This window comes from Geovibrio sp. ADMFC3, from assembly GCF_054687035.1.
The window spans coordinates 1-57,394 of the sequence record NZ_BAAFZG010000001.1 but is presented as its reverse complement, the minus strand read 5'-3'; the positions used below and the strand labels follow the sequence as shown (position 1 = coordinate 57,394).

Sequence of the window (57,394 nt, the reverse complement as noted above, 5' to 3'; positions counted from 1 at the left end):
AATTATGGAGTGTTCTTCAGGAAAGTTCTTATTCCACAACAATTCTGCAATATCAAAAACTTACGAATAAAGCTCTATCGTTTAAATTCATTAAAATTGATTCAATTTAGCAAGTATTGATGTCAAACTGCTTACAGTGAAATCAAAAGTAGGTGTGGCGTTAGCTAAGATTTTAACTGTATTTTCTTTGTAAAATCGACTTTTGAAAATTTGTCTTTTAAATAGTCCGGTTTAACGTGTCGATATATCTCCCTAATAACTTCCGTATCCTTATGACCAGTAATATCAGCTATTTCATCAACTGAAAAACCCTCCATAGCTAGTATACTGATAAATGTATGCCTAAACAAATGTGTACTTATGTAAGCATCATCAAAGCGATGAATACCAGCTTTATTAAGAAGAATCTTAATTTTCTTGCTTACCCAATTACCAGATACGTTGAATAGTTTACCAACACGTTGAGGACAGATTTTAACCATTTCATTAAACACTTTCAACAATGCAGGATGTATAGGGATTTCTCTTTCAACCCCGTTTTTGAGATCAAAAACCGTCATGCTTTCTTTTCTGAGATTAATATGTTTCCAATCAATTGCAAGAGGTTCAGATCTACGTAAGCCGGTGTAAATATAGCAATCAATTAACCACCGCCACAAGTCTGTTGGACGCTTATTTCTGTCAAGTTCCTCTGTCGCTACTCTCCGAAGTTCCTCAAGCTCAAATGGTTCAAGAAACTTGGCAGGTTTATTTATCAGCTCTTCAGTTCTCTCTTTTAGTTTTTTATATTTACTGAGCTTATTTTCTTTTAATAATTCTCTTTCAACAGCCCAGTTAAAAGCTGAAATAATCTTTGCTATGTGTCCATTTATTGTATTTACTTTGTACTTTTTCACTTGCCGATTTTTCTCATATCCTTCTGTTTCCATTTTCATAACAAGCTTATCTAAATGAGATTTCGATACTTTATGAATTTGGTGATTGTTCCCAATAACAGAAATCAATAAATTAAGAGCTATCTTACTATTCTCGTATGTTCTTTTGCTTCTTAAAGATTCAAGATAGGAGTCTCGTAAATCACTTATAGCAATTGAATTTTCAAGCTTAATAATCCTGCCACGCAAATATTCTTTTTCAATTTCCTTGAAAATTCTCTCAGCTTTGACAGGATCCTTAGTTTTTAGAGACCGTGCTTTATTATGTGAAAAGTACACATAATAAATACCGTTGTCACGTTTAAAAAGGTGCATGTTCTTTAATAAATCATTTCTATCTTGAACGCAAGATCCTGAGTGCTTCTTCTTTTGCATTAAAATTACTTCCCTCTAATCTTTCTTCAACGAAATTATCAAGACTTTCTATAGAGTAGTATCTTTTCTTCCCTATTTTTGCATAACGGACATGGTTCTGAACTTCACTTATGAATGTTGGCACAGACATACCAAGATAGCGGGCAGCGTCCGATTGACCAAGATATTTAGTGTCAATCCTCGGCTGGTTTAACGCTTCAAAAATTATCTGTTTCAGCTCTTGTTTAAGTGAATCATCCATATTCAATTCCATTATTAATACTTAGTCAGATCTCTCTTCGCTGTCTCCATCACCGACAGCGAAATTCCATCCTGAATTAAAAGCGGATGCCTCTGTATTTTCAGCTTGTTCCTCAATGCGAGCCTGAACATATTCTTCAAGCTCCTCACAGAATGCTTTCAGATCACTTTCTGCAAGAAACTCCACTCGCCTGAATAAATGATATTCTGCACGCTTCAGCCTCACACAGCACCTCCTGCATGTGATAGTGCTTCATGCCTCATGAGCATATCAGCGAAGATCACATTATTCAGCTCAAGCCTCTTTATGCCTCTTTCAGTGGATATATCCACCATCACAGGGCGGGAATTTCCTCTGATAATTTCCGCAAGCTTAACCAAACCGTCAGGTTCGTTGCCAGAATCGGCTGCATGAGCATATGAAAAATACTCCAGCGGCTTGCAGAGAGCGGCCGCAATACAGACTATTGTATGAAAATCCGGGATGCGCCTTGAGTTGGTGTAATTCGAGAGAGCAGACGGCGATAAACCCGACAAAGCACAAAGGTCTTTATTACGCAGCCCGCGTTCCCGCATGGCCTTCTTTATCTGCGCGCCGATGAATGTATCTCCAGTAACCTTATTCTCCACCGTCAGACCTCCTCAAACACGCTCTTTATTTCCTGTTTAAAGGCTTCCAGCTCTGCGAAACCGTTTGCCATGTGCTTTTTGGTAATCTCCCCTGCTCTCAGGATTCTGGCGTTTTCAAGTTCCTTTGCTTGCTGCATAAGCTTCTTTGCTTTTTCTCTGAGTTCTTCAGGAGTCTGTTTCTTTGCCATATCTGACCTCATTAAAGTTCGTTCTCATAATCATCACTGCGACCAAATTCTCTTTCAGTGCTATCCTTTTCAGGTTCGTCCTTCAGCATTTCGTCCTCCTCATCTGTTAATGGCAAAGGAACTGTGCTTACAGGCTTGTCCTTGCTTATATCCAAATCATCCCGAAGAATAAAAGATGCAGCCACTTCCTGATAATTCTTAGGCTTCAGCTTAATCATGCAGGTGTCATAACCGGGGAAACGAAGGTAAGCTTTCAGCGGCTGAAGACCGATAATCTCCGCAGGCATAATCAGATCCTGTGTAAGCTTCTGCTGGTTGATTGAAAGGCCGTCACGGTTGTCCAGAACGCCCATGCTGTTCACATCTCTGGATTCAATTACTTCTCTCTTTCCAATCTTCCTTGCAGCAAATTCCGCCGCATCCGGATCTGACAGAGCAAATACGACCTGAGTGGCGGCAGCGTTAACAATCGCCTGACGAAGTTCTTTGGTATAAATAGAGTCAATCTGCCCGACATCCTGAATGCCTATATAAACGCACCCGCCGTATGAGCGGGACAATGTCAGAAGCTGAAGGATAGAGTGCATCCTTTTAAGCGTTCCGAATTCATCGAGGAAGAAATGAATGCGCCTTTTAGGGTCATTATCATCCATTGAAAGGAAGCGAGCCGCAAGAAGGTCAATAAACAGAGTCAGAACCGGTTTAAGAGCGTCCGCCACTTCTTTTTTTGATGTTACAAAGATGAATCCTTTGCCGTTTTCAAGCCAATTTTCCAGAGTAAAATCAACGCCGCCGGTTCTCACAGTCATATACTCAATTGCGGTCACATAATTAATCAACGTTGACATGAGAGATCCAGCCTGTCTCTGTTTCGGATCCGCAAGAACCTGAAGAGCGGTGGCGTATTCAGATGATGACTTGAATATCTTCGCAAGATTTACAGAATCCATCGTGACAAGAGTCCAGAGAGATTTATAATCACGCTGTCCGGTCTTATAAAGATACTTCAATATGCAGCGGAAAATCTCCCTTGCTCCGTCAGTCCAGAAAGGGTCTTTGTCTCCTTCATTTTTGGCGATAAGAGAATAGCCAATTGCCTCAAAGTCAGTGGGCTTTTTTATCTCATCAAACAGATTCCAGTTGCATGAACGTTCATCGAACGGATTGAAAATAACATCTCCACGTTCAGGGTTATAAAACTTCCTCGTATAATCCCCTTTCGGGTCATATATGACCGCTTTCTCCCCTCTTTCACGTACGCGTTCAAGAATAGAAGAGAGCAGGACTGTTTTACCTGTTCCCGGTCTTCCCATGATGAAAGCATGTGTCGTTTCAGCGTCACGGGGCATCCTCACATTACCGAAAGGAAGATCACCGTTTTTTACCTTGCGCCTTATCTCTTTTGCAGAAACAAGTTTACCGCCGCGGACATGCTTATCGTCTTTAATTTCCTTTGCAGACTTAATGAAAAATCTGATTGCCAGAGGATAAAGAAAGAAAATCCAGAGCCAGAAAATCATAGGCTTCCGGATAACACTGTGGAACACTGCTATATATTGCTGAAAGAACGGGTCATACACCACTTCATCCGCAGTTCTCACATAGTGCTTACCGTCATAATCAAATCCGGCCGGCATCTTATCCAAGCCGATGCTTACCGCTATTGATGACTTGTAATAAGTAAAAACCATCAGACCGGACAGATCACGTTTATTGAAATCTCTCACCGCAGAAACAGTAACAAGCAGGAAGTAGATGAGAGTAAGAAAAGCGAAAATAAGCGAGTACATCCGCAGCCCCATCCTGAAACGGGCGTATTTGATTTCAAATCCTTCAAAAGCTCTTGAATTGCTCATGATTACCCCCTTGCTCCTGTTTCTCTTTTCTCTGTCAATTCCCCTTCAAACGAACGCATAAGATGCGGAAACGCAAGACCGAGAGCAGTCATAATCGCATCGTTTTCTTTCTGGAGCTGCTTGCGGACAGCTACCAACCCCCTGATGATTGTGTCAGTCTCTGCGGAGCCGTTTTTATCTTTTCCGCCGCTTCCGATAAGAGACTTTATTTCAGAGAGTTCCCTGTCTATCTTCTCAAGCTTTCCGGCGTGGTCATCGCCTTTAATTTTGCCTAACTCATTCCTGACAAGCTGGCGCAAAAACTCAGAAATATTCATTCCGTTTTTCCCTGCCAGCTCCGCCAAAATCGCCGCTTCTGATTCATGAAACCTGATAGTTACTCTGGTCTTTTTCATCTTATTCTCCATGCAACTCGTTTTCCCCTTCCGCTTGTCTGACATGTGTCAGACAAAAATTATCTTTATTTGTCAAAATATTAAGCACGATTTTAAACAACTTTGTCTGACAAAATGTCAGACGGTGTCAGACACTCAAGATGTTGTGAAACAACATCTTTTATCTTTGTCGTCAGACAAAGGGGAGCAAGCCTGTTGCGTGGAGTGTCAAGGAAAAACGAGTTTTCCCTCATCCATCCAGTAACAGCGCCCTGCGCATAAAAAAAACCTCTTTGATGTTTCATCTTTTCAGACTTTGCACCTGCTTTAAACTCCGCCGGTGTTTGGGGGGTGTTAGGGGGGATCGTCCCCCCTACATCATCAGTGGTATCGTGAATTGCAGACTTGAAGGGATCCGTAAAAATCCCGTGTCTGCAATGCACGATACCTTTTTCTGCGCGTTTTTTTCTCTGAATGGTGTGAGTGTCGGTTCTTGCGTTTACCGGAGGCAATTTTGCATATGAGGGTATTAAGGGATCTATATTAATCCCGTGCCCGAATATGCAAAATTGCCGTGTCCGTTTTTTGTCCTTTACAGGGGGGCATTCCCCCCGTGCGGTTTTTATGCAGTTATATCCTTTCAAGTTCTTCATTTTTTTCCTGCTCATCGTATTTAAAAAGTTCATCTTTGGCTGTTTCATTTTTTTCCTTTTGTTCGCCGCCGAAAAGCTCCTGAAGCAGTTGCTTCTGGCTTGATATTTTTTCTGATATTTCCTTATTGAATTGCTCAAAGTCTTTGTCTTCGTTTTGTACTTTTTCACTTGCCGACTTTTCTTTATTTCTTTTCAGAGCAATGTTTCTTTCAAGCTCATCAAGCTTGTCCTTTTCGCTTCCTGAATTTTTATTTTTTTCGTTATCATTGAATTGTTCTTTGAGATGTTTAACCTGTTGTTCAATAGTCTGTTTTCCACTGTCTTTTTCTTTAACTTCTTCAAGTCCATGTTTATAAAATTTCAAGTCCTTGAAACTGTCTTTTATCTGTTCTCTTATTTCTTCTCGTTTGATTTCTAAAGGGTCTATTGTTGATGTTTTAAACTGCTCATGTGATGTCTGTAGTATTAAGTCTTCAGCACTGTCTGTAATGATATAAAAGTCATCTTTTGCCCTTGTTGCTGACACATAAAGAACCTCAGATGTATTAATCGAGCTTACTGATTCGGGATCATCAATCGCCGCTGTCAGAAAGCGTGATTTTTCTTTTGTCATTGTCCTGATTATTTTCTGTAATGAATCAGGCTTCTCGCCTTTTTCAATCTGCTTTTTCTGCTTTGCTAATGCTTCTTCTTTAATTCTCCTGTCGTCCTTCGCTCTTGTTCCCGCATCAGTGTATAAAATTGATATATCAGCAGTCTGACCCTGTGACTTATGAACTGTAAGGGCATATCCATAATCGATGAAGCTGTATGACTTTTCAGAATCAAGTTTCCTCTGGCTTCCATCTTCCATTTTTACAGTCAGATTACTGCCGTCAATTTTTTCTATAATGCCTACTGAACCGTTCTGCACATTGAGCATTTTGTCATTTTTTCCGAATACTATTTTATCGCCTTCAGAGAACTCTCTTTCTTCAACTCTAAATGCTGAAATTTTTTCTCCGTGTTTGCCTAAATTAATCTGAAGATCTCTGCTGCCGAATGTCACACGTACTGTATTACTTTTCTTGTCGATCTCTTTGATGACACCTTCTGACCCGGCTTTTATGCCGCCGAACTTACTACTCAGAAAAATGTGCATTCCTTCTTCATAGTTTCCGGCAATCCTTCTGTTTGCACCGCTTAAACTCACAACCTGCTTTGTCGCAAACGTTTTGCCATCTTTTATTTCTCCGGAGTTTTTTAATTTTTCTCTGATTGCATTATTGAGTTCCTGCCGTTTTTTATTAATAGGCGTGATCATAATTACGCTGTTTCCTTCTCTGTAGTGCGAGAGGTATAGCTCAACTGCTTTATTCAACCTATCTCCCGCCCCGGAAGCTTCAATAAGCCTTTTCTTGTCTTCCATAACTTCAAAAGCGTTTATAATGCCATCTGATGAACGCCCTTCCTGATAATTCTTGATGTTTTCTACAAGGTGCTTCATGTAGCCGGTTCGCTGCCGGAGGACTTCACCCATTTCTATTGTTTTAACGACATTCAACGCCTGAAGATCTTTAAACAGTCTGCCAGCTCCCACTGCCTGAAGCTGCTTGCCATCGCCGACAAAATGGACACTGGCATTATATTTCTTCGCATTCGTCATAATCTCGTGAAAATGTTTGGATGAAACCATTGAAGCTTCATCAACTATCCAAACTGAACGCTGCGGCTTACTTTCCTCTGATTCTTTTTGTAAAGCTAAAAGAAAGCTGTCTATTGTTGATGCTTTAACGCCGGTTGCCTGTTCAAGTTCATATGAAGCTCTGCCTGTGAAACCCATAAGATGAACTCGAATATCCGGATTAACACTGCTGACTATTTTATTGAAAGTATTTACTGCAAAGGTTTTGCCTGTTCCCGCATCACCCTGAACAATTGTGAACCTGTCTGCGGAACTGAGCATATTTGCAACCATAGCCTCCTGACCTGCGGTCAGGCTACTGTCTTTGAGTTTTTCACTGATTTTATCCGGCAGCATGATTGAAACCATGGCATTCTTGCCTTCTTTGGCCATGTTGAGGACGGATTTCTCCATTTCAATCTGTTCTTTTGTAGATATGAGATCGTGTATGTAGCCGCTTCTTGTCTTGTCTCCAACCTTTTGAAGCTCTTTGGCTGAAAACATATTCTTCATCTCTGCTTCCAGCTCATTAACTAATAGCTGCCCTCTGGAGAGGCGCATAGCAGTGTTAAGCAGCTCTTCCTTTCTGAACGTAGATTCATTCTCATGGATAGCCTTTGCTGCTTCTCGGAGTACAGTTTTTGCGTCCTGAACAGAAGGCTTTTCCAGTTGAACTTCAGATGCTTTATCTACAGAGTCTTTAATTTGCTTTTTATCCGCTGTTTTGTCCCATTCTTCCCTGAGTTCAGGTTCAGTAATTTTGCTGTCTTTTGAATCACGGCTTTTGAGTGTTGCAACATCTCTGATTTTTGCTTCAGACCATTCAGGGTGTTTCGCTTTAAGGAGCTTTGCTTCTTCTTCAATCTCTTTTGAGCGTTTTGAAAAAGCTTCCAGAATGTCTTTGTCCACACCTGCAATTTCCCAGTTTCCATTCCTGCCTACTTCGATACTGTAGCCAAGTTCCTGAACTTTAAATGCAAGTTCGCTCTGATAAACATTCAGCAGAAGGTTTTGTTGATTAAAAAGCTGGTAATTATCAATTGCTCTAAAGCCTCTATCAGTTTCAGTCATATTGATAACAACTGCGTGCGTGTGTAGCTGAGGGTCGATACTTCTACTTGTCGAATGTGTAAAACAAGCTGCAATAATGTTCCCTGTAAAATCTGGAGTAGTTTTGTTATCTATAGTTTTTCGTGCATATGCGTAATTCTTTTCATAATAATCAAGAGCTGATTTAACAGCTTCTGTATGTGCCTCGATAAGTTTTTCATCACCGACATGCAACGCCATCACAGATAGACTCTTCGGTGCTGAAAATGCAAGATCCACTCCTGCGCGGCGTTCTCCATTAACACCTTTGTCAATCAACGTTTCCGCCGTCAGAGGGTCCATGCCGAATAATAAAGCGGAAAACTGTGCGGCTTTGATCGGCTGATGCTCAAGATTGAACTTGCTTGAAAGCTCACCGTACCAGAAAGAAGACTCGGCCTTACCTTCAGGGGCGAGAATAGGGTCTTTTTCATAGTAGTAGTCTGAAGCCTGGGAAGCTGAAACTCCGCGAGCAAGTGACATTATTACACCAGTATAAATTATTGGTAGTTATCAATTCACTTAAAAAGCAGTGAATAAGTAGTTTTAAAGAAGCTTAAAAACACTTTTAAGAAACTGATTAATCAGCACTTATTGACTTAATAATCAGTTTTTAAAGAGTGATTATGTTCATCCAGTTCGGTTTCTTTAAGCATTGTGTTCTCTATATATTCCAAGGCCAGTCTTATGGCTTTATTATGAGCATCAAGAAGAAGACTAGAGTTAAGATGTGAATGAAAAGATATGCTTTTTGTGCCTGAAAAATTGATGTCTTGGTTCATTATCTTTCAATAGAAACGGGAGCCGGAAAATATTCCGGCTCCACGGATGAAGGGGTATGGATCGGTTCAACATCTGCCGTGAACCGTTCGGCGTCTTTAAAGTCAGCCTTATCTTGGGCGCAACTTCTGACCGTGCGCCCTTCGGTCGTACTTTCAGGAGAGGTTCTTACAACAATAAGATGAACATTTCTCTGAATACGTTCTTTTACTTCCTCGGCTTCTTCTTTAGACAGAAAAGACACAAGCTTCCCATCTGCCGCCAAAAGTTGGCGTTTACCGTCTACATAAACAGCAAGAGCGTATTTTGAGTAATGCAGCTTAATAACTTCCATAAGAAATATTAAGTCATCTTTTTGATGAATGTCAACGGAATTTTTGAAATGAAAAAAACATAATGGTTTCATGAGGAGATAATGGTATTGACAATCAGAAAATATATGATAATGTGAATGTGTAGTTATTATTGATTATTTATGTTGATTATCAGAGACTTGACAGTGGAGTTGCGCAAAGAATACTAAGATGTTTTCTTTGAATGGATCATTTTTGTGTAATCTTTATAAACCTTCTCTTTTTCTGTTGCTTCAATGATTTTTTCAAGCTCGGAATCATCAAGATCTCTCAGAAGCCCATGAAGCTTATTAAGCTTTTCAAGTCTTTCGGGAGTTGGTTCATTATGCTTCAAAGCATCCTCAAGAGTTATCTCATTAAAGAAATATCCTACCGGCACACTCAATGCCGTTGATATGCGCTGCCACATCTGCATATTAGGCTCTCTTTTGCCGCGGACATAGTTATTAAAGATCTTTCTATCCATCTTAATCAGCTCTGCTGCCTCAGTCTGGGTTAACCCCTTAGCATCAAGCAGATTCCGCAGAAGCTCACCGTATGATAGTTTTTTAGGAGGTTTGGGAGTGAAAGACAGCTTAATATCCTGACCTTGCTCAAACTCATCAATCTCTCCTATCAAATAAGCAATAGGAGTTTTGAGAGCATTTGAAAGTTTATTGAGCGTCTCAAGGTTGCCTAAATTCCTATCGCCATTAAGAATCCTATAAAGACTAACAGTAGCAATACCTGCAATTTCTGCAACTCTTGAAGCAGGTAGCCCACTATCACTGATGGCTTTTCGCAGTCGTTCAAGCACTAAAGATTTGTTGTCTTTATTATTTTCCATATTGAATTATAGCTTATTCAAGTCAACAGGTAAATTTCCGCAAGGTTAGATAAATTTGTTTAATTATTTGACAATCTAACCGATAGGCTATATTAATCTAACAGGAGGTACTTTTATGCACCCGCTAGAGACTTGGATTAATGAACACAACATGACTAAAGCAGATTTTTCACGGCTGGCAGATATTCACCCGATGAATGTCAGCAGGTATTGTAACTACCAACGTTTGCCTAATCTTGAAGCATTGAAAAAGATTCACGTAGCAACTAACGGAGAAATAACATTCAGAGATTTTGAGAAGAAAGAATCTGCATGAATAAATATCTCATCAATGAACCGCCGCTTTTTGTGCTGCCGACTCTTGCCCAGAAAATCGGGCTCAATGAAGCTATCCTTGTTCAACAGCTTCATTTCTGGCTGCTGCGCTCAAAAAATGAGAAAGCGGGACATAGATGGGTATATAATACTTATGATGATTGGCTTGAGCAATTTCCGTTTTGGTCAAAATCAACCCTCCGCAGAACAGTTGAGCATCTTGAAAATAAGGGAATAGTTGTTTCAACTCTTGAATTTAACCGCGATATTAATAAAACAAAATGGTATCGCCTTGACTACTCAGTTCTAGCCTCTATTACAGGAGAACAAGAGCATAGCGAATATCTTATTAACGAACCACCTTTGGTTGTCCTACCGACTTTAGCTGTCAATTACGGATTGAATGAAGCAATGTTTCTTCAACAGCTCCATTTTTTTCAAAGCTTTACGGAAAAGGAAGCAGATGGGTATAAATGGATTGCTAAACCATACCAAGTTTGGTTAAGTCAATTTAGTTTTTGGACAGACTTTATACTTTCAAAAGTAATCAAGAACCTCACAGATAAAAATCTTATTATCAATACAGATAAGTATAGCTCAAGAATGATGAAAACAAAATGGTTACGAATTAACTATGAAAATGTAACTCCTATCTCGTACCCTAATCTTGAGCAGTCGTACCTTAATCCTGAGCAGACGTACCCTAATCCTGAGCAGACGTACCTTAATCCTGAGCAGACGTACCCTAATCCTGAGCAGTCGTACCTTAATCCTGAGCAGACGTACCCTAATCTTGAGCAGTCGTACCCTAATCCTGAACAGATAGTACCTGAAAAAAGAGCAGATAGTACCTTAAATATGAGCAGTCTTTATATAGGATCAGATTATAATCCAGATTATAAAACAGATTATGATCGATCAGCTTTTAAAGAAATTCATGATGAAGTTCATCTGGATGAAACAGAAATCGAAGCTCACACGAATAGCGCTGTTGAACTTTTTAGAAAATACTGCGTTAACGGGCGCGATGTTCATAAAATAACAAATACACTCAAGACACTCGTTAAAGAAGCGTTGGACAAGCACGGACAAGAGGCGATTAAACTTATTTTTGAAGAAGTTAAACGCTCTGACTATTTACTCGGCCATGGCGGCGTAAAAACATCACTGTCATGGATTATAAAAAATTCAGATAGTGTTCTCAGCGGCAAATATACCAGTAGAGGCGACAGTTTGTACGAGGCCGCTCAAAAATGTAACGCCGCTAACTTTACATGCAAACCCACTACCGAATCTAAAAAGGAGAGCGAAATGTGCGTACATTGTCAGCGTTGGAATAACAGACCTAAACCAGAGCAGCCGAAAGAAAAAACACTTGCCGAAGTGGCCATGGACTGCTTTAAAAACACCGAAAACTCAAAACATAAAGAATTTCAGTGCCCTGTACTCGGCAAGAGAGACCTGCGGCATGAATACTGCGCTTTCTGCCCCAGACAGGAAGATTATCTTAAAAAAGAAGCCGCTGAATGCTTCGCAAGCTGCGGCGGTACTTGTGCAACAACAATTTTCAAAGCAGAAGCCCGTGAATGCTGCCGTTTTTGCCCCAAAGACGGCAATGACCCTGATAAAAACAAGAAGAAACCTGAAGATAAAAACAGCGAGGAAATTCTCAAGGCTGACTTCCGGGACAACAACGAAGTCTGGCAAGAAGCTCACAAATGGACAATTAAAAACCGCAGAACGATTTCCGGCTTTATTGCAAAGTATATTCCATATCTGGCTCTTGATGAAGAAGAGCTGGAAGCTGAAGCTCTCATTGTTGCTTTTGAAACATTAGCTCCACTCGTTGCCGAACTGCCGGAAGTACCCGAAAAGCAATTTGCCGCGAAATTCTGGAACAACCTGAAATACAGATTTCGTCAGATGAAATCTATTCCGTCTGTCGGTGAAGTGACAAACACAGATAACCGCACTGCTTGCACTATGGTTGACTTCAACGAGATTGAAAGCTACACAGACTTCAAAGACCCAGTTGATACCGAGGAACCGGAAGCTGCACGTAAGCTAAGAACCCTGATGGGCATCCTTACTCTTGAAGAAGAAGAGATTATAGAACACAGGGAACTCGGTCTTAAACATGGAAAGCTTACAGCACTGGAAACCGCCGTTGCCATGGGTATATCATACGATAGGCAGCGGAAGCTTGAGAAATCTGCAAATCAGAAAATAGCCGATTTTATAAAGAAATACCGCATCAAATCAGATACTGCTGTTGAGACCATAGAAAAGCATGTCGCAGCCGAAGCACAGAGTATATTCAAACCGCTGAAATCTCCGGCATATTTTGAACTGGGGTATCTGCTGAAAAAGATAATCTGAAAAGCCCGCCGGAAGGCGGGCAGTTATTTTATTTGTTTTTTTCAAGCCATAAATCAAGAAACCTGAATGCTATGCCCGGCGTTCTCCGGACTCCCATGCACCAGTTCTCTATCGTTCTCTTAGGCATATCGGTTATTTCGGCAAATTTTGCCTGTGTCAACCCTGCGGTCTTGAGTTCTTCTTTTAAGTTACGTTCCTGCATATGTCACCAAAATTAGGCGGGATTTTTCCCGCCTAATTTACAGAGTTTCACATAATTCTACAAATTCTTTTTCAGGAAGACGTTCCATCAAGACATCCAAAATCACTTCCAGAGCAGCATTTTCTTCTTCACTGCATGAATAATCAAGTATCCTTGCACATTCAATCAGAATATTTGTAGGCTTCTCTTGTGCAAATTGGATCATCTTCTGCCTGATTGTGTCATTGTTCTCTTTTATCTTTACGCTGTTCATTGCGTCATCTCCATTAAGCGGGGGTTCGCCCCGCCCCTGTTATGCGTAAGAAGTCTGATTGTATGTTCTTTTACCGTCCCAAAGGTCACAGCCGCCATATTCAAAACGAACATAACCTTTGTTAATCCTTTTCGTGAATGCCTCTCCGACAAAGTTGTCAGCCAGAGGTTTAACTTCTGCTGACATGAAGCCGGTTCCTCTCACTATTTCAGTCTTAATTTTACGAAGCTTAACCGAAGCACTTGTGATTCCCACAACTTGGTAAGCATCGACATTTGTTTGCTCATAACCCCATGTGGTAACAAATATTGTTCCGATAGTTATCTGTTTTCTGAAATCTTCTTTTCTGCACATAGCCTTCCTCCGTTTCTTATCTGTTCCTGATAAAATAAATATACCACTCAATGAGTGGCAAGTCAACGATTTAATATCACTTTATACAAAAAAATAATGTTCTTTATCATGCTTTTAACTGAGTACACTTCTTAAACACTCTTTAATCACTTCTAAAACACTTAATAAAAACTTCAAAAAAACTGCATTTAAACTGTTTATTCAGCGCAAAAACACTGACCGCCTTAGCCATTACATAAATAGAAAGACTTAGGAGGTTTTTATGATAGGAGTTGATGTAGGTTTCGGAGATGTTAAAGCTGTATGGCTGAAAGATGGAAAGTTCGTTTATCTCAAAGTACCCACTGCTGTAAAATATGATTCAATGAATGCAGGCTTCGGCGAAGGAGAGGAAGAGCGTTACCACTTTCAGGGGCGTGATTATCTTGTCGGCGAAAAAGCCCGCATGGACGCTTTCAGCACCAGATCATTTGATTTCATGAACAGGTACACTGGTCTGCTTATCTATTACATACTCAAAAAATGCGGATTCAATGAAAAGAATATCGGTGTCGGGCTGCCGCTGACATGGTATTCCAAGAAGGAAGAGTTCATTAACAATATCAAAGGCACTGTCGTTAACAATGAAAAGCTGGCAGTGGTTCCTAAGCTCTTCCCTCAGGCTGTGGGTATACTGCTTGATTACAGAACAGACATCGAAGGCAAAATCATTTCCGGTACAGCGAAAGACGGTCTTGTACTTGACATCGGCTTCAATACCGTTGACATAGTCTGCTTTGAAGCCGGAAAAGCAATCCGTGCAGACTCTGCAACACTCGAAAAAGCCGGAATTTCAAAAATAATCGTTGAGCTGACAGAACTCCTTCAGCAGCGATACAACATTGACCTTTCAGAACAGGAAGGAAAAGAAGTCTTTCTGTCTGGGAAACTCAAAATCCGGAACCAATATATTGATTTATCTGAAGTTGTCCGGAGTAGCACAGAGAAATATTTTGACGAACTTATCCATCGCCTCAGCCGCTGGGAAAAGCGCATCCAGAGAGCAGACATTATTCTGCTTGGCGGCGGCGGTGCTGTCCTCATCAAAGATCACATTCCTTCAGACTATGCGCAGCTCATGCACGTTCCTGAATTTCCCGAATACAGTAACGCCCGTGGTTATCTGAAAGGACTTATAACCGCAGCAGGGGGGAGCAAATGAGCAAGTCTGAAAAAAAACGTTTACAGGTATCCCTTAATGCCGGACTGCATTCAGCCTTGATGTCTATTCCTCAGACATCAAGGGGACAGTTTGTAAATATTGCTCTTGCGAAATTCATCAACTCTGAAGACGGAAAGAATCTACTGAAGCATTTCGCCTCTGAACAGCCTGACATAGCGAGGGTTAAGGAAGAAATCAAGTCAGACGGCGGACTGGATAGCATTATGGGGGAGTTCTGATGAATAAGAAAAGACTTATCGAATATATAGGTTGTGCGGCGGTGATTTTAGCTTTGTTCGGCTTCCTTTACTTTGACTACAACAGGCCGGAAAATAAAGCTAAACGGGCAGTCAGGAGCGTCTACGAATCAAAATATGACGCAGTTTTGAGTAAGATAGACGGTGCGACTCCTGCTTACATAGTTGACCAGTTGCGCCCGTCATGGAAGCTTCTGCCCGGTGACGGATTACCTGAAATCATGAGGGTTGTACCGTTCATGCTTTATCATAATGTCTTAACGTATGTTGCTCCGGAAGTTGCAACGTCAAAACGAATTTTTGAAACATTTATGAGAATCAGCATTATACGCATTGAACCGAAAGATATTAATCTTCCTGTCATACAAGAACTTATTCAAGGAACTGACTATGAGATAAGCAACACTGATAGCGGAACTTATCTTGGTATCTCGCATTCTACTTCCACACTTAAAGAAGATGTCGGAGGAACACATGAAATCCCGTAGCAAATGCACCCCGGAAGAGATCGGTCTGTGGCGGCGTGGGGAGATATCCGTCATCATCCCCTGCCTGAAATGCGGGCAGGATTTTGAGAGTACCGGGAGCAACAATCGGGTCTGCAAATCCTGCTGGGCATCTAACAAAAACACGGCATCGGCATATTCCGAGTCCGCTGTCAGAGAAAACATAGGGTGGTAGAGAAGCGAAAAATAACCCTGTATGTCTAATCTGTATCCACAAGCTGTTCGGGGTCAAGCTCAAGAGCCGCAGCAAGTTTTTCAATCGTTGAGTTTCGTGGGTTCTCTGCCTTTTCCATCTGAGAAAGTGCCGCTTGGGTGATTCCTGCCCTTGCGGCAACTTCCTTCTGAGGCAGACCTTTATAAATTCTCCACGCTTTCAGCAGATTGCAGTCTTTCTCAATGGATATTCCTACAACATCATGCGGAATTGTGACTCTATGTTCTTTTGTCATCTCAAGATATTGTCTATAAGGAATAACTGCAAAAGTCGGGGTATCACCCTGATATATAATTTGTGCATCAATAAGTGTTTTCATCTCTTTTTCTTACCTCCTCAATGTTGATTATTTCGAGGTTTTCACTAAAAATTACTCTGTATCTTTTCACCTTCAGCCTGTAAAGGTTATCATAACCAACAAGCTTTTTGACATTGCGGCATTCCGGAAAACTTTCAAGTTTCTGAACAGAGAAATAAATTTCTTCTCTTGTTTTAGCGTCCTTAATTTTTTTAAGCTGTCTATAAGCCTTCGGTGTCCATTCTATTGTTCTCATAAGTAAAGATAACACCCATATAAGACTTAGGCAAGTATTTACTTATATTCTCTATATAATCCAAACAGTAGACCTCCTTAGCCATTAATAAGGCAGAAACTTACATAGGAGGTTTTTCATGTCAAAAGACAAAGTTTCTATTTTTATCATGGTTCTGCTGCTTGTGATGGCGGCAAGTATGGCATTCGGAGCATCTGTGCCCACTGCTGGGTCATATGCGTATGAAGCTCATGACATTGTTTCAAACAAAATTATCGGAGGACCTATTGGTTATGTGATCAGTATCGGCTTGGTAGTTTTCGGTGCGATTATGCTCGGAGTTGGACAGCCCAAAGTTGCACTATATGCTATGACAGGCGGTGGCTTATTTCTCGGTTCAAATGCAATAGTTTCAACAATGGGGATTCTTTACTGAGTTTCTATGCGAATATTTATCCCGCAGTATCTGCACAAACCAAATAAGATTCTGTTTATGGAAACAGATGAGCTTGTGGTTCTCTTATTCGGGGTAGTCACATCTATGATGCTCAAAAGTTCCATGATTTTCTTCGGTGGACTGGCTTTCTTCTATTTTTATCGCAAAGGGAAAGCCAAGTTCCCCAGAGGCTTTTATAAGCATCTGCCCCATATATGGGGCTTTAAGCAGTTTCGCCATTTCCCGTCTATTTTCATCAGGGAGTTTAAAGAATGAATTTCAAGAAATATGTATCAACAGCCTCAAACCTGTTCGTTGAGAACAGGTTTCTGAAGCTTGTATTCGTTGTGATGGCAATCATCATCGGCGGACAGATGTATATGCTGAACAATGCATACCGTGAAAACAATGTGTACATCGTTCCGCCCGGATTAGAGGGCAAGGTCAGGGTGGCGGGCAGCCACCTTGACCCTGTTTATCTGCAATCTATGGGGATGTATATTTCGCAGCTCATGTACAGCTTCATTCCGCAGGATGTTATCGGCAAGTACGAGGAGATTTCATCGTTGTTTGTGCCGGAGCTTTACCAGACAAATAAGCAGGAGCTTCTCAAAATCGCCGCTGAGTACAAAGACAATGATGTGTCGATGTCTATGAAGGTTCTGGAGATTAAATCTACTCTGAATCCAAACATCATCGAAGTCACAGGTAAGGTTGAGAAGTACATAGCGGACACGAAGACTGATACAGAGAACACTGTCATCATAATCCGTTACACCGTGCAGAACGGCACGTTCAGGATTACCGCACTGGAGAAAGGCAAATGATAAAGAAACTTATTCTGGCGGTGCTTGTTACCGCAATATCAGTTACGTCATATGCAGACAGCATAGAACCGGAGAAGGTAAGCCGCATAACTGTAAGCAACATCGAAGTAAACCGGGTTGTATGCCCTTATCCAATCAGAGAAGTAAAATACTCAGAGGAAACGGGTGTAAAATACAGTGCTTCAGGTAACAATTTATTTATTAAGTTCCCTATAACTATAAGTGAATTGGACGGGAAAGAAGTATCCCGGACATTATTTTCCGGAAATACTGAGCTATTTCTTGTCTGCGATGAGAAAGTATATTCTCTTATAATGCAGCCTAAAAAGGTATCAGCTCAGACAATCTATCTTTCTGATACAGCTGGAGAGATGAAAAAGGCTCATAATTATGTAAGCCAAAACGACTATGAATCGCTGATGCTGGATCTCATTCAGGCAATGATTGATGTACGGACTCCGCCGGGCTTTGTGATGAACGATGTGAATCTGTCAGAGAACTACAGGAACATCCGTTTTAACACAGTTAAGACACTCACCGGCGGCGGGTACATAGTGAAGGAGGTCATTCTTCGCTCTGATAGGATGGTGAGTATCGCTGATACTGAGTTCATGAAGGTCAGAGGCTTTAAGAACGTGAAAGCCGTTGCAATCATGGATTCTTCCTTTGTCGGCGTAACAAAAGCCTATGTCATTGAGGGAGTGATCAAATGAGTGAAGCACCCAAGGGCATAGAGCAGTTTAAGGCAAAGTACGCCGCACTCTCGCCGAAGACAAAAAAGACAATCAACATATCACTGGCAGTATTTGCAATGATTCTGCTGTTTATAGGCATTTACTACAGTTCCGGCCTGAACAAAAAGGTCGTTCGCCGTGAACCCACGGTGACGGTATCGGCAAAGAATTTCGCCGAACCGGAGGATAGAAACACATCAATCAAGCTGGGTGTTGATAAGAAGCTCAACCCGTTGATGGAGCGCATAGAGCAGCTTGAAAAAGCTCAGAAGGCTCCGGCTTCCGAACCGCAGCAGATGCAGTCAGAGGTCATCACCGGGATTCCGCCTGCTCCTTCCGCTGCGCCCGCAACTCCGGCGGAACCGCAGCGCATTGAGCGCAGACGTGCGGACTTCGGCAGCTATACTCCGGAATATACCGAGGCCAAATCGCAGAAAGTTGAGCGCACAGTGGGCGGCATAGGTCATGTGTCTGTTCCGGTGGCGAAAAAAGATGAAACAAAGAAGGAAGAGCGGGCCAAGAAAGTCAACTATATTCCTTCTAACAGCATATTCAAAGGGATGCTTGTTACAGGTGTCCTTGCGCCGACTATGGCAGCGGGCAAGCAGAATCCTGCTCCGGTTACTCTGCGTTTGCAGGATCTCTCATTCTTTCCTAATGAAATCAGGCGCAATCTTTCCGGCTGCTTCGTTGGCGGTGAGGCATACGGAAACCTGTCTGAAGAGCGAGTTCAGATAAGACTCCTTAATCTCTCATGCCTTTCACCCAATGCTGACAGAGTAATTGACACTCCGGTTCAGGGGTACGTCCAGGGTGAAGACGGCGTTCTCGCCCTCGCAGGACGTGTTGTAAGCAAAGAAGGACGAGCTGCTGCAATCGCATTCATGGTGTCATTCCTTCAGGGTCTCGGCGGAGGTATTGCCGAAGCTTCAACAACAGAAACAATAACTCCTCTGGGCGGCACTACAAGCCTTTCCCTCAACGAAGGAGAACTGCTGAAATACGGAGCTGGTAAAGGCATGGAGGGCAGTTTTAAGGAGCTTGCCAAATACTACATGAACATCCTGAACGAAATTGCACCCGTAATCGAAGTGATGGGCGGACGTGAGGTTGAGCTTGTGATCACGAAAGGCGTTGAGTTGAAGATGGAGGACTGGGAATGGAACGGAATAAAAGATTAATCATAGCGGCGGCATTCTTCATGCTCACCGGCTGCGTTTATGAAAGCACATTTACATGCGAAGGTCTGAAGAACGGCGGTCGTTCATGCGAGACAGTGACATCAAACATAGAGTACGCAATAGAGAAAGAGCGCACCGGCGGCGAACCGCAGATAACTGATAACACCACATCAGACAATAAAACAGCGGCGGTTGGTGACGAGCTGACGGCATACTCAATCAAAATCAATGAAGAAAACACCCCTGTCACCAGTAAACCCAAAACTATGAGAGTAACCATCCTGCCCTATGTTGACGACAAGGGGCGTTTGAACATGATGAAGCGTGTTCATATTATCATACAGAAGCCGGAGTGGATTCTCGGCGATTACTTGATAGTTGATGAGAACACAATCAGGAGCCGGAAATGAGCGCATTAAAGAAGTTCCTTTACGGCGATTCCGGCGGACTTGAATGGAGCGACATTGACGTTAAGCGGGAGCAGTTCAGCTCCCTGTTCCCTTGGGTGGCTTACGACAAAGACGAGAAGTGTTATTTCATGCGGGATAACGCTATTGGCTATATGTGGGAATGCTCTCCGGTGCTATTCGCCGATGATACGGTCTTCAACACAATCTCGGCAATTCTGCGGGATATGCTGCCCCATGATACTGTCTTTCAGTTCTCGCTGTATGCTGACCCGTACATAACACCTATTACTCGCTCATACAGGAATATCCGCAAGCGCAACAGCAGGATTCTCCCCATTCATAAAAAGGTGACAGAAAACTATTCCGCATTCTGGGAAAAGGGAGCAAAGGAAGGACTCTGGCACTTATCCGGAACACGAATGAGGAACTTCCGCCTGTTCTTCAGTGTGCGGGTTCCGATGAAGCATGATGCGATAAAAAACCGCCACGGCTGGGAAAAAGAGCTGAAAGAGTTCAGAAGCTCCATCCTGAACATACCTGAAACCCTTAAAAGCCTTCATCCTCAGGCTATGACACCGGACGAGCTGATTACTCTCATGTACCGCATATGCAATCCGACTCTGGAAGAGGATCATCACGTTGAATGGACTGAGGATATGCCCATTCATAAGCAGATTCTTTACGCTGATACAGTTGTTGAGCGTAAAAAAGAATCCATAGCGCTTAACAACCGGCATATTGGCTGCGTTACGCCGAAGAAGCTTCCGAGAGAGGCAAACAACCTCTTCGTGAATGACCTGATCGGTTATATCAGTAAGGGAGCTTCGGCGAATGAGAATGACGCAAACCAGATCAGATGTCCGTTCATATTCACATTGAATATTGCACTGAACAAGAACCTCAGAGCGAAGCTTGAAGCAAAGGCTCTGCATAACAGCTCAATCCAGAAAGGTCAGCAGAAGGAATCCGGCGGTCAGATGGAAACAAGCATGGTTTCCGGCTCAAACCGCAAACAGGAACACCTGTACATGGCGCAAAGATACGAACAGGGGGATAAGTTTCTTCAGATAATTCCGCAGATTCTGCTTATCGGCGACTCTGAAGAGGAGCTGACAAATAACATCAACCGTGTGCGCTCTATCTGGAACTCCTGCGGTGTTGAGCCGCAGGTGGAGAGGGATTATCTCCTGCATATTCTGTTTATAGCGGCGTTCCCCTGCGGGCTGTATCCGGCGAATATAGGGGATCTTGACAGGGATTTCATAATAGACACCCAGGGAGCGGCTGTGATGTGCCCTGTGCAGGCATCATTCAGTGGTATAGGCAAGCCTGCTCTTCTTTATTCTGACAGGCGCGGACAAATCTTCTTCCTGGACACATTCAATACAGGAAACAATAAGAACTTCTTTGTTACAGGTGGTACTGGGGCGGGCAAGAGCTTCTTCATGAACTCGTTTGTGAATCAGTATATGAGCATCGGGGCGAAGTTCCGCATCATCACTGTCTGCGACAGCTACCGTAAGGCATGCTATCTCACTGACGGGCAGTATATTGAACATGAAGATACTCTGGTGATTAACTTCTTTTCGGAAGCAGGTATAGAGAAAGCTGTGCTTCAGCAGCCAGTGACATACGGCAAAACGACATATAACGCAGGAACGCACGTTGAGGTTCTTGAAGTCAGCTCTACTTACGCAAAAATCCTCGTGGATGACAGCGTGGTAAAAGTAATGCCGGAGACAATAGGCAACCTTTGCCTTGAGATGGACGGCGACACGCTGAACATGATCACAGGGATTATCGCCTCCATGGTTACTTCCCGTGCCGGGGAAGACCTGAACGAAGATGAACTGACTATCCTTGAAACAGCTATACAGACAGTCTTTATGCAGAAAAAGCGTGAAACGACAATTGACGACATCCATGACTATCTGATGAATATCAAAAAATACCATGAGCTTGACGACAGAGCGACTTTTTATCTGAATCTCGGTTACCGTTTGGCGAACCGACTCAAAAAATACTGCACGGGCGGGCAATACGGCCATTTCTTCAACGGAAAGAGCAATGTGTCATTCAAGAAAGACCTTGTTGTTATTGATCTCACAAAAACACCGACAGATCTCCGGAAGGTTCTTGTTCTGGCATTTGCCAATATCACAGAGCAGGAGATTTACAAGGGTGACCGTAAGACCCCGCAGTTTGTCACACTTGATGAGAGCTGGCAGACTTTGAGCGAGAATCCCTATGCAGCAAGGTTTGTTGAAGGGCTTTACAGGAAGGCAAGGAAGTATAACGCTTCAGTTTCCATTGCAACTCAGTCACTCCATGACCTCCACCCGGAACACGGCAAACTTAAATATCTCGGCAACGTAATAAGAACCCAGTCGGCTTTCAGTTTTGCATTATATGATGAAGACTTTGATTTTGCGTTTGAGCATAAGATACTGAACATGGGCGAGTTTGAGTTCAATATGCTTATCAAAAAAATTCCGAAAGACTCTGTTCCTAAATATTCTGAAATATATGTCCGCACTCCCAGCGGAAACAATGTCATCAGACTTATTGTGGATGAGTTCATGTATTTCATGAATACATCCGACCCGGCAGACTTCAACTATCTCAAGAGTCACGCAGAACGTTTCATTCAGAACGGCCACAGCAAACAGGAAGCAATGAGCATGGCGATTGACGAGGCTGTTAAGGAAGCTAAGAAGGCCGGAGGGATAGGCAAGCTAAGAGAGTATATCAAATCACGTTTCGGCACGGAGGCGGCATCATGAGAAACCTTATAACAACAGTGATCATTATTGCCGTCTTTGCTGTTTATCACTTCGGCATAGTTGAGCGCAATTACATAAAACGTGCGGATCTCGCCGTTGTTGACACCGATCTTTATCTGGAGGAGCTGGCAACGGCAGTTTATGAAGGGAAGCTCACATCAGACCAGTTTAAAGCAAACGTGGAGCATTTCCGCAACGGTCTGGAGTCATACCGCGCCGCCGGTTACATTGTGTTCTCTGCCCGCAGCGTTGCCGCAGGGGTAGAGAATGACATCACCGGAGAGCTGAAATGAAAGCCGTTCTGATTGCTCTGCTGCTTATTCCCGCTGCTGTCTTTGCCAAAGACCTAGGCACAACCGGCAAGACTTATCCCGTGGCCGAAAAAGACCTGCTTCACGAGATAGAGAACAGAGCGGCGCAGACAGACTGGGAAGGCATCTTTAAGAAAGAGCAGGAGAAAATCCGCAATGAGGCTGGCAAAGGCAAAATCCCGCTGCCAGCTTCTGACAATGCAACAAGCTATCTCATCGACATGACATATACACTGCCGCACGACATCCCCAAGGTCAGTCCTGAAGGACAGATAGTGGGCGTACTCTATCCCAAGGGTTATAAATTCAATCCGTTGGAGTACACGAAGATAAACGAGACATATGTCATCTTCAACGGCAACCGTAAGGCGGAAGTGGACTGGTTTGTCAGCAACTACCGAAATCAGCCGCTTGTTTATCCAATAATCTCTGAAGGCAACGTTTTTGATGTTGCCGAACGGCTCGACAGAGCTGTCTATCTGCTGGATGAACATGTGCGGAAGCTCTTCCAGATAGAGCGCACTGTCAGTGTAGTTTATCCGGAAGGGAAGTTTATGAGAGTCGATGTACTGAGGATTACAGATGAAGAAAATAATAGTCGCAATAATATTGGCATTCGCGGTCTTTGAGGCTTCGGCGGTCTGCGCCGGACCGATTATGGATCCCATCAGCAGAGTCCGCTGGAACTGCCTTCTGCCCATCACCATCGGCGGAATTCCGTGGGGCTCTTCAGGTTACCCCCTTGCAGATAAAATGGACAACTCTATGGGCACGCAAAGCCCACTCTGCATATGTATGGATCCGCTCCCAAGGATAGGGATAACTCTTGGTTACAGGGAACCAGTCAGAATATTTGAGAGTGTGAAAGATCCTTTCTGCTTTCCGTCACTCGGCTTCGGTATGTCACAAACTGCATGGGGCGGCGGAGCGAAATCAACAAACAAAGGCAAAAACGCAGGAGTGGATTATTCAAATACTCACATATATATCTTTCTGCCATTTACTCTTATGAGTATCTTCACAGACCTTATATGTATGCAGTCTGACAGCCAAATGACAGGCATACCCGGCGGTTTGAGCATGCTTCAGCTTTCAGAAGTCGACCCCCGCAAAAAGTCTGATGCGCTTGCTCTTTTAATGACTCCTGAAGCTCTGCTGTTCGCAAATCCGGTGGCGGTGATGGCTTGTCAGATACCGGATGCTATCGCAACTATGGCGGAGTACACAATTCCTCCCCTTTACTGGTGTGCCGGAAGTCACAGTATTTTTCCTTTGAGTAATAATACAGTCAGCATGGGGAACTATGTTGAAGCAGCGGAAGTTAATGCCTCAAAGCATCTTTTCAGCTTGCATAGAGAAGGCAGCATGTGGGGTTCTCTGGGTTCGCAGGGCTTATGCGGAATGTACCCGATGCCAATTTGGAACAAGATGCAATACAGACTTCAAACTGCCATGCCTGTTCCCGATTACTACTGCCGGAGACTTGGTATGCCCTCTATCGCATGGAACCACGGCAAGAATCCGCCCGGCGCACCGAATAACGATAATTTGGCGTTCATACTCTGGCGCAAACGTGACTGCTGCGCATTTTAAGAAAGGAGGAAATTATGATAAGAGAACAGCTTGTACGACTTCATGACAAAATGGTTGAGGATATAAAGGACTGTAGCAATGAACCCGCTTATTCGGATTTTTTATGTGAAAGGCATTGGTACGGCAATACAACAATCAATATTGATGATGTCAACGGCTCCAATCATCCGGATTATGCCAATAAGACATGGAATTATGTTCTTGAGAATGCTCCACGTATGGAAGCCAATTTAAAGATGCTTGAGCAGAATCCTGATTACTATCTCAGCACGGATAAAAAGCAGCCTGAGTGGACATTCAAAGCTATTTACTGGAAGGGTGATGATAAAGTCAAATTCATGTTTCCCTATCATAACGGAAATCACCGTACAGCCATTGCAAAGGCTTTTTTGTACAGCAAGGGAGTATCAGAATTGCATGGCGTTACTCTGTACAAAGAGGTGTATGATTACGAGCTTTACAGGGCGGCAAATAGACTCTCAGAGGATGTTTTAAGTTATAACCGGAAACAATATGTCACGGTTCAAGTTGTTATCATAAACTCTTCATTTGAAGATGAGCTGGACAGGAGCGTTCTCAGGAACGAGCTTGCACTGCAAATCACAAATCTCTGGTCAAATGTTGAGCTTATTCTCAATGCCAAAGAAATATACGAACTCATAGAAGAAAGTAAGATTAATCCGCTCCCGCTCCGCTATTGGTTCAGAAAAAACAGATACGCCAAGTTTCTGAGGTATTTATGACAGTCAGAGAAATAGTTGCCGAGTGGCTGAAAAATAACGGCTATGACGGACTCGTTGATATTGAAGGTGAATGTGTTTGTCTTATCGAAGACCTGATTCCTTGCGACTGCGAACATATTGAAAGCTGTCAGGCCGGTAAGCGTGTACTTCTCCCTGAATGTATGGAATGTGATACCTTTTGTCTTTCAATCAAGGAAGTAACAATGTGCGATTACAAAGAGGAGGCCGGCGACTATGTTTTTGAAGATTAAACTCCTGCTTATTTTTACTCTTATGTCAGCGGCAGCATATGCCGCTGAACCTCTTAAAGCAGATAAAAAGAAAGAGTTCTGGACAGACCGGGAAAGGGGCTGGTACTGGTACGAAGAGGAACCGGTAGAAGAACCCTCAAAGGACAATAAAACCGCTCAGAAGCCGTTTTCTAAGCCCTCAGTTGACTGGAATGCTGTCTGGACGATGCACCCGAAGGAGTTCAGCGATCTCATAGATGATGTGAAGCATTACGCCATTATGTACCCCACACAGGAGAACGTCAAAGATTACCTCCAGATGCAGTCCATTGCCTTGGATCGTTCCAGGGCGTTTATGGATGCGGCCACCATGGTGAGCCAGACAACGCCGGATCTTTCCCGTGAAAGCACATTTCCGGTGTCCACAGTTGGCCAGAACGAGCTGCACAGACAACGCCAAGCTAACATAGACTCCATTCTCCAGCAGAACAGAGAGCGTTACGCCCTGCTGTACTTCTATTCACCTACATGCGGCGCATGCACCAAACAGCAGCCGATACTTCAATACTTCGAGCAGGAAACAGGCTGGTACATAAAGCCGGTGGACGTGAATGAAGATCAGATTGCTGTCATGCGCTTCGGTATCCAGTCCACACCCAGCTTAGTAATGATAGAAAGGAACTCTCCTGAGTGGATTCTCATCGGCTCCGCCATCCTCTCCCTGCCGGAGATTAAGGAGAGGATCGTAAGGAGTATTGATAAAGGGCAAATGGTGGGAAGGTAGGGCTCATTTTATAATTACATATTTTCAAATTTCAAAAACGCAGATATAGTTACAAGTTAATCAAGATAATGGTGATACTCTAATGAAAATTCCTGGTAATTGCCAGATATTTACCCCTGATAATATTGCAAAGCAATTGTTAGACTGGTGTAATTATAAAGATAATTTATTTGGTAAGAAAGTATTAGGCTGTGTCCCGTAAATCATAGAAGCAGTGCCTCAAGTAATTAATACGCATATCCGATAAAAAGATAAGACTTTTCAAGGGGATTGCGATGGCACGTTATGAGCTTTTAGAAAACGAGTGGGCACAGATAGTAGAGTTTTTTCCAGAAGATACTCCAAGGCGAGGGCGCCCTTGGTCTGAGCATCGAACCTTTATGAATGGCGTATTCTGGATTCTTAGAAGTGGTGCACGCTGGCGTGATCTGCCTGAACGCTATGGTCCTTGGAAGACGGTTTATAACCGTTTCAGACAAATGACTCAGGATGGCACAATAGATAAGATATTGGCAAAGCTCCAGCTTAAGCTTGATGAAAATGGTTATATAGATTGGGAGCTTGGTTGTGTAGACGGTACAAATATCAGAGCGTCCAAAGCGGCAGCAGGAGCGAGTAAAAAAAACATAGTGACCTTCAAGATCAGTGTCTTGGGCGAAGCCGGGGAGGCTGGGGAAGTAAGCTTCATATCCTGACAGATGGTAATGGTTTGCCAATAAATGTGATACTGACTGCAGGCAACCGACATGAGTCAACACAGTTCGAGGAGTTGATTGATGGCGTTAATGTTATGCAGAAAAAAGGTCGTCCTCGTAAGAAATTTAAAGCAATAGCAGGGGACAAAGGTTACAGCGGAATTGCAAACCGTAAGAAGCTTCAAAAGCGTGGTATCAAGTGTGTAATTCCAGTAAAGAGCAACGAGAAGGTTCGCCGTGGCAGAAAGTTCAAGCTTGATAAAAAGCTGTACCGTCGAAGGAATGTTGTTGAAAGGTGTATCGGCTGGCTGAAAGAGCTGAGGCGGATTGCTACCAGATATGACAAACTTGCTCAAAGTTATTTGGCAATGGTCAAAATGGCTTTCATACAAAGATATTTTAAAGTTATGGATTTACGGGACACAGCCTAGAAAGTTCTTGTGGTGAAGGCAATATCCTAAGACCAGTTGTTCAACGATATATTGATAATTGTCTTCAAAAGAAAATCTCTAGAAGTAAGATTAAAACAGGACTGGAAAAGGATATATATGCTTTTGAAATAGACAAAAAGCATTATGAAGCCTGTATAGATAATTTGAACTCTTTGGCAAGCGAATATAATATATATGACGTTAATTGGAAAATCTTTAATATCGACTCATTAAAATATCACTTTGAAATTAAATTTGATTATATTATTGGAAATCCCCCGTATGTGACATATCAAGAATTGCACAAAGAGCAACGGCAGTACATTAAAGATAAATTTGATACATGCAAAAAAGGAAAGTTTGACTACTGCTATGCCTTTATTGAAAATGATTTGAAGTTACTTGCCCCCTATGGCCGTATGACTTATTTAATACCAAGCAGTATATTTAAAAATGTATATGCTCAGGAATTGAGAGAATTTATAAAACCTTATATTACCGCCATATATGATTTTACTGTAATAAAGGTGTTTCCTGATGCGCTTACTTCCTCAGCTGTCATGATTTGTGAAAACAAACCTCAGAAGGAATCAGAGCATGTTAATTATTATGATGTTGCTCATAATAAAGTGAATATCATTTCAAGAAATGTGCTTGAAAATAAGTGGAAATTTCACGAACAACAAACTGGTAAAGTTAAGTTCTCTTCATATTTCAAAGCATCAATTGTTATCGCAACGTTGCTGAATAAAGCCTTTGTTTTGGATGACTTTACGAGAGAAGAAGAGTTTTTCACTAATGGCACTGATATTATAGAAGCTGATATTGTCAGAGCAACAACGAGCCCTCGTCTGCTAAATTATAATAAAAAAGCAAATATCATATTTCCTTATTATTATGAGAACGGCATTCTAAAGAGATATTCAGAAGAACAGTTCTTACAATTATTTCCAAATGCTACCAGGTATCTTAATAAATTTATGGATAAATTGCTTGAGAGGGATTGTGATAAAAGTGCTACATGGTTTGAATACGGAAGATCTCAAGCTCTTGAGCATATAAACCAACCGAAACTATTGCTTTCAACGGTAGTTACAAACGCTGTCAAAGTATATGAACTATCTAAAGATATAATTCCTTTTTCGGGGATTTATATCACTCCAACTGGAAAATATTCCCTTCAAATGGCAAAACAAATTTTGGAAAGTAATGAATTTTATGAATATGTGAGAAATATTGGTATCTACGCTAGTGGTAATTCTATCAGAATAACTGCTAAAGATATTAATAATTTTGATTTTAATACTCAGAATATTTAATTTACTAGTATCTAATAATAAATTTATTATTTAAACCGTCATTTTTAGCGAGAGCTTCTTCTGGTTGCATACTTCCAAGATTTTCGGTCAACTATAATATACATAAACACATGCTCTTGATCAGGCTGGTAAATTATAATAATATCTACACTAGAGGTTGATATGGCTAAAATCCCATTTAATGTTTCTGCAAGAACAGCCCGATTAATTGGTCGTGAAAATGTTGCAAATGCCACTGGAGCCATTACTGAACTAGTTAAGAACAGTTATGATGCTGATTCTAAAGTTTGTATTATTTATATAGATAATCAATTCAATACCATCCCTGATACAATTAATAAAAAAGATTTTTATTCTCTGAATACAAGTCATTCAGATTATTACCTCATAAGCATCTACTATTCATTCAGTAATAAAATAGGGAAATATGTTCTAAATTATAATTTGCTCAATAATCATAGTAATGATGACAAAAACAACCTGTTAGCCTTCTTCAAATCGCATTGTCGAATAATAATTATTGACAACGGGGAGGGCATGAGTCAAGACACAATTATCAATTACTGGATGACGATAGGCACTTCAAATAAGCAAGATAATTTTATGTCAAGTGATGGAAGAGTCAAGACTGGCGCAAAAGGCATTGGACGTTTTGCTCTAGATCGACTAGGACAGAACTGTACGATGAAAACAAAAATGATAGATGGGTATACACAAGTATGGGATGTTGACTGGGGGTTATTTGATAATCATAAAACAGCATTAATAAGTGATGTAACTGCAGATTTAAGCGAAGTAAATGAATACAATATTGAACAATACCTCAATTTATTGCCTGAATCATTTAATTTATATAATTATGATTTCAGCAAAGGGACAGTTCTAGAAATTTCGTGTTTAAGAGATGTTTGGTCCTGTAATGACGTTGCAATCCTTTTCTCAAACCTTGAGCTACTTATTCCCCCCAGAGAGGTACCATTTAATTTATACCTTTATACAACATTGGAAAAAGATTCGTATGGCCCAATACTTCCTACACTTTGTGATGATTTTGATTACAAGTTTAACGCAACCTTTAAGGATGGTATTTTTAATATAGAAGTAATAAGAAATGAATATATCACTGATAATATCCCTGATGAGTTCTTCACATTAGCTAACTCAAAAGATTCTTACAGAAGGTATGACAGATATAGCTTTGATAAAAAATTCAATTACACTAAAACTGCTGGTGAAATCCTCCCAGGCTTAAATGAAACCACAAAAAGTGATCTAAATGCCAACATTGGTGATTTTGATTTCACAATGTATTTCACAAAACTTCAAACAACCAAAGAAGATATGCGTAAATATAAATATAAAGATTTCAATGCACATTCCCGTAAAACATGGATGGGAACTTTTGGTGGAATAAAAATATTTCGAGACAACTTCAGGGTTCGACCATATGGAGAAGCAGAATCATCAGCGTGGGACTGGTTAGGATTGGGTCTTCGTCAAGCTGTAGACCCAGCATCTGTAAAAAGATTTAAAAGATATCGGGTCAGACCTAATAACGTCTATGGAGTCATAAATATCTCCAGACTCACAAATATTAACTTCGAAGACAAATCCAGTCGAGAAGGGATACAGGAAAATAAACACTTCGAACTTTTTAAGAATTTAATAATAGCGTTAATTGAAGAATTTGAAGATGAAAGAAGTTATATTGCTTCAATTCTTGATAAAGTTGATGAAGTACAAAATGTTGGCGAACATAATAGTCGTAAAGCAAAAACCAATGCAAAAATAATACGAAAAAAGTTACAGAATAAGTCTTCAATGACAAAAGACGAAGAAGTTTCTTACCAGATGGCATTGGAAATTGAATCTCAACAAGAAACTATTGAAGAGATGCGTGGTATCCAAAGACTATTAAAAGCTTTTGCTAGTAATGGAATTATGATTGCAGCATTTGCCCATGAACTTCATGGCATTCATGGTAACTTAGTAAATAGAATGACAGATATTGAGAACTACATAGCGCCATTTATTAGCCAAGAAGATGTAAATAAATTACCAAGATTCGAAAATCCATACATAATGCTTGAAGAGGCTAAAAACGATGATTTGAAATTGAAACAGTGGCTTAGCTATACCCTTGGAACTATACGAAAGGATAAAAGGAAACGAGAAAAGAAGAATATTACTGAGTATTTTGAAAAATTTAAAAATAACTGGCAGCCTTCTTTAGATTATAGAAACGTCCAGCTAGATATTGCATATAAAAGTACAGAAATTAGCCTAAGATTTTTTGAGATAGAGCTTGACAGTATTTTTAATAACTTACTTATGAATTCATTTGATGTTTTTCGAATTAAAGGGGTCTCTCGTAGAATAATAAATATCGACATTACTGAATCGGAAAACAAAGTTGAAATTATCTATAAAGACAGTGGCCCTGGATTATCAGAGGACATCAAAGATCCAAATATTATTTTCGAAGCACTATTCACTACCAAAAAAGATCAAAGTACCGGTAAAGATATTGGCACAGGTTTAGGTATGTGGCTCGTCAAATCAATAGCTGAGGATAATGATGGTCAGATTGAATTTATAGAAACTAATAAATTTTTCGCAATAAAAATAGTATTCCCTATAAAATATACGCGCAGGGGTTAATCATATGCTTAAAGTTGTATATATAGATGAATCCGTAAGGGATCGCAGCAAATTTCAACGTAATTTTAGCGATGTGTTTAACATTGATACTTTTCATCCAGAAAAAGAAATCAATTTATTTATTGAATCTATTTTTTCTCACTCCCCTGATCTAATCGTCACTGATTTTTGCCTAAGTGATAATGCAGAACAAGGAGATGAGCCTGTTAGCTACAATGGTGGTGAATTAATTAAACATATCCAGTCATATAAGCTTAATTTCCCATGCTATGTTGCAACTGCATATGAAGACGACGCCATTGGGAATGCTAACCCAGACTCAGTATATGTAAAAGAAGATATCAATAATAATCAAGAGACTAAACACAAAATGATTCAGAGAATGGAAGCAAAAGTAACACAATACCAAAAATGGTTATCAGAAATAAAGGAGCAGTTTGATGAACTCATTAAGAAGAAAGAAGGAGAGGGGCTTACTGCAAAAGAAGAAAATACTTTTTTTGAACTAGATACTTTAATAGAAAAAGCGATTAACGGAACAACAGCCACATCAATAATACAAAAAGATACCAGAAATACGCAAATGTTAAAAGATTTGATAAGCAAAGCTAATGCTATTTTGGAGAGAATTTAATGTCAATCCCTTTTAGAAAACGTGTTCCCAAAAGACGAACTGACATAAAAGAAAAAGCCAGTTATGGTAAATATAAAGATGAACTTAGAAGTGATTTCGAGTGCAGGTGTGGATACTGTGACGACCATGATAATCGATTAGGCGGTTCCCGCACATACCATATTGACCACGTCGCTCCTCGTTCATTATTTCCTAATTTAGAAATAACTTACAGCAATTTAGTCTATTCTTGCCCATTTTGCAATGGCTCTAAATCCAATAAAGAATTAATACACAACAGATATGGTGTTCATCATATAGACCCTTGCAACGAACAATATGATGAATGCTTCACTAGAAAACAAGATGGCTCAATTAGGGCAGTAAATGAAATGGGCGAGTTCTTGTACAAAACACTTAATCTCGGTTTAGCAAGACATAGTATTGCTTGGTCTATGGATCATATCGAAATAACTTTAGAAAAAATTGAAACAAAGGTTGCAGACCTACCAGATTCCGAGGAGACTTGTCAAATAATGAGAGAATTTGCGAAATTATGTAAGGATTATATAAATTACAATAAAAGTATTAATCAATAAAAAAAGTTGGCTTCCTTTTCTCTGCACAATTTATAACCTGGAATAATGTAAGCGTCCCTAAAATTTTTACAGTTCAGCATTAGAGTTTTCCTGTAGATTAATAACAGGAGGACTTAATGAAACGCAGTCGATTTTCAGAAACTCAGATCGTAAAAATACTCAAAGAAGTCGAGTCCGGCAGACAGGTAAAAGACATCTGCCGAGAGTACGGAATCAGTGACGCCACTTACTACAACTGGAAGTCCAAATACGGAGGCATGGAAGCCTCTGACATCAAGAGATTAAAAGAGCTAGAAGATGAGAACCGCAAACTGAAGCAGATGTTTGCTGATCTCAGCTTAGAGAATACAGCCCTGAAGGATATTCTCTCAAAAAAGCTTTAAAGCCGTCGGAGAAGCGTAGTTTAGCAGACTACTGTAGAGCAACTTACGGCATGAGCATAAGTCATGCCTGCCGTACTGTAAGCATAAGCCGTCCGGTGTATTACTATCAGCCGGATGTAGACAGAGATAACCATGTCATAGCCGTTCTGCTTGAACTGTGTGAGAAATATCCGGGATATGGCTTCGGAAAGCTGTTTGCCATTATCCGTCGGCTTGGACATAAATGGAATCATAAGAGGGTTCATAGGGTTTATTTGCGAAATCCGGAGTCGATTGGACAGGCAATCCGGTTTTAATTGGACACCGTTTCCGGAATTGATTGGACACTCAATCCGGAATTAACTGGACAGTGAATCCGGAAATGACTGGACACTTAAGCGCAGCTACCGGATTTGCATTTGTGTCCCGTTTTATGATTTGAATTGAATTTTACGTTAATCTTCCGAGCCTATAGAATCTGTCTCAAAAACAGGAGAGACAGATGCGACGACACAAGAAAGGAAGGTTAACAATGAAATATCTTCGTGAAGTAATCCGCCTTCATGACTTAGGCGGTCTCAGCAACCGTCAGATAGCCAAAGCCTGTAATGTATCACCGACGACAGCAGGCGGATGCATCAACAAATACATAGATTCAGGCATTCCTTATGAAACCTTTGCCAAGCTTCCGGATGAGGAGCTTGAGTCAATCTTTTACCCCAAGGAACCAGATCAGCCCGTATACTCCCGCCCCATGCCGGATATGGAGTATCTTTGCAAAGAGCTTAAGCGGAAAGGGGTGACTCTTCAGCTTCTCTGGGAAGAGTATATCCGTGAGAATCCCGGAGGCTACAGCCGTTCCCAATTCTCTTACCACTATCAGCAGTGGAGTAAAAAGATTAATCCGACGATGCGGTTTAATCATAAAGCAGGCGAGAAGGTATTTGTAGACTTCTCCGGTTACAAGCCTGAGATCGTAAATCCAATAACAGGCGAGGTGACATCAGTAGATCTCTTTGTAGCGACCTTAGGAGCAAGTTCATACACCTATGCGGTATGTGTTCCTGACCAGACGAAAGAGTTCTGGATAGAAGCCCATGTAAAGATGTTCGATTTCTTCGGCGGCGTTCCTGAATGCATAGTGCCGGATAATCTTAAGTCCGGAGTAACGTCCCCATGCTTTTACGACCCTGATATAAATCCCGGCTACGCAGACATGGCAGCGCATTACGGCATAGCAGTTGTCCCCGCAAGACCAGGTAAACCAAAGGATAAGGGGAAGGTAGAGAACGGCGTACTTAACGTTCAGCGCCGTATCCTTGCTGTACTCCGTAACCACACATTTAACAGCATACAGGAACTCAACAGCGCAGTGGCGGAAGAGCTTGTAAATCTTAACGCCAGACCCATGCAGCATATGAAGTCATCCCGCAGACAGCTGTTCAAAGGATTAGACCAGCCTGCGCTGAAACCACTTCCCTCTGAAAGGTTCGAACAGTACAGCTGGAAGAAGGCCAAGGTGAGCTTCAACTATCATGTGCAGGTAGGAGATACTCACTACAGTGTCCCATGGCGGCTTATGGGTGAAACTGTAGATATCAAATACAACAGCAGGATAGTTCAGATAATACATAAGAATAAATGCATAGCATCACACCCCAGGTCTTTTAAGTATGGCTACTACGCTACCTCTAAAGCCCACATGCCGCCCAACCATCAGTTCGTTGCTTCAGGCTGGACGCCTGAAAGAATTAATAAGTGGGCATCAAAGGCCGCAGGAGCGTACACCGCCAAAGCAATAGATGCCATTATTGACAGCAGGCAGTTTCCGGAACAGGCTTACAAGAGCTGTATGGGTGTCATTAAGCTTTCGAAATATTACCAGCCGGAAAGACTTGAGAAGGCATGCCGTATGGTTCTGGAGAGCGGCACTGTCAGATACAAGAGCATCAAGTCTATCCTTGAAAAAGGTCTGGATAAAATACACTACCTTGAACCTGAACCAAGAAAAAATCTTGTCCATGAGAATATCAGGGGCAATGAGTACTATCGTATAAAAGGAGATGACTAAAGATGGAACTAACGGAAATGATGACACAGCTCAGACTTAAAGGATTCATACAGGCGTATGAACTACAGCAGAAGATGCCGGAGATTGATGATCTCAGTTTCGAGGAGAGGCTGAGAATCCTTCTGGAGCATGAGTCACTATACAGGGAAGACAGACAACTCTGCCTGCTTCTAAAGAAAGCTAAACTCAGGTATCCCGGAGCCTGCATAGAGGACATCCGGTACAGGAACGGCAGAAACATTACAAAGCAGATGATGCTGGAACTTGGTAAAAACGATTGGGTGCGCAAACACAGGAATATCATAATCACCGGTGCCTCTGGCGTAGGAAAGACTTATATCGCCTGTGCTCTCGGCAACAGCGCATGTCGAAACGGAATAAAGTCCCTCTATGTCAGACTGCCGAGACTCCTTCAGGAACTTAAGATTGCCAGAACAGATGGTACTTATGTAAAGGTACTCACTCAGCTTTCCAGAGTAAATGTGCTGATCGTTGACGACTGGGGGCTGGATACTCTGAATGATCATGAGAGGAAGGATTTCCTTGAGGTAATGGAAGACCGCTACTCCGCCAGATCTACTATTATCGCCACACAGATACCCGTTGATAAATGGCATGACATTATAGGTGATCACACTATCGCTGACGCCATCTGTGACAGGCTCGTGCACAACGCAGAGCACTTACAGCTTACCGGTGAATCTCTCAGGAAAGAGAACAGATCTCTGTTAACATGAAAAATGAATAGAATTACCACTGAACGCTTGACCAAAGATGGACATTTAGATATTTAAGAGGAGTAGGAAGATTAATTGAATTCAAACTGACCAATCAAAACCGGAATCACTGTCCAGTCATTTCCGGATTCACTGTCCAATTACACCGGAATACGCATTTATTGCCTCTTGAAGCTTAATATGCGTCGTAAGGCCAAGAGAAGGCTTCCAAACAGGAATCCTCTCCCTATCAGTGTACCTGAATCTATTAACCAGTGCTGGTCTATAGATTTCATGAGCGACAGCTTGTACTGCGGGCGGAAATACAGGACATTTAACGTCGTAGATGATTTTAATCGGGAAGCTCTTGCCATAGAGGTTGATCTCAATCTTCCGGCAGCAAGAGTTATCAGAGTTCTTGACAGGATTGCTTCTTGGAGAGGTTATCCTGTTAAGCTCAGAATGGACAACGGCCCTGAGTTTATCTCGGTAAAATTGGCTGACTGGGCGGAATACCATGATGTTGAGCTTGAGTTTATACAGCCTGGCAAGCCGTTTCAGAATTCATATGTGGAAAGATTTAATCGGACGTTCAGGAACGAGGTATTGGACAGGCATTTGTTTTTCTCTTTAAGCGAAGTTCGGGAAGAAGCTGACCGTTGGATGGTTGAATACAATACAGAAAGACCGCATGATTCTCTGGGAAAAATGACTCCAGAGGAGTATGCTGAAAGAGTGGAAAACTCTAAATATCTGCTGTAAGAAAAGAGGGACTCTTACAATTTAGGATAAAACCCTGCTCTCGGCAAGCCATCAATAACTTTTAATCGTGCATCAATAAGATCGCTGAAGGTTGAACTTAAAAATATTTGGTGTAACTTTTCCATAATCAATACCCCTCCAGCTCAGATTGATCATTTTGCCATTTAGATTCATGATCAAAGCTATTTGCTATAGCATCATAGAGTTCAGAAACTTTAGAATAAGAAATAACCAGTTCTTTAGATATATCACGACAAATAGACGCTAAATCTCTTGCTCCCTTTCCAGGATCATTCATATCTAAACTTTGTACTCCTCTATTATTGCTAAATTGAATAGAAAAACCTGTCTTAACATGCTTACTGATATCTTCATTAAGAATCTCAAGTATCGCTTTGTCGGGAACCTCATAAGACTTAACTTTTTGATTTTTTGCTAATATTTTACCGATATATTGGTCACAAATATCAATCCTATCATTTGTTTCACACTTTTGCCGAACTTCACTGACCCACTCTTTCAAAAAGGCTAAATCAATTTCTCCATCTACGCTTTGTCCCGGTACCATATTCCACAAATCTAATGCGTGATAAGCATTCTCAGCTTGTATTTTAGAGATATCCTGATCATTTTTTTCTGCATTTCTAGGTTTAAATGCTAAAGACAATAAGTATACAAAAAATGAGGGATCAGAAGCTATCTGCCTGTTAATACATTTTGGATACTTGCCATCATACCCATTCCATAGTTTTAAAAAGGCCCATTCTAATTGTAGAATTTCTGAATCTTTAACTTCTTCAGTATCCCAAAGCCTTTCGAAAGCTTCCTCGATATGAAATGTATCCATTGTGCCAAGTTGCCTTTTAGGAGAATGTTGGGCTAAAGCTAAAAGAACATTTTGCAGAATCTTAGGAGATATCTTTTCTTTCTTTCTTACTCCAACTGCAAACTCTAACGCAGATATTGGGTTGTCATATTTCAGATAATTTTGAATTATTGTTACTGGGTCAATGTTTTCATGCAAGTAATAAGGGTAAGCTCTTTCCCAGAAAAATTCTTTATCAGACTCCTCAAACCTATCTATATAAAATAATAAGTTATCTACCCAAACACACCATAATAATATTTTTGTTTTGAATTCATTATTGAAGCTTTCAGAGTCAATAAGAGAATCCAAATACCGTCTGTCTTTTTGTACACGTTTTTCTATGTAAGGGCCATACACTTGAATTTGTGAATCATCAAAATTATTCGCCTTAGTGAATAAATACTGATCTAACCCTTCATAAAAATATGAATTACCACCTACAACACGACCAATAGATCTGGAATCTTCAGAAAGTTTTGCCATTTGTATTAATCCATCAACACCCTTTTGCTCAAAAATATCTTTCAAAACTTTAAATCTATCAACATCAAGTACTTCAATATATTCTTTATAATCCTCTGCTTCTGGATATTTTTTTCTAATAACCTGATAATCATATGAAAACCACGAAATGTTTATTTGAATTATGTCATCAGGTTTATATTTGTCTGCAAGTTCTCTAAAAACACTTGCACGCTTTCTTATATTTTCACGCTCTTGCTTCTCACAGCTTGACACTAACCTTTCTAATTGCTCCCAAATTGTTTTTTTCTCTGACATTTCTAAATTGTACTTTTCAACATTTCCCAAGACAGACACTAATAAATCAAAATTATCATCATTTATTTGATCTCCACGCTTGAGCATAATCGTTATACTTCTGCTCGATTGAATTAACTCAATAGCTTTTTTATATAAATTGAATGCAAAATAATTTATATCACCATAAGTCACTTGCTCTATTTCTCTATACTCTCTCCATATTGGTTTGGAAATCCAGCTAGCCATACCACCACCTCTATAGGGCAATGCACTATCGATGATATTCCAACCGAGCTCATTGTTTAATGAGTGTATCTGCTCAATAAGCTCTATACGTTTATCAGAGCTAAAGTTTCCTTGAGGGTGCCGGTATTTGAATATTTCTTTCAAACTATTAATAGGGCGGTTTACGTAATTACTGGATGGTTCAGGGTCTAACATAGCTAGTTTTGCTATTAGGATAACTGCCTGCTCACCATAATCTTCTGACCAAACAATATTTTCAAGTCCCCATAATATCCCCGTAAGAGAATGTCCTCCAAACAAAGCATTTGATGATGATCGATAGAGTTCAGAAACCTTTTCTTTTTGATTTACTAAATATGAAATGCCTCGTAAATATGAAGCAGGTGCTGCTTCAGCAAAGACTGATAACTCATCTCTGAGAGATGCCCAAAGGTTCCATGTAGTACTTTCGTTTAGAACCTCTCCTAATAACAAATCAACATAAGCTTGATTATCAGATTCAAGTGCCAATAAAGCAAAAGTATTCTTTAAAGATCGTCTCATATAAACAGAAAACTTATATTGCTCATTAGTAGATACAAGATAACGTTCTTCTAGCTCTTTAAGAAATCTTGTATTTTCGTCACTATAAACAGTTAAAAAACATTTCCGATACCTTTCCTTTACTGAATCATCTATCTCGTTTGAAAGAAAATACCAAGCGTCTCTAAATGATATTAGTTCCCAAACGCCTCGTATCTCACGTACAAAAGGATCTTCGCCTTGCGATAGATTTTGAAGAAACTCATCTATTTCGTCATAGTCTGCATTAAATAACATAGATGCCATTTGTTTATCAGACTCATTATTTGAGTCAAATGTTCCAATTAACAACATAGCAACTAGTAATTTTGCATCCGCTGAAGACCAACGAGGTTTAATAAGCTGGCCATCAGTATTAATTCGCCTAAGCACAGTAAGTGACCTCTTTGTGTCCGCAGCAAGCTGCCATGCTTTTTGGTGCTCGATCTCCATTGTTTCCAATGCTTTTGTAAAAGCACTTTTACTTAACCTATCTAAAGTTATAGAACTCCCTTTAAAACTTTTCGACTGACCGACAGGAACTATTAATGAGTGGTCATTATCTAGCGCATAACGACCACCTTCGAATTCTGGAAAAACAGGAATTATAATACAATTATCGTAGTTGTTAACAATACTATCAAAGTCAACTTTTGACCTTATAATTATTGCCTTAGATAAGAAATTATCTTTTAAAGGTTGCTCAAGCGAGTTCGCAGCACAATATATAAAAGCAATACTCTCATCCAGAGAGTCTGATTCTATCGAAAACATAAATCGACTTTGCTCAATTAACTCCTGAAAAGACTCAATATTTTTTTGTCTATCATTTATAAGAAGCTCTATAGAAGTTCTCGGATTAGTGACAGAGCTCCACTTATTCCACCAAATTTCTAGCGACTCGACTTTATTGGCAGAATGAAGGCCAATTTGAGATGAAAACCATTTAGAAACTGATGGGCACATATTCAACCATGCCTCTAAATCACTAGCGTTATAAGCTCTTACTGTCTTCCATACATTGTCTTGTGATTTATCTTTAGCCCACGTCCTATTCTTCGTAAACGCTCTTGGTGAAACAAAAACATAATGAGTATCGGCTGGAGTGACATTCAGCGGGTCTTTGACTCTTTTTGCATAATCACTCTCAGCCTTATTAATTGTCTGTTGATCTACACCAAATTCCCATACCGAATCTCCAGATGGGACGTAAGTGTGTTGTCCGTTTGTTTTAACAATACCATCCCAACCACCAGTAGAAACTGAGCTACCAGCAGGAATATCAATTGATTCAACATCCACTGAAGCGTGTATCAGTTTCCTAATAAGTAGTGGCAAGTGATCTTGTGCTTCTCTCTTATTAGCCCAATTTTTGATATCTGAAGAATCTATCCATTTCATATAAAATCCTCATCAGTAAATACTTGACACTTGGTTTAACAACCTCATAATATGCCAATTAATCATTAATTAATAGGAAAGAATATGAGTAATGAACAATAATAATTACCCAACACCAAATTTAGCCCCCTGTATTAGCCCCCGTTTGAGCCGGAGACTTTTTGGTGCTAAAATAAGCACTAGGAGTATCCATATGTCTGATCCCTGCCGGAAATAGTGGACACGAGATTAACCACATTTTCCTAACTTACTGATATAGTAATTTCTTTCAAAGGCATCCGGTGAAATGTAACCTCTATTCTCCGATTCAGCAAAGTTCTTTATCTTCTTCTTTTCACATTTCTAATTATTTTGTACCCCCCCCCCCACCTCCTTAGCCATTACATGGTAAGGAGGTGCTTTCATGTATCACAACAAGCATACCATAATCGGAAACCTTACCAGAAAACCGGAGCTGGAATACCCCAAGAGTAAGAAAGGCAGTGAATTTGCCCTCTGCAAATTCGGCGTTGCCGCCAACAAACCTAAGTCGGAAAATCCATTCTTTATCGAAGTTGTTGTTTTCGGCGCACAGGCCGAAGCTTGCGCTGAATATCTCGACAAGGGCGCACCTGTCTTCATCGAAGGCGAACCGCAGTATGATTCATGGGAAGACAAGGAAGGGAACTTTTCCTCAAAAATCTATCTGAAAGTCAACGATGTTCAGTTTCTGCCCAGAAAAGAAAAATCAAAAAACGAACCCGACAATGATACTGACAAAAAAGGCAACAGACGGAGACGCTGATGCCTGACTACAATGACAGCTACATCGAACTGCTTGAAGAACACATCCAACTGAAGCGCACCCTAGAGAAGGTGCGCCTTCTTGTATCCCTCACAGTCGGAACATCCGAAGAAAACAGAGACTATGAACGGATCTTCAATGAAATTTATCACATCATGCTTGCCGATGATGAGCGCATCGGCAGGATAACAAGCTGAAGGTGTCCTATGAAACATCTTATCCTTATCGCTATCTTCTTAACCGCCCTAACCTCTCACGCTGCGCCGTGGCTGTGCGGAGAGACAGATGTCATATACGACTCACAGAACTTCTGCGCATCCGCTTGCGGCGGTGACTGCGTTGAAATGACCCCTGATAGTGGAACGTGCAGCGGCACATATAAGAACTACGCATTTGACCGCACCACAAACAAGACGTACGCAATCACAGTAGCCACAGGCAAATGGAGGGATTTTAATTCAAGGCTGGCCATAATCCGTAACGCAAGGACAAACGACATACTTAAAGGGCTTTTATCTTTCAGCGGAGAGTCTGAAACGTGGATAGGTCTGTACGACCCGAACATGACGCAGAGCTTCAATGTTGTGAACGATACCCGCTTTAAGTGGCGGGATAACACAGTCCTTAACTACCGCAACTGGGCAGACGGGCAGCCTGATAACAAGCTGAATCCTGCGGACATAGGCAACACTGATATTTACGGCGAGCATTACGGAGTGATGAACCTCGCCGGACTCTGGAGCGATGCCGGGGCAAACGTGATGATGAATGCTCTTGTTGAGTTCTCCGGTGTACAGTCATGCGTCAGCGGCACTGTTCCCGGAGAAAACGTTAAACCCGGAGAAATGGAAAATGCTTATTGTGACGGCAGCAGTAACTGTTATCTCTGCACCGATAACATGGACATCTACCAGTGCGCACAGGGAGAAGGCGGGTATCTCTGCCCACAGGGGCAGCAGGAGTGCAATATAAATTACGCTGAAGCCGGATGCCCCGCAGGAACAGTGCTAAACCCTGTAACTGATAAGTGCGAGACTACCGGAACAACAATATGCGCCAACGGCACATATAACCCTGCTACAAACAAGTGTGAGAGCGCAGTCACAAAAACCTGCCCCAGCGGTTATACATATAACAGTGGCCTGAATAAATGCCAGGCAGATCCTGTTTGCTCCACTGGAACATACAATTCGTCTCTGAAGAAATGCACAACCGCAGCAATTCCGGCGACCTGCCCTACTGGATATACGGAATCAAGCGGTCAGTGTGTTAAAACTACTACATATTCCGGAATATATGATAGCTGTTATCTGACAACTAACATTTCTATGTCAGACCAAGAATACTATAATTCAGGACATTACAGTGGTTCTCTCGCTGTATCTGGGACTGAGATTTTTAGTTTAACAGTGATTTACGGGAATAATATTCAACATATTTGCCGTGCAAAAATAACCCCTAACTCAACTTGTACTGCAATTACATCTGAAGTCACAGGAACTTATGGTTGTGGCGGTGTAACTATATCTCTTTCCGGGACTATTTTGACAGGTTTGTACTCTTGCCCCAATGGTGGAGTGCTAGACGGCACACAATGCGTCATAACAGATACCATTCCGATGCCTGAACCGTCCTGCTCTTCCGGCTCTTACGACTCTTCTTCAGGTCAGTGCGTAACTGCACCAACATGCAGCAGCGGCGGTGTATTCAACAGCAGCACAAATAAATGCGAACTGATGGTATCAAATACATGCCCTTCAGGAATGAGTTATAATTCATCTCTGAATATCTGTCAGGCTCCGCCGCTTGTTGATGTATGCCCTTCCGGAATGACATATGACAGCGGTCTGGACAGGTGCGTTGCTCCTGCCGTCTGCTCCGGAGGCGGAATCCTTAATGCAGTATCCGACAAGTGCGAGACAGTCATTACATCCGGCAACTGCCCTTCAGGATACACCTTCGATTCTGCACTGGACATATGCAAAGCCTCTGTAATATGCCCGACAGGAGCGACATATAACGCATCTACCGACCGTTGCGAAACAGCGGTAACAACATCTTGCCCTACAGGATATACTAAAAACGGTTCAATTTGTCAGACCAACCCTGTTTGCTCGTCAGGAACATATAACTCGACTGCGAAGAAGTGTGTTATCAGTGCAACCATAGGAAGCTGTCCGGCGGGATATACGGAACAGGGCAATCAGTGCGTTAAGACGACTACATATGGTGCATCATACGGACTGGATCCCGAATGTCCATATAAGTGCAGAAAATCCGGAACAAACCAGTCGTGGTATTGTAATGGATCAAAATGGGCTCCGACTGATGGACATAATTGTATAGAAAATAATACATATATATGTCCTGATGGTGGAACAGCTTCTTACAATATCTGCACAGTCACTGAAACCGTACCGAAGCCGGGACCTTCCTGCTCTTCCGGTTTCACTTACGACTCAGCTCTCAGTATGTGCGTTAAAGCTCCTTCCTGCAACAACGGCGGTGTACTCAATTCATCCACAAACAAATGCGAACTGACGGTTTCTACATCATGCCCTGCGGGTATGACATACAACTCTGCTGCCGGCAAATGCGTTGCCTCTGCCGTCTGCTCTCAGGGTGTGTATGATGCGGCTCTTGATATATGCAAGATAAGCGTATCAACTCTTTGTCCGTCAAGCTATTCATATGATTCGGCGCAGAATAAATGCCTGAATACTCCTTCCTGCACCCAAGGGAGTTATTCTGTCACAGTTGATAAGTGCGTTGCCGATGCTGCCAAGGCGTGCCCAACCGGAACAATCCAATCCGGCACAATATGTCAGGCTGCCCCGTCATGCCAGTCCGGTTCATACGACTCCACACTTAATAAATGCTTTGCCGGTGCGACATGCCCTTCTTCCGGCAATCCCTGCGTCAATGTGGGCGGTTCATGGAAATGCTCCGCTTACGGCTGTTACAGCTCCACAGACCAGGGCAACTACAACAACGAAGATACTGATGAAGGAGCGAATGACAAGAAGGCAGACGGCGAAGTTGACGAAGCCGGTCAGTGTCTCGGCACTATATACATATTCAACGGCGGAGACCGCAGGTGCAGAAAGCCCGGTGTACAGACAGGCTTCACAGACTGCTGCAAGGATAAGGACAGTTGGTTAGGTTTAAGTGAATGTAAGCCCGCAGAACAGGCGTTAGCAACTCTGAGGGACTGGGGAGAGGTGGACGGTCAATGCCATCAAGTCGGTGAATACTGCTCCGAAAAGTGGCTCAGTGTGTGCGTTCAAAAGAAAAAGACATACTGCTGCTTCGGTTCTGCCCTCGCCCGCATCATCGGCGAACAGGGGCGGCAGCAGCTAGGCATAGGCTGGGGTACGCCGAAGAGCCCTGAATGCAGAGGCTTCACTCCGGAGGAGTTCCAGAAGTTGGATTTCGACAAGATTGACTTCTCGGAATGGTTTGAACACTACGTTGAACCTGAAATGCAGCAGAATATCAACGAGAACATCAGAAATGCCTTTGAGAACATTCCTGTTCCGGTGGTGCAGTGATGAAGAAGCGTTATTTCATACCTGTGTTCACGGTTCTCTTCGTTCTCAACCTCATTGCCGCACATGCGGGTAGGAATATTTCTGAAAGTGTTCCTTTCAAGTGGTTCTTCTTCAACCGCTTTGAAACGCCGGAATACGGGGATTATGTGATGTTTAAAAGCCAGCGTGACCCAAAAGGAATAATCCCTGAGGGCGTGCCGCTGGTGAAGCGCATAGCCTGCTCCGGCGGGATGTTTATTCAGGTGGACGAAGAAGGTTTTAAGTGTGACGGCAAGCTCATTTCAGAACGCACAGACCCGGACAATATGACCTTCTTTTATGAAGGCATAATCCCTGAAGGGATGTTCTTTGCGGCGGGGGATCATCCCCGCTCATACGATTCAAGATTATGGGGGCTTATCAATGAAGAAGATATTATCGGCGTTGTTCATCCTTTGTTTTAGCATCATAGCCTTTGCCTCTCCGAAATTTTCGGATGGACTGCTCGACAGAATCAGTGAGCTGAAGGGAGACAACAAGACAAAATCGGAAGAGAATCTTCAGAAGCCGAAAGTTGAAAATAATCCGAAGCTTAAACTGCCGGATAATCCGGCAATGAAAGCAAGAGCCGAGAAGGTTGCGGCCGAGGACATACCTGAGCTGATGAAACAGGTGGACGTTTACAGAAAGCAGATAGCAAAGGACACGGTGGGCATCGATGACAATTCATCCTGCTGGGATGACCGTGCGGATCTGAACGACCTGCACCTGTATGTATTCATTTCAAGCAGCATTCCCGAAGAGACTTTGAAGACATATGCCAAAGATATGCAGAAGCTCCCAGGCGCAATCATGGTAATGAACGGCACAGTGGGCGGAATCAACAACATCATGCCGACAATAGACCTGCTCACAAAGATGTCCTGCGGAAAAACAGTCAACGAACTCAAGAAAGAAGATACTAAGTGCCAGATGGCAAGGACGGATATTAACCCTTTCCTCTTCCGTGCATTTGATGTTCAGGCAGTTCCTGCATTTGTCTATTCCGAAGTGCCGTACAATGAGCTGATGCAGAAAGTCACCATGGGAGACAATGTTACCGGCGGTTTCATCAAGTTCTCAGGTGATGTTTCAATCGATCACGCCCTCTTCCGCTTTGAGGGCGAGGGAGTGGCGGCGGCAAAGACTATGCGGAAGCAGCTCAAATCCGGAGGCTTCTATGAGGGGATGTAGCTTCTTTATAATAATCCTTCTCCTTACATCTCTCTCTTACGCTGATGCAAATGAAGGCAAGAGCCGGGCTAACACAATCGGAAAGCAGATGCAGGACAGCTATTCTGACCCGAAGGATGCAAAGAATAAGCTGATGAACCCTGTGATCAGCTCCACAAAGATGAGCACCATGTCCGCTTCATATAAATGCCCGGACACAGAGAAGGTGTTCTCTTCATCTTCTGAATGTGCTTCAGAATGTTCATCAACATGCGTTAAGAATGAGTTTGACGCTATGATTCAATGCTCCAGCGAGGAAGAGGCACTTTCAATAATGCCCGCAGGTTTCGGAACAGGCGGAGAAGTTCAGCTTCAGGTTGCATTTGACACAGACCTTGACGGCACAAAGGATCAGACATTCACAACATCAAACATATCAGGCTTCTGCACAAACGGCTATGTGAGCTGCACACCCGGCACATGGAACAACTGCAAATACTTTGAATTAGGCGTTAAGCATAAATGTGAGAACAGCGGCGCAACATATGACACTTACCGTGAGTGCAGCACATCATGCGGCGGAGTCTGCACCCCTGCGGACAACAAAGTCACTGCAACACAGAGACCTGTCACAGAAATGAGGCATGCCGGAGGCTGCTACTGCGCCAACGCATCGTGCGGAAGCTCATTCAATGCAACGTTTCAACAGTCACTCGGTTACTTCGGCGGCGGAATCAGCGCACATCTGATGAATGAACTTGGAATAGTCATCTCCGACACTAAGATTGATGTCACCACGCTGTCTGTAAAATATCTTGGTGCATCCGCCACGTCCTGCGCCGGAGCTGAAGAGAATGTGGAGGGGCTGAAGCGTTCTTATCAGCTCGGAGAAAAGCCTGACGCAAGTGAAGAACTGCTTAATCAGATGGCGGATCCTGACAGCAAATACAACACGGTCATGGAGCCGTGGACTAACAACATCAGTAACCATGAATGCGCTATCAGAAATACTCCCATGGTAAATACGGGAGAAATTGACGAGTTCTGGTGTACTCCGGGCAGTATCACAACAAGAACTGTAAATAGAAGCGGTTCATACAGCGACAGGCAGTTCACTCAGCACTATCAGTGCGTTGATGAAGACGGTGACGGACGTGGTGAAACAATGCGCTATAAGCTTGATTGTGCAAACCAAGGAGAAGGCTACAGCAGATGCGATAACTCAACATCAACCGGCTGGCAGTCAGTATCACTCAATTCATATCCGGGCGGTGATCGGAGTTCCGGGGCACGGGTAAGCGTCCGTTGGGGTTCTGACGGCGGGGTGGATACTGCACAGTTGCTCTATAACGTGACATGCTCTGAATCGCTCTGCCAGTTGAAGCATTGGGCATATGTTGGGCGTTATGGCTCTGGTAACAACGCTCTCACAACTACCACACTCTCTTCAATGAGGGAAGAGATCCTGACAGTCTCAAGGAATGATACATGTACAGCTTATGCCGAGGATCCCGACTGCCGTTTGTATGAAGAGGAAATTAACGGCACAGACACCGTATCAAACTATATAGCAACAGGCATGATGTTCCAGAGCAAATGCACGGAAGTTTCAGGCAACTCCGGCAAATATATCGTATGCGACTACGGAGACAGGTTTGATGTCACAGGGGCATCGAAGAGCTTCATCACAGCAGATGGGGTTCAGAGGTACGCTGATCCGTCTGTATATACCATTTCAAGCAAGGCTGACGGCATGGAATACTTTGAGATTAAGCGCACATACACATGCGAAACGGACACGGAATTTGACTTCTCCGGAGCGAAAGCCCAGGGCGACATGATCGGCAGCACAATTAACCGGGATACGGGTGATTTCAATTATCTAGTAGACGGGCAGACAAACTCCGGCAATGTGAAAATAGACACAGACGGGTATGACTCATGCACATATTCATGCGTTGTCCAGACAGGAAATCAGGACACGGAAGTATTCCCGGATCAGGAGACACGCCGGACAACAACGGACATAGTTACCGAGGAACGCCCCTGCGGTGTTGACAGGAACACTGCTGAACGCACATGCCCGTATGACCAGCTCACGGAATCAATTATCAAAGACTGCACATGCACAAACGCATTCAATCAGGTCATTGCCGGCTTCGGCATTGTCAGTGATGCGGTTAAGGACATGATTTGCAGCGGAGATTAATGGAGGACAGATATGTATAATCTGCTTGAAAAGCTTCAGGAAGAACAACCGGAGTTCATAACGGCAAAGATTGCTGATTGCAGCACCATTTATAACAGCCTGTGCCGTTATGCACGGGAAATATCATATAAATCAGAAGCAGCAGTAAATATATTTGAAGTCAATGCAACGGATGCACCACAATTTGCTGATAAATCATGGCTGGAGCTTCTGACATCAAAGAATGACAGGACAAGAAATGTGATGCTCGAAGCCATGAATAACCCTGACTACTATTTCACATCAATGAAGAAGGACATTGCATATAAAAGAGTCGGTCAGCACACTATCGTATCTGATGGATGCCATTACAGAACAGCAGTGGCCAAGGCAATGCTGTTCAGAGCCGGAAAGTACAACTTCAAAGGGATTGACCTTACTGACTATCTTATTGATTTTTCAATGGCAGAATCTCACAGATATTTACGGAAACTCCTGAATACAAAAGGTCTGTATTTTCCGGACGGTAAGTCAAAAATCCTGCCCCGTCTATTCTTACGGAGAACCGACATCAAAGAGGGAGTCGGCTGGAGAACAGAAAGATACACACCGGTTATTCAGATAAATAATCTGAAAACCGGCGGGAAGATGGATCTCACAACTGCAAAAGATGTGTTGGATCTCATATCCGAACTGCACTCAAGCCCGATTCTCCGGAGATTCCGTTCAAACAGCTACGCAAAGTTTCTGCGCTGATTCTCAAACCCGAACCTCCTTAGCCATTTACATGGTAAGGAGGTTCAATATGTTTCAAAAAACTCTTTCAGCATTTCTCTTACTTCTCATTTCAGGTTCTGCCCATGCCAACTGGGTGGAGGACTGGTTTGACACCATGAACACAACAAGCCCCAGCTCGTACCAAGGGCAGGAACGGGGCTTCGCCACGGCAGGCGGCTTTCAGGCACGCATGAGAGTAAAAACCGACAACCTCATGACTATCTCCCCTCCCCGCCTTAATATCGGCTGCGGCGGGATTGATATTTTCATGGGCGGTTTCAGCTTTCTCAATGCTGATTACATCGTAGACAAATTTGAGCGTATCATTCGCATGGCTCCTGCTCTGGCGTTCCAAGTTGCGCTGAATGAGCTGTCTTCGACGATATCCGAAAAGGTTGAAGGCATGGAGCAGGTGATGAACACACTCAATGCTCTTCAGCTTGATGAGTGCCAGGCAGCGAAGGCAGTTGCAACGTACACAGTAGACATGGTGAAGTCGGGTCCAACTCAAGCAACAAGCACAATATCTCAAAATATCTCAACCGGCTGGGATAATTTCTGGGACACAGCTCTCAAAGATACAAAAGAAAAGCCGGGAAAAGCCTTAAAGCAAGCAATAGATTCATCTTCGATGCCGGCAGCATTAAAAGCTGAACTGAAAAAAGGCGGCAGTCTGCTTGCCAATGCAGGCGGAAAGTTCGGACTCACAACAAATGAAATCAACCAGCTTCGTGCCCTAATTGGAGATGTAGAGATTGTTTTTACAGATAAACTCAGCTTTTCTTATGAACCCGGATGCGATAATGCAACTTATGAAAACTTAGTGACAGGCAAACCCCTTTCAAAGACAGTTTCAGGTACATGCTTTGATTCTGCCGGTGATAATCTGAACGAGAGAACCGGCAAAATACTCGACTCTCTTGCTGACAAGCTTATGAACTCACCTTCTGATGCACCCAGTGAAAAGGAAATCGGCTTTATAGCAATCAACCCTATCCCGGCAAAACATTTCCTGAATATAGCAAAAAGATACGGCAAGAATCAGGTTCTGATTGTTAAAGATGATCTGCGGACTCCTTCTGCATATGGCTTTGCATATGCAATATTCACAAACATGACAGAAAACCTTAAAGACACCATCGAAGACTATCTCACATGGATAAAAAGCGGAGATCCTGATTTGACTATATCAACGGTTACAGCCACTGAGAAATTGCTTGCAAAAGTCAAAGAAAAGCAGATTGAGGCAAAGAGCAAGTATGAGGTCAAGCTCAAGGAGATGAATAGTCTGGAAACAAAAATCCAGACTTATGAAAACCTCCGGCAGACTATCACCAAGATAGTTAAAGACAACCGTCTCTCTCTTCCTGAATAGGCGGTGACTCATGCAGTTTGAATATTACGTTTACGGAGATTTCCGTTCAGCAGTAAACGCATTTCACATGATAGCGAACCTGTTCAGTAATCACACTTATCAGAGCTGGTTCACCGTAGTGATGCTGCTCACAATTGCGGCATTTGCTTTTCAGGCAGCAGCGGAGAGAATATTCGGTGCGAAGGCTTCTGATGCTATCTGGATTAAACGGGTAATGATAGGAACAGTTCTTTACAGCATATTCATGGTTCCTACTGTTACTATGCATGTCTATGACCGTGTCAAAAACAAGTATGAAGCAGTCGGCGGAGTCCCCGCCGGTGTGGGGCTAGTAGGAGGTCTGACAAACGGCTTCACAAGAGAGAATACTGAACTGATAGAGACTGCCGGAAGCCCCATCATGCACATTGATGACATAGGCTTCGGGCACGGCTATGAAATGTTGTCTGCTATATCAGCTCTGGGTTCAATCGGTGTTGCTCAGGATATGAATCTGGCAAACACTTTGAAAGATTACTTCAATAACTGCGTTGATCAGATGCAGGTTCATGGGGATCTGGATGTCGATGGTATGTGGAACGGTAACGGCAAAGATCTTCTTGAAAACATCACCACCGATTACAGGATGTTTAACACTATAATCTACAGTGATACAGGTCAGGAAAGCGTATATTGTGCTGAAGCGTCCGGCTATATAAATTTAGAACTGAGAAAACCGGAAAGAGTTAATAAGGCGTTCGCTGTTTTTTGCAGCAGGATGAATTATGATCCGTCCGATACTCAGGAATATCTTATGTGCCGTCAGAAGTTCAGAGGAGTGTATAATGCTTTCGGCACAACAAACACGGTCGGATATAATGAAACAAATATCTTCGCATCAGCCGTGGTCGCACAGATATATCTGATTGACGGCATAAACGCCGGATCTGAGCGGGCCAAGGAGATAGCCCGCAGCATGGCAACAGCGAGTGATGCTGTTTCAGGTGCAATGGCAGCGGACTTTATGCCGATGATTCAGGGTATGGTATCTACCATTCTGATTTCTCTATTCGTTATCGTGGCACTGCTCATGTATGTTGCGCCAATGGATGCCTTCAAATTTTATTTCGGTTTATGGATCTGGTTTCTCACATGGGTTCTGGTGGACGTGGTGATCAATATTCAGGTTCAGAACTATGCTTATGAGGTATTCCGGGAGATACGGGAAACAGGTCTGAGCCTGACTACATTCTTCAGCATAGGCGACAGGTCAGCACAGGTTCTCGGCTGGTACGGTAAGGCGAGATGGATGAGCATGACAATAGCCTCGATGATGACTTACGGTATATTCAAGTTCGGCGGCGGTGCGGCATTTGCAAGCTTCGCAGGGGCACTCGGCGCAAGCTATTCCGGTCAGGCAGCAAGTCAGGGCGCACAGATAGGCGCACCCGGCGGAGAAGCGGCGCAGTATAAGAAAGGACTGGATGACCTTTCTATGGTTCCCGCAACGACTATGGGAGCAATCAATTCAAGGCAGTGGTATCAGTCTGCATCAACAATGAGATCATCTGAAATAGGGCAGACTATAGGTCAAGGCGAAAGTCTGGCAGAAGAAGCCGCTAAAAACTTTGGAGGTAATGCAATGGATCTCGGAAGAATGATCGGCAGCGGCGCAGCTTACAATCAAATCAAAAGCGGCCACGCCACATCCATGCTTGAGGGAGCAGGTTATGATGCTGAACGTGTTGCTTCCGGGGAAACCTACAACACTATGGGCAACACCGGAGCGGCGGAAGGTTCCAGAGCCGTTGAAAAAGAAAACGGGCTTAATGATGGAGAACTTCTTGCAACCGGCGGAGTCGGCAGGAACCTGAAGTATTTCACTGACGCAAAATTCCGGGAAAACGAAGCCAATGAATCCGGAGAAAGCCTTCTGGCTGAATACCAGAAAGAATCCAATATAAGGACTATCGCAACTGATGACGGCATACTCCACTATGGAAAAGCACCTGACGGCGCGGTTGTCAGCAGTGATCTGCGCTCCGGTGAAACCGGCTCACACTCTTTCTTCAACCAGAAAGTCAATGTGGACGGCAAGGAACTCACGCTCTCCGGAGAAGCTTCACAGCGAGGCGGTCAGCTCACTGTGAACGGAACAGACGAACACGGTAACGCTTACTCAATCTCCGGGCTCGGCAGCATGAGTGATGACGGCATCGACTTCTCGGCAACTTCCAGATTTGTTCAGTCCAAAGAAGAATCTATGCGGGGAACAATGTTCAGCGGCTTCATTGACACTGATGGTGACGGCAAAGGTGACCGCTACACTGACATAAGCTTTGATACTGCAACAGGACTCATCACAGCCAGGCGTGACGGCAAGAACTTCACCTTCAAAGGAGATATTTCCGACTATGACGCTGAAAACAAGATGATTTCCATCTCTCCCGGTAGTGAAGTCTCATGGACGGCTCAGTATAAGGATGTTCAGGTTAGGACAACAGACGGCAAGGATGTCAGTCTGGTCGGAACAGTCGAAGCATCCGGAACAGGTATGCCGGGCGATAACTCAATGATCCGCCTGAAGGGACAAACCTCAGACGGCTTCATGGCAAACATCGAGGGCAAAGGAAACGTTCTACGTGCCGCCCATGGTGACGGTCATGTCCTCAACGGTCTTGCCTCAGTTTCCAGACTGGAGAAAACAGACACCAAAGACAAACTTACCAGAGAAAGCGAAGTGGATGAAAAGATCCAGAGAACGGAAGATACCGTTGAAAACAAATTCGTCCGTGCAACCACGGAAAGCTATGGAGATTCTGTCAATGTAGATGGCCTTGCAGCAATCATCAATCCTAACCCGAATATGTTCGGCCGTGTTGCTAGCGCAGAATCCAAAGAAAACATTGCTGAAGCCTCAATACAGGTTGCTCAGAGCATTGCGAAGAATATACCGGAGAGTGTGAGATTTAGCATGGGCAGCAGTGAACGATACCAAAATACTTTATCCGGTGGAGTATCAGGTCAAGCATCAGGGGGTGTTGGTTTCAGTCAAGGAAACAACTCAGCTTCAGCCAACGGAGGGGTTAATGCAGGTATGTCAGTTCAAAGAATCAAAGAATCCAGCGAAAGTACGTCTCAAGATAAAGATGCACTTACCTACCTTTATGGCACAACAATTTATAACGCCCGTATGGATGCTGATAAGCTTGTTGAAAGCGGTAAAATAGACAAAGCCGATGTGGATGATTACATCGCCAGCAGGGTAACAGATGTCAGTAAGGAGCTTGTCGGAAATGCAACAGGCATCCAGAATGACAGATATATCCCTGATTATGCCAACGGAGACAACCCTTTAATGCGGGATAACAACGATATTAACGATACCGCATTTGCAAAAGCCTTTGAAGCTTCTAAGGGCGGATTTAAGACGGAAAAATAATTGACAAAAGGAGAATTAAAACTTGAGAATATGCTCAGACAGGCTATAATTAAAGTATAGGAGATGTATCATGGGAATTGTGGTTGCAGTGATTGTTATGGTTGCTTTTGTTGCTCTTCTGGTATTCTTGCCAGCAGATAAATTTTTGAAAAATACGAATTCTGATAACCATGAAAGGATAAATAGTAGCCATGATAAATTTAAAAATGAACTCCTTTTTCCAGACTATATTCATGACCCTAAATACAGCCGAATGAGCGGTAATATTTATCACAAAGACTAATTACCCCAGCCGGAGCTAAAAACTCCGGCTTTTTTTATATCTTCTGAACCTTCAAGCTCCTACACAGAACATTAAAATACGATAATTCACTCCAATCAGCATAGTGTCCAATTATATAAACTCTCAATTTTGCACGGGTAAGAGCCACATTCAAGAGGTTAGGCTTGCTGCATACCCAGTTACGGCTGCCTGCTCCAACTTTCCCAGTTGCAGAGCCAAGAACAATAAACACAATATCCGCTTCTTTCCCCTGAAATGTATGCACTGTGCCACATTGAACCTTCCCTGATAAACCTAGCTTACGAACCGCTTTCTGCGCTGCGTAGGCAACCTTTCTAAAGGGAGCAATAACATAAATGACTGCTTCTTTTCCGTTACCGACGATAGGATAGTCTTCTTTCAGTCTTTGCAAAGTTTCAGATAAAAATTCAATCTCTTCCTGAACAACCTGCCCCTGCGAAAAACCTTGTACGTCAAGCCAGCAGCTATTTCCAAGCACACAAGAAATTTGTTCAGGCTTTTTGTTCGCCTGAACCATCTGATTGCCGTATGCAATTTCGTTGGAGACCGAAAACATCGGTTCAATGCACCGTCTGTGCCCTCTTAACGGTAACCCTACCCACGTATCCCCAACATATGAGCCGTACTCCATGGTACGATCGGCTAACGTCTGAACAGAAGCTGTAAGCGGGCATAAACATTCATCAATCTTGTAGTGCCGTTTCATCTTATCAACGATGATATTCGGAACAGTCATTACAGGCTCAATCTGCATAGGGTCACCGATGATAACAGCTCTTCGGGAACGCCAGATCGCCCCTGCCGCCATCTGCGGAGTTGATTGCCCTGCTTCGTCAACAAGCAGCCAGCCTAGCGTTTCTTTGCCCAATCCTTTGAAAAGCCTTGAAAATGACGCAAATGTCGTTGAAACCACAGGAGTTATGAAAAAGAGCATATTCCATATTGAGAGTAATTCATCAGCGGATATAACCCCACCCTTGCTATTCAACAACCCCTTTACAGCCTTCATGTTTGCGTCCCACTTGCCAGCCGTAGCGCACATTGTCCACTCATGAAGCTTCAAAGCTGCTAAGAATAATTCCGAGCGCAATACTTCAACTTCTTTTGTAGTCCATAAGCTTTTGAGATGTATTTTTTGTTTCTCCTGGGCAAAGAATTTCTTATCAGGAAAATTTATACCTTTAGTTTGTAGAGGGTTAAATAAAGACTGTAATTTTTCAAGTTCTAAGAGAATAGCTTTCTTCTGTTCATGTAGCTCGTCTATTACAGATTTATTGAGTTTCGATAAAGAATCAATTTTATCATCAATACATTTAAACTCTTTATCAATGAGAATAATCTTGTCATTCACAACGATATAGCCCTGTTCAAGCTTCTCGTACCCTTCCAGCCAAAGCTTATATGATTGGAACTTAAACCAAACCGCTAAAATCCACGGTTTACGACGCTCATGCTGTCCGAGCCTAATCTTTTCATTCTCTTGCTGCCGTTCCAGAGATTTCTTTTCTGACCCTAATGCTTCTTTTTGAGAGACAAGTTCATTTATATGAATACGAATCTGCTCACTCTTTTTATTTTCCTCGGCAAGCTTACTTTCAACATCAATTAGTGCTTCTTCTAGTTCATATATTTCTTCAATAAACGGTTGCAGACTGATAATATGTTCTTTGTAAGAATTAAATATTTTAAGCTTTTTCTGAAAATTATCTTTTGCAGCTTTCCAGTTTTTTGCAGCCTCTTTATAATTACTTTTCCAATGTTCCAAATAAAGCTTCATCGTGCATGGCATACCATGAACAAAAATCTTTTTCACATGCTGAGACTGGACAATACAACTGCTGAATTTTATTTCAATTTCACTTGTTGACGGATTCTGAAAATAATCGGATACCGATATATATTCAGCACTATCAGGTCTTTTTTTAACTTTTTTAAATATCCATATATCATTTGCTTTGCTGTCTGGTTCACCAAAGAGATTTTCAATATCAGACTGATTCGTTTCGTTTTTTATTACGATATTCTTTAAGAGTTCAGTATCCCTCCCCTCAAAAGGATCATAAACCTTACTGATAAATTCATGTTTATTAACGGCATTGCCTAGAGGTGCAGCCACTAATCCCCATGCGTTTTCACCAAATTTATTCAGGGCAACTTCTTTTATATAATTTGTATCAAGAAAAGCTTCAGAATCAATTTTTGTCGGTATTTCTGCTGATATATTTTTGACGGCATTATTATTACTGCTGGCAACGACTATCTGTGTGTTCTGCATTATGTTACAGTCAAGACTGTAAACCTTTATATTTTCTGATGAAAATTCACCCTTAAACAAGTCTTTCGGGTAACGCAGATCAGATATTTTCTCGGCTCTTTTGATTATCACATCGGCGACTACGTCCTGAAGCAGTGTTGTCTTACCTGTTCCTGGCGGACCATTAACGGAGATAAGTTTTGAATGTGGCTCTGAAGAGTCCAGTATTTTGAATACTGCTGCTTGTTGAGCAAGCATAAGGGAATGTTCGGGATTGGTAGCCCATCTGCCCTGCGGTAATAGCTCCGCTCTCAGGCACTGCTTCAAGTATGTTTCGTTAGCGAGAATATCTCTTCTGTCTTCTGAATCTGTAGTAGATAGGTATGTCTCAAGAGCTTGCCCAAATACCTGCCCTGAGTTATTCACGAGTGTATCAAGATCTGAAAGGAAAAAGGAGTTAATCAGGTCAGAATCCGTACTTATTTCAGAATTGTTTTTTAAACCAAAACATCTTACAAAAACTTCAATATTTTCTTCTTCCAGAGGGTAGCGGATAATTTTGGTAATCAGATCGATTTCATCATGGATAAAATCCCAATCAACTTGCTTTTTGTCATCGTTTACAGAGATTTTACTTGATATTCTGCCGTCAAAGGCAAGGGAGTAGTTTTGAAGCTCGTCATTAATACTTTCTAAACTTTCGGGAATGCTTAGTTTTTCAATACCTATAATAAAGCTTGCTAGGGCGTAGCTTTTTTCAACAGGTTTCCCTTTTCCGTCAACACAGAAAACAGCGAAACAACCGCTGCTTTCATCAATCCTTTCTTTTTCACCGATACTCATTTCAGGAGAATCAGGAATAAGGCTTAAAATATGCCTGATAATATGTTGCTTGGAAGTAAATCCTAAATAAACCTGAAAATAAACCTTATCGCTAATGGACTTCTGCCACGGGAAGGGCTTTCCTAAGTTTTTGTTATATGAACTATATGCAAAAGTTCTTTCATCGTCATCTTTTTGTAACGAAGGAATATCAAATATCTCTACAGCTCGCCAGAATTTCAGAATGTTTGTTACTCGTTGTCTGTCAGCCATCTTTACCCTTTAGTTATGTTTTGAGCAAATGCGCTTATAGGGTAACATAAATTTTCAAAATGTGTTATTCGAAATGGGAAAATCGGAAGGATGAAAACTGAAAATGATCTTTGATTTCAGTTTATGCTTGATGTCAATTTGCTTACAGCAGCATTTTATAGCAATAAAAAAAGGCGCTG

General features: G+C 42.2%; 54 protein-coding genes and 2 pseudogenes. 38 read left to right on the top strand and 18 right to left on the bottom strand.

Annotated elements, in window-relative coordinates; genetic code table 11:
- Window positions 1–164: 164 nt before the first annotated feature.
- The 11 genes from ACYRYY_RS00280 to ACYRYY_RS00230 all read right to left on the bottom strand — a co-directional run bounded on the left by ACYRYY_RS00280 (window position 165) and on the right by ACYRYY_RS00230 (window position 9,962).
- The gene (locus ACYRYY_RS00280) at window positions 165–1,310 is read right to left on the bottom strand and encodes a tyrosine-type recombinase/integrase (RefSeq protein ID WP_460213483.1); all 1,146 of its coding nucleotides are present in this window, start codon (window positions 1,308–1,310) and stop codon (window positions 165–167) included.
- Window positions 1,270–1,551: a helix-turn-helix domain-containing protein gene (locus ACYRYY_RS00275; RefSeq protein ID WP_460213482.1), complete on the bottom strand. Its 282-nt coding sequence runs from the start codon at window positions 1,549–1,551 to the stop codon at window positions 1,270–1,272. Before ACYRYY_RS00275 ends, ACYRYY_RS00280 begins: the two co-directional genes overlap by 41 nt.
- Window positions 1,552–1,572: 21 nt before the next feature.
- Window positions 1,573–1,776: a hypothetical protein gene (locus ACYRYY_RS00270; protein WP_460213481.1), complete on the bottom strand. Its 204-nt coding sequence runs from the start codon at window positions 1,774–1,776 to the stop codon at window positions 1,573–1,575.
- Window positions 1,773–2,180, bottom strand: coding sequence for a helix-turn-helix domain-containing protein (locus tag ACYRYY_RS00265; RefSeq protein WP_460213480.1), 408 nt, complete (start codon window positions 2,178–2,180; stop codon window positions 1,773–1,775). The genes ACYRYY_RS00270 and ACYRYY_RS00265 overlap by 4 nt, the downstream gene beginning before the upstream one ends.
- A 2-nt stretch (window positions 2,181–2,182) precedes the next feature.
- Entirely contained in the window at window positions 2,183–2,368 is a 186-nt protein-coding gene (locus ACYRYY_RS00260) for a hypothetical protein (RefSeq protein ID WP_460213479.1), read from the bottom strand.
- Window positions 2,369–2,379: 11 nt separating this feature from the next.
- On the bottom strand, window positions 2,380–4,224 hold the full coding sequence (locus tag ACYRYY_RS00255; RefSeq protein WP_460213478.1) for a type IV secretion system DNA-binding domain-containing protein: 1,845 nt from the start codon (window positions 4,222–4,224) through the stop codon (window positions 2,380–2,382).
- A gap of 2 nt (window positions 4,225–4,226) precedes the next feature.
- On the bottom strand, window positions 4,227–4,619 hold the full coding sequence (locus tag ACYRYY_RS00250) for a ribbon-helix-helix domain-containing protein (RefSeq protein ID WP_460213477.1): 393 nt from the start codon (window positions 4,617–4,619) through the stop codon (window positions 4,227–4,229).
- A gap of 92 nt (window positions 4,620–4,711) precedes the next feature.
- Window positions 4,712–4,903, bottom strand: a complete 192-nt coding sequence (locus tag ACYRYY_RS00245) for a hypothetical protein (RefSeq protein WP_460213476.1) — start codon at window positions 4,901–4,903, stop codon at window positions 4,712–4,714.
- Between the two features lie 325 nt (window positions 4,904–5,228).
- Window positions 5,229–8,486, bottom strand: coding sequence for a MobF family relaxase (gene mobF / locus ACYRYY_RS00240; RefSeq protein WP_460213475.1), 3,258 nt, complete (start codon window positions 8,484–8,486; stop codon window positions 5,229–5,231).
- Between the two features lie 298 nt (window positions 8,487–8,784).
- A complete protein-coding gene (locus tag ACYRYY_RS00235) occupies window positions 8,785–9,117 on the bottom strand; it encodes a hypothetical protein (RefSeq protein WP_460213474.1) in 333 nt (110 codons plus the stop codon).
- Between the two features lie 185 nt (window positions 9,118–9,302).
- Window positions 9,303–9,962 carry a helix-turn-helix domain-containing protein gene (locus ACYRYY_RS00230; RefSeq protein WP_460213473.1) on the bottom strand — a complete coding sequence of 220 codons (660 nt, stop codon included), beginning with the start codon at window positions 9,960–9,962 and terminating at the stop codon, window positions 9,303–9,305.
- Window positions 9,963–10,077: 115 nt separating this feature from the next.
- Here ACYRYY_RS00230 and ACYRYY_RS00225 point away from each other — a divergent pair, with 115 nt between their 5' ends.
- The gene (locus tag ACYRYY_RS00225; protein WP_460213472.1) at window positions 10,078–10,278 is read left to right on the top strand and encodes a helix-turn-helix domain-containing protein; all 201 of its coding nucleotides are present in this window, start codon (window positions 10,078–10,080) and stop codon (window positions 10,276–10,278) included.
- Complete coding sequence (locus ACYRYY_RS00220; RefSeq protein WP_460213471.1) at window positions 10,275–12,656, top strand: hypothetical protein; 2,382 nt, start codon at window positions 10,275–10,277, stop codon at window positions 12,654–12,656. Before ACYRYY_RS00225 ends, ACYRYY_RS00220 begins: the two co-directional genes overlap by 4 nt.
- 28 nt (window positions 12,657–12,684) lie before the next feature.
- Here ACYRYY_RS00220 and ACYRYY_RS00215 read toward each other — a convergent pair whose 3' ends face one another.
- The 3 genes from ACYRYY_RS00215 to ACYRYY_RS00205 are packed head-to-tail and all read right to left on the bottom strand — an operon-like array spanning window position 12,685 to window position 13,465.
- Complete coding sequence (locus tag ACYRYY_RS00215; protein ID WP_460213470.1) at window positions 12,685–12,858, bottom strand: helix-turn-helix domain-containing protein; 174 nt, start codon at window positions 12,856–12,858, stop codon at window positions 12,685–12,687.
- Between the two features lie 37 nt (window positions 12,859–12,895).
- Window positions 12,896–13,111 (bottom strand): hypothetical protein, encoded by a 216-nt coding sequence (locus ACYRYY_RS00210; protein ID WP_460213469.1) that lies wholly within the window; start codon window positions 13,109–13,111, stop codon window positions 12,896–12,898.
- Between the two features lie 39 nt (window positions 13,112–13,150).
- Window positions 13,151–13,465, bottom strand: a complete 315-nt coding sequence (locus ACYRYY_RS00205; protein WP_460213468.1) for a hypothetical protein — start codon at window positions 13,463–13,465, stop codon at window positions 13,151–13,153.
- Window positions 13,466–13,727: 262 nt separating this feature from the next.
- Between ACYRYY_RS00205 and ACYRYY_RS00200 the strand changes: the two genes are divergently transcribed.
- The 4 genes from ACYRYY_RS00200 to ACYRYY_RS00185 are packed head-to-tail and all read left to right on the top strand — an operon-like array spanning window position 13,728 to window position 15,604.
- Window positions 13,728–14,666, top strand: a complete 939-nt coding sequence (locus ACYRYY_RS00200; RefSeq protein ID WP_460213467.1) for a ParM/StbA family protein — start codon at window positions 13,728–13,730, stop codon at window positions 14,664–14,666.
- On the top strand, window positions 14,663–14,905 hold the full coding sequence (locus ACYRYY_RS00195) for a hypothetical protein (protein ID WP_460213466.1): 243 nt from the start codon (window positions 14,663–14,665) through the stop codon (window positions 14,903–14,905). Before ACYRYY_RS00200 ends, ACYRYY_RS00195 begins: the two co-directional genes overlap by 4 nt.
- The gene (locus ACYRYY_RS00190; RefSeq protein WP_460213465.1) at window positions 14,905–15,411 is read left to right on the top strand and encodes a hypothetical protein; all 507 of its coding nucleotides are present in this window, start codon (window positions 14,905–14,907) and stop codon (window positions 15,409–15,411) included. Before ACYRYY_RS00195 ends, ACYRYY_RS00190 begins: the two co-directional genes overlap by 1 nt.
- Window positions 15,398–15,604, top strand: a complete 207-nt coding sequence (locus ACYRYY_RS00185; RefSeq protein ID WP_460213464.1) for a hypothetical protein — start codon at window positions 15,398–15,400, stop codon at window positions 15,602–15,604. The genes ACYRYY_RS00190 and ACYRYY_RS00185 overlap by 14 nt, the downstream gene beginning before the upstream one ends.
- A gap of 25 nt (window positions 15,605–15,629) precedes the next feature.
- On the opposite strand, the gene ACYRYY_RS00180 is transcribed toward ACYRYY_RS00185, so the two are convergent.
- On the bottom strand, window positions 15,630–15,962 hold the full coding sequence (locus ACYRYY_RS00180) for a helix-turn-helix domain-containing protein (protein WP_460213463.1): 333 nt from the start codon (window positions 15,960–15,962) through the stop codon (window positions 15,630–15,632).
- The gene (locus tag ACYRYY_RS00175) at window positions 15,946–16,197 is read right to left on the bottom strand and encodes a type II toxin-antitoxin system RelE family toxin (RefSeq protein ID WP_460213462.1); all 252 of its coding nucleotides are present in this window, start codon (window positions 16,195–16,197) and stop codon (window positions 15,946–15,948) included. Before ACYRYY_RS00175 ends, ACYRYY_RS00180 begins: the two co-directional genes overlap by 17 nt.
- Before the next feature lie 118 nt (window positions 16,198–16,315).
- Here ACYRYY_RS00175 and ACYRYY_RS00170 point away from each other — a divergent pair, with 118 nt between their 5' ends.
- The 22 genes and pseudogenes from ACYRYY_RS00170 to ACYRYY_RS00065 form a co-directional block, all read left to right on the top strand.
- On the top strand, window positions 16,316–16,612 hold the full coding sequence (locus ACYRYY_RS00170) for a hypothetical protein (protein WP_460213461.1): 297 nt from the start codon (window positions 16,316–16,318) through the stop codon (window positions 16,610–16,612).
- A gap of 6 nt (window positions 16,613–16,618) precedes the next feature.
- The gene (locus ACYRYY_RS00165; RefSeq protein WP_460213460.1) at window positions 16,619–16,888 is read left to right on the top strand and encodes a type IV conjugative transfer system protein TraL; all 270 of its coding nucleotides are present in this window, start codon (window positions 16,619–16,621) and stop codon (window positions 16,886–16,888) included.
- Window positions 16,885–17,439: a TraE/TraK family type IV conjugative transfer system protein gene (locus ACYRYY_RS00160; protein ID WP_460213459.1), complete on the top strand. Its 555-nt coding sequence runs from the start codon at window positions 16,885–16,887 to the stop codon at window positions 17,437–17,439. The genes ACYRYY_RS00165 and ACYRYY_RS00160 overlap by 4 nt, the downstream gene beginning before the upstream one ends.
- On the top strand, window positions 17,436–18,152 hold the full coding sequence (locus ACYRYY_RS00155) for a TraK domain-containing protein (RefSeq protein WP_460213458.1): 717 nt from the start codon (window positions 17,436–17,438) through the stop codon (window positions 18,150–18,152). Before ACYRYY_RS00160 ends, ACYRYY_RS00155 begins: the two co-directional genes overlap by 4 nt.
- Window positions 18,149–19,354 carry a TraB/VirB10 family protein gene (locus ACYRYY_RS00150; protein WP_460213457.1) on the top strand — a complete coding sequence of 402 codons (1,206 nt, stop codon included), beginning with the start codon at window positions 18,149–18,151 and terminating at the stop codon, window positions 19,352–19,354. The genes ACYRYY_RS00155 and ACYRYY_RS00150 overlap by 4 nt, the downstream gene beginning before the upstream one ends.
- Window positions 19,333–19,764: a TraV family lipoprotein gene (locus ACYRYY_RS00145; protein ID WP_460213456.1), complete on the top strand. Its 432-nt coding sequence runs from the start codon at window positions 19,333–19,335 to the stop codon at window positions 19,762–19,764. Before ACYRYY_RS00150 ends, ACYRYY_RS00145 begins: the two co-directional genes overlap by 22 nt.
- Window positions 19,761–22,547, top strand: coding sequence for a TraC family protein (locus tag ACYRYY_RS00140; RefSeq protein ID WP_460213455.1), 2,787 nt, complete (start codon window positions 19,761–19,763; stop codon window positions 22,545–22,547). Before ACYRYY_RS00145 ends, ACYRYY_RS00140 begins: the two co-directional genes overlap by 4 nt.
- Entirely contained in the window at window positions 22,544–22,840 is a 297-nt protein-coding gene (locus ACYRYY_RS00135; protein WP_460213454.1) for a hypothetical protein, read from the top strand. Before ACYRYY_RS00140 ends, ACYRYY_RS00135 begins: the two co-directional genes overlap by 4 nt.
- Window positions 22,837–23,487: a hypothetical protein gene (locus tag ACYRYY_RS00130; RefSeq protein WP_460213453.1), complete on the top strand. Its 651-nt coding sequence runs from the start codon at window positions 22,837–22,839 to the stop codon at window positions 23,485–23,487. The genes ACYRYY_RS00135 and ACYRYY_RS00130 overlap by 4 nt, the downstream gene beginning before the upstream one ends.
- Entirely contained in the window at window positions 23,441–24,451 is a 1,011-nt protein-coding gene (locus ACYRYY_RS00125; RefSeq protein WP_460213452.1) for a TraU family protein, read from the top strand. Before ACYRYY_RS00130 ends, ACYRYY_RS00125 begins: the two co-directional genes overlap by 47 nt.
- Before the next feature lie 14 nt (window positions 24,452–24,465).
- The gene (locus ACYRYY_RS00120) at window positions 24,466–25,194 is read left to right on the top strand and encodes a hypothetical protein (RefSeq protein WP_460213451.1); all 729 of its coding nucleotides are present in this window, start codon (window positions 24,466–24,468) and stop codon (window positions 25,192–25,194) included.
- The gene (locus tag ACYRYY_RS00115; RefSeq protein WP_460213450.1) at window positions 25,191–25,445 is read left to right on the top strand and encodes a hypothetical protein; all 255 of its coding nucleotides are present in this window, start codon (window positions 25,191–25,193) and stop codon (window positions 25,443–25,445) included. Before ACYRYY_RS00120 ends, ACYRYY_RS00115 begins: the two co-directional genes overlap by 4 nt.
- Window positions 25,429–26,208 carry a conjugal transfer protein TraF gene (locus ACYRYY_RS00110; protein ID WP_460213449.1) on the top strand — a complete coding sequence of 260 codons (780 nt, stop codon included), beginning with the start codon at window positions 25,429–25,431 and terminating at the stop codon, window positions 26,206–26,208. Before ACYRYY_RS00115 ends, ACYRYY_RS00110 begins: the two co-directional genes overlap by 17 nt.
- A gap of 275 nt (window positions 26,209–26,483) precedes the next feature.
- Window positions 26,484–27,334 (top strand): IS5 family transposase gene (locus tag ACYRYY_RS00105; protein ID WP_460213448.1). Its coding sequence is split into 2 segments (ribosomal slippage): window positions 26,484–26,825 and window positions 26,828–27,334, totalling 849 coding nucleotides; the frame shifts between segments, so codons are not numbered across the junction.
- Between the two features lie 23 nt (window positions 27,335–27,357).
- Window positions 27,358–28,653, top strand: coding sequence for an Eco57I restriction-modification methylase domain-containing protein (locus tag ACYRYY_RS00100; protein WP_460213484.1), 1,296 nt, complete (start codon window positions 27,358–27,360; stop codon window positions 28,651–28,653).
- A gap of 162 nt (window positions 28,654–28,815) precedes the next feature.
- Window positions 28,816–31,314, top strand: coding sequence for an ATP-binding protein (locus ACYRYY_RS00095; protein ID WP_460213447.1), 2,499 nt, complete (start codon window positions 28,816–28,818; stop codon window positions 31,312–31,314).
- A 4-nt stretch (window positions 31,315–31,318) separates the two neighbouring features.
- Entirely contained in the window at window positions 31,319–31,948 is a 630-nt protein-coding gene (locus ACYRYY_RS00090; RefSeq protein ID WP_460213446.1) for a hypothetical protein, read from the top strand.
- Window positions 31,948–32,526 carry an HNH endonuclease gene (locus tag ACYRYY_RS00085; protein ID WP_460213445.1) on the top strand — a complete coding sequence of 193 codons (579 nt, stop codon included), beginning with the start codon at window positions 31,948–31,950 and terminating at the stop codon, window positions 32,524–32,526. The genes ACYRYY_RS00090 and ACYRYY_RS00085 overlap by 1 nt, the downstream gene beginning before the upstream one ends.
- Window positions 32,527–32,642: 116 nt before the next feature.
- Window positions 32,643–33,163, top strand: a pseudogene (locus ACYRYY_RS00080) (transposase); the annotation flags it as partial.
- 257 nt (window positions 33,164–33,420) lie between these two features.
- Window positions 33,421–34,959 carry an IS21 family transposase gene (gene istA, locus ACYRYY_RS00075; protein WP_460213444.1) on the top strand — a complete coding sequence of 513 codons (1,539 nt, stop codon included), beginning with the start codon at window positions 33,421–33,423 and terminating at the stop codon, window positions 34,957–34,959.
- Window positions 34,960–34,961: 2 nt separating this feature from the next.
- Window positions 34,962–35,696, top strand: coding sequence for an IS21-like element helper ATPase IstB (istB, locus tag ACYRYY_RS00070; RefSeq protein ID WP_460213443.1), 735 nt, complete (start codon window positions 34,962–34,964; stop codon window positions 35,694–35,696).
- 153 nt (window positions 35,697–35,849) lie between these two features.
- Window positions 35,850–36,437, top strand: a pseudogene (locus ACYRYY_RS00065) (IS3 family transposase); the annotation flags it as partial.
- 127 nt (window positions 36,438–36,564) lie between these two features.
- On the opposite strand, the gene ACYRYY_RS00060 reads toward ACYRYY_RS00065, so the two are convergent.
- The gene (locus ACYRYY_RS00060) at window positions 36,565–40,275 is read right to left on the bottom strand and encodes a hypothetical protein (protein ID WP_460213442.1); all 3,711 of its coding nucleotides are present in this window, start codon (window positions 40,273–40,275) and stop codon (window positions 36,565–36,567) included.
- 403 nt (window positions 40,276–40,678) lie between these two features.
- Between ACYRYY_RS00060 and ACYRYY_RS00055 the strand changes: the two genes are divergently transcribed.
- The 10 genes from ACYRYY_RS00055 (at window position 40,679) to ACYRYY_RS00010 (ending at window position 53,845) form a co-directional block, all read left to right on the top strand.
- On the top strand, window positions 40,679–41,059 hold the full coding sequence (locus ACYRYY_RS00055) for a single-stranded DNA-binding protein (protein WP_460213441.1): 381 nt from the start codon (window positions 40,679–40,681) through the stop codon (window positions 41,057–41,059).
- Window positions 41,059–41,256 (top strand): hypothetical protein, encoded by a 198-nt coding sequence (locus ACYRYY_RS00050; protein ID WP_460213440.1) that lies wholly within the window; start codon window positions 41,059–41,061, stop codon window positions 41,254–41,256. The genes ACYRYY_RS00055 and ACYRYY_RS00050 overlap by 1 nt, the downstream gene beginning before the upstream one ends.
- 9 nt (window positions 41,257–41,265) lie before the next feature.
- Entirely contained in the window at window positions 41,266–44,610 is a 3,345-nt protein-coding gene (gene traN / locus ACYRYY_RS00045) for a conjugal transfer protein TraN (RefSeq protein ID WP_460213439.1), read from the top strand.
- Window positions 44,610–45,053 carry a S26 family signal peptidase gene (locus ACYRYY_RS00040; protein WP_460213438.1) on the top strand — a complete coding sequence of 148 codons (444 nt, stop codon included), beginning with the start codon at window positions 44,610–44,612 and terminating at the stop codon, window positions 45,051–45,053. The genes traN and ACYRYY_RS00040 overlap by 1 nt, the downstream gene beginning before the upstream one ends.
- Window positions 45,013–45,822 (top strand): type-F conjugative transfer system pilin assembly protein TrbC, encoded by an 810-nt coding sequence (locus ACYRYY_RS00035; RefSeq protein ID WP_460213437.1) that lies wholly within the window; start codon window positions 45,013–45,015, stop codon window positions 45,820–45,822. Before ACYRYY_RS00040 ends, ACYRYY_RS00035 begins: the two co-directional genes overlap by 41 nt.
- A complete protein-coding gene (locus ACYRYY_RS00030) occupies window positions 45,809–48,010 on the top strand; it encodes a hypothetical protein (protein WP_460213436.1) in 2,202 nt (733 codons plus the stop codon). The genes ACYRYY_RS00035 and ACYRYY_RS00030 overlap by 14 nt, the downstream gene beginning before the upstream one ends.
- Window positions 48,011–48,022: 12 nt before the next feature.
- On the top strand, window positions 48,023–48,745 hold the full coding sequence (locus tag ACYRYY_RS00025) for a hypothetical protein (protein WP_460213435.1): 723 nt from the start codon (window positions 48,023–48,025) through the stop codon (window positions 48,743–48,745).
- Window positions 48,746–48,794: 49 nt separating this feature from the next.
- The gene (locus ACYRYY_RS00020) at window positions 48,795–50,141 is read left to right on the top strand and encodes a conjugal transfer protein TraH (protein WP_460213434.1); all 1,347 of its coding nucleotides are present in this window, start codon (window positions 48,795–48,797) and stop codon (window positions 50,139–50,141) included.
- 10 nt (window positions 50,142–50,151) lie between these two features.
- Entirely contained in the window at window positions 50,152–53,562 is a 3,411-nt protein-coding gene (locus tag ACYRYY_RS00015; RefSeq protein WP_460213433.1) for a conjugal transfer protein TraG N-terminal domain-containing protein, read from the top strand.
- Between the two features lie 70 nt (window positions 53,563–53,632).
- Complete coding sequence (locus ACYRYY_RS00010; protein WP_460213432.1) at window positions 53,633–53,845, top strand: hypothetical protein; 213 nt, start codon at window positions 53,633–53,635, stop codon at window positions 53,843–53,845.
- A gap of 34 nt (window positions 53,846–53,879) precedes the next feature.
- On the opposite strand, the gene ACYRYY_RS00005 is transcribed toward ACYRYY_RS00010, so the two are convergent.
- Window positions 53,880–57,215, bottom strand: a complete 3,336-nt coding sequence (locus ACYRYY_RS00005; protein ID WP_460213431.1) for a DEAD/DEAH box helicase — start codon at window positions 57,213–57,215, stop codon at window positions 53,880–53,882.
- Between the last annotated feature and the right edge of the window lie 179 nt (window positions 57,216–57,394).

Excerpts from the sequence above, each read along its gene's own strand:
- ACYRYY_RS00280 (WP_460213483.1), bottom strand. The coding sequence starts at position 1,310 with ATGCAAAAGAAGAAGCACTCAGGATCTTGCGTTCAAGATAGAAATGAT.
- ACYRYY_RS00275 (WP_460213482.1), bottom strand. The coding sequence starts at position 1,551 with ATGGATGATTCACTTAAACAAGAGCTGAAACAGATAATTTTTGAAGCG.
- ACYRYY_RS00260 (WP_460213479.1), bottom strand. The coding sequence starts at position 2,368 with ATGGCAAAGAAACAGACTCCTGAAGAACTCAGAGAAAAAGCAAAGAAG.
- ACYRYY_RS00255 (WP_460213478.1), bottom strand. The coding sequence starts at position 4,224 with ATGAGCAATTCAAGAGCTTTTGAAGGATTTGAAATCAAATACGCCCGT.
- ACYRYY_RS00250 (WP_460213477.1), bottom strand. The coding sequence starts at position 4,619 with ATGAAAAAGACCAGAGTAACTATCAGGTTTCATGAATCAGAAGCGGCG.
- ACYRYY_RS00245 (WP_460213476.1), bottom strand. The coding sequence starts at position 4,903 with ATGAAACATCAAAGAGGTTTTTTTTATGCGCAGGGCGCTGTTACTGGA.
- mobF (WP_460213475.1), bottom strand. The coding sequence starts at position 8,486 with ATGTCACTTGCTCGCGGAGTTTCAGCTTCCCAGGCTTCAGACTACTAC.
- ACYRYY_RS00235 (WP_460213474.1), bottom strand. The coding sequence starts at position 9,117 with ATGGAAGTTATTAAGCTGCATTACTCAAAATACGCTCTTGCTGTTTAT.
- ACYRYY_RS00230 (WP_460213473.1), bottom strand. The coding sequence starts at position 9,962 with ATGGAAAATAATAAAGACAACAAATCTTTAGTGCTTGAACGACTGCGA.
- ACYRYY_RS00225 (WP_460213472.1), top strand. The coding sequence starts at position 10,078 with ATGCACCCGCTAGAGACTTGGATTAATGAACACAACATGACTAAAGCA.
- ACYRYY_RS00220 (WP_460213471.1), top strand. The coding sequence starts at position 10,275 with ATGAATAAATATCTCATCAATGAACCGCCGCTTTTTGTGCTGCCGACT.
- ACYRYY_RS00215 (WP_460213470.1), bottom strand. The coding sequence starts at position 12,858 with ATGCAGGAACGTAACTTAAAAGAAGAACTCAAGACCGCAGGGTTGACA.
- ACYRYY_RS00210 (WP_460213469.1), bottom strand. The coding sequence starts at position 13,111 with ATGAACAGCGTAAAGATAAAAGAGAACAATGACACAATCAGGCAGAAG.
- ACYRYY_RS00205 (WP_460213468.1), bottom strand. The coding sequence starts at position 13,465 with ATGTGCAGAAAAGAAGATTTCAGAAAACAGATAACTATCGGAACAATA.
- ACYRYY_RS00200 (WP_460213467.1), top strand. The coding sequence starts at position 13,728 with ATGATAGGAGTTGATGTAGGTTTCGGAGATGTTAAAGCTGTATGGCTG.
- ACYRYY_RS00195 (WP_460213466.1), top strand. The coding sequence starts at position 14,663 with ATGAGCAAGTCTGAAAAAAAACGTTTACAGGTATCCCTTAATGCCGGA.
- ACYRYY_RS00190 (WP_460213465.1), top strand. The coding sequence starts at position 14,905 with ATGAATAAGAAAAGACTTATCGAATATATAGGTTGTGCGGCGGTGATT.
- ACYRYY_RS00185 (WP_460213464.1), top strand. The coding sequence starts at position 15,398 with ATGAAATCCCGTAGCAAATGCACCCCGGAAGAGATCGGTCTGTGGCGG.
- ACYRYY_RS00180 (WP_460213463.1), bottom strand. The coding sequence starts at position 15,962 with ATGAAAACACTTATTGATGCACAAATTATATATCAGGGTGATACCCCG.
- ACYRYY_RS00175 (WP_460213462.1), bottom strand. The coding sequence starts at position 16,197 with ATGAGAACAATAGAATGGACACCGAAGGCTTATAGACAGCTTAAAAAA.
- ACYRYY_RS00170 (WP_460213461.1), top strand. The coding sequence starts at position 16,316 with ATGTCAAAAGACAAAGTTTCTATTTTTATCATGGTTCTGCTGCTTGTG.
- ACYRYY_RS00165 (WP_460213460.1), top strand. The coding sequence starts at position 16,619 with ATGCGAATATTTATCCCGCAGTATCTGCACAAACCAAATAAGATTCTG.
- ACYRYY_RS00160 (WP_460213459.1), top strand. The coding sequence starts at position 16,885 with ATGAATTTCAAGAAATATGTATCAACAGCCTCAAACCTGTTCGTTGAG.
- ACYRYY_RS00155 (WP_460213458.1), top strand. The coding sequence starts at position 17,436 with ATGATAAAGAAACTTATTCTGGCGGTGCTTGTTACCGCAATATCAGTT.
- ACYRYY_RS00150 (WP_460213457.1), top strand. The coding sequence starts at position 18,149 with ATGAGTGAAGCACCCAAGGGCATAGAGCAGTTTAAGGCAAAGTACGCC.
- ACYRYY_RS00145 (WP_460213456.1), top strand. The coding sequence starts at position 19,333 with ATGGAACGGAATAAAAGATTAATCATAGCGGCGGCATTCTTCATGCTC.
- ACYRYY_RS00140 (WP_460213455.1), top strand. The coding sequence starts at position 19,761 with ATGAGCGCATTAAAGAAGTTCCTTTACGGCGATTCCGGCGGACTTGAA.
- ACYRYY_RS00135 (WP_460213454.1), top strand. The coding sequence starts at position 22,544 with ATGAGAAACCTTATAACAACAGTGATCATTATTGCCGTCTTTGCTGTT.
- ACYRYY_RS00130 (WP_460213453.1), top strand. The coding sequence starts at position 22,837 with ATGAAAGCCGTTCTGATTGCTCTGCTGCTTATTCCCGCTGCTGTCTTT.
- ACYRYY_RS00125 (WP_460213452.1), top strand. The coding sequence starts at position 23,441 with ATGAAGAAAATAATAGTCGCAATAATATTGGCATTCGCGGTCTTTGAG.
- ACYRYY_RS00120 (WP_460213451.1), top strand. The coding sequence starts at position 24,466 with ATGATAAGAGAACAGCTTGTACGACTTCATGACAAAATGGTTGAGGAT.
- ACYRYY_RS00115 (WP_460213450.1), top strand. The coding sequence starts at position 25,191 with ATGACAGTCAGAGAAATAGTTGCCGAGTGGCTGAAAAATAACGGCTAT.
- ACYRYY_RS00110 (WP_460213449.1), top strand. The coding sequence starts at position 25,429 with ATGTTTTTGAAGATTAAACTCCTGCTTATTTTTACTCTTATGTCAGCG.
- ACYRYY_RS00095 (WP_460213447.1), top strand. The coding sequence starts at position 28,816 with ATGGCTAAAATCCCATTTAATGTTTCTGCAAGAACAGCCCGATTAATT.
- ACYRYY_RS00090 (WP_460213446.1), top strand. The coding sequence starts at position 31,319 with ATGCTTAAAGTTGTATATATAGATGAATCCGTAAGGGATCGCAGCAAA.
- ACYRYY_RS00085 (WP_460213445.1), top strand. The coding sequence starts at position 31,948 with ATGTCAATCCCTTTTAGAAAACGTGTTCCCAAAAGACGAACTGACATA.
- istA (WP_460213444.1), top strand. The coding sequence starts at position 33,421 with ATGAAATATCTTCGTGAAGTAATCCGCCTTCATGACTTAGGCGGTCTC.
- istB (WP_460213443.1), top strand. The coding sequence starts at position 34,962 with ATGGAACTAACGGAAATGATGACACAGCTCAGACTTAAAGGATTCATA.
- ACYRYY_RS00060 (WP_460213442.1), bottom strand. The coding sequence starts at position 40,275 with ATGAAATGGATAGATTCTTCAGATATCAAAAATTGGGCTAATAAGAGA.
- ACYRYY_RS00055 (WP_460213441.1), top strand. The coding sequence starts at position 40,679 with ATGTATCACAACAAGCATACCATAATCGGAAACCTTACCAGAAAACCG.
- ACYRYY_RS00050 (WP_460213440.1), top strand. The coding sequence starts at position 41,059 with ATGCCTGACTACAATGACAGCTACATCGAACTGCTTGAAGAACACATC.
- traN (WP_460213439.1), top strand. The coding sequence starts at position 41,266 with ATGAAACATCTTATCCTTATCGCTATCTTCTTAACCGCCCTAACCTCT.
- ACYRYY_RS00040 (WP_460213438.1), top strand. The coding sequence starts at position 44,610 with ATGAAGAAGCGTTATTTCATACCTGTGTTCACGGTTCTCTTCGTTCTC.
- ACYRYY_RS00035 (WP_460213437.1), top strand. The coding sequence starts at position 45,013 with ATGAAGAAGATATTATCGGCGTTGTTCATCCTTTGTTTTAGCATCATA.
- ACYRYY_RS00030 (WP_460213436.1), top strand. The coding sequence starts at position 45,809 with ATGAGGGGATGTAGCTTCTTTATAATAATCCTTCTCCTTACATCTCTC.
- ACYRYY_RS00025 (WP_460213435.1), top strand. The coding sequence starts at position 48,023 with ATGTATAATCTGCTTGAAAAGCTTCAGGAAGAACAACCGGAGTTCATA.
- ACYRYY_RS00020 (WP_460213434.1), top strand. The coding sequence starts at position 48,795 with ATGTTTCAAAAAACTCTTTCAGCATTTCTCTTACTTCTCATTTCAGGT.
- ACYRYY_RS00015 (WP_460213433.1), top strand. The coding sequence starts at position 50,152 with ATGCAGTTTGAATATTACGTTTACGGAGATTTCCGTTCAGCAGTAAAC.
- ACYRYY_RS00010 (WP_460213432.1), top strand. The coding sequence starts at position 53,633 with ATGGGAATTGTGGTTGCAGTGATTGTTATGGTTGCTTTTGTTGCTCTT.
- ACYRYY_RS00005 (WP_460213431.1), bottom strand. The coding sequence starts at position 57,215 with ATGGCTGACAGACAACGAGTAACAAACATTCTGAAATTCTGGCGAGCT.